Origin of the sequence: Micromonospora sp. II (genome assembly GCF_001709195.1) — a bacterium.
Lineage (GTDB): Bacteria > Actinomycetota > Actinomycetes > Mycobacteriales > Micromonosporaceae > Micromonospora > Micromonospora chalcea.
Genome location: NZ_LYXF01000007.1, coordinates 114,193 through 167,037 on the forward strand (window position 1 = coordinate 114,193; position 52,845 = coordinate 167,037).

Consider the following 52,845-nt stretch of genomic DNA (forward strand, 5'->3'; position numbering starts at 1 on the left):
ACCCGGACCGTTCCGGCCTGCGCCCAGCTGGTGCGGCCCGGCACCCACTGCCGGAGCACCTCGTCGTCCTGGCCGTCGCTGTACACCGGGGTGATGGCGATCTTGTAGTCGCCGGCCGGCACCTCCACGCTGAGCTGCCCGGACTCATCCAGTGGCAGCAGGTCCTTGTCGTAGCTGCTGTCGGCTGCGGTCACGGCGACGTTGCCGCCGGCCGGGCTGCCGTCGGTCCCGGTGACGGTCAGGTGGAGCACGCCTGCCGGATCCGCCGCCGCACCGGCGGCGGTGGGTGCGGCGGTGACGGCCAGGGCCGCCACGGCGAGTGCGCCGAGCACTCTTCGGACGATGGACACGGTGGACCCCTCTCGGTTTCAATGCGCTCAAGAGGCGTCCGCGTCTCCACAACCAGGGCACGCCCCCCGTGCGTCGGATGCCGGCGCAGCATATGGCAGAAGATCGATCGCGCACTGTCCGCGACCGGTCATCCGGCGGACTGCTGCGGGAACGGTCATAACCGCGCCTTTCTCCCGTACCGGGCCGCCGTCGGCCGGGAATCGCCACCGCCAGATCGGATCTGGCGGACCGTCTGGCGCCGAAGGGGTGAGGCCGGCACAACACCACAGCTCCCCGGCCTCGTTGAAACAGGCGATCGGTCCGGCGGCACGCCGTACGCCTGTCGAGACACCGACGAGAGAGGTAGCAATCCATGAGTAACCGGAACACCGGCCTGGCCGTCGAGGCCGAGGGCCTGGTCCGGTCCTTCGGTACGACGCGGGCGCTCGACGGGCTGGACCTGCGGGTCCCCGCCGGCACCGTGTACGGGGTGCTGGGCCCCAACGGCGCCGGCAAGACCACAGCCGTACGGGTGCTGGCGACGCTGCTGCGCCCCGACGGCGGCACCGCCCGGGTCTTCGGCCACGACGTGGTGCGCGACGCCGACGCGGTCCGCTCCCGGGTGAGCCTGACCGGCCAGTACGCCTCGCTGGACGAGGACCTGACCGGTGCGGAGAACCTGATTCTGCTGGCGCGGCTGCTCGGGCTGAGCCGGGCCGGCGCCCGGGACCGCGCCGACCAGCTGCTCGCCGCCTTCGGGCTGACCGAGGCCGCCGGGCGGCAGGTGAAGAAGTACTCCGGCGGGATGCGGCGGCGCATCGACATCGCCGCGAGCATCCTCAACACCCCGGATCTGCTGTTCCTGGACGAGCCGACCACCGGGCTGGATCCGCGCAGCCGCAACCAGGTGTGGGCGATCGTGCGGGCGGTGGTGGCGTACGGCACCACCGTGCTGCTGACCACGCAGTACCTGGACGAGGCGGACCAGCTCGCCGGGCGGATCGCGGTGGTCGACCACGGCCGGGTGATCGCGGAGGGCACCCCGGGCGAGTTGAAGTCGTCGGTCGGATCCGGCAGCGTCCACATCCGGCTGCGCGATCCGGGGCAGCGGCCCCAGGCCGAGAAGGTGCTGCGGGCGGCGCTGGGCGTACCGGTGCAGCTCGACACGGACCCGGTGGCGCTGACCGCCCGGGTCGGCGAGGACGGCACCGACCTGGAGGCGAGCGCGCAGGCCGCCCGCGCGCTCGGTGAGCTGGCCGGCGCCGGCATCGTGGTGGACGACTTCTCCCTCGGCCAGCCCAGCCTGGACGAGGTCTTCCTGGCCCTGACCGACCACCCGGCCGTCCCGGCGGACGAGCGGGACGACGAGCTGGAGGCGGCGCGATGAGCGACACCGCGATTACCACCGGGCGCGCGCCGTCCGTCTACGTCCCGTCCGCCGAGGCGCTCGCCACGGTGCTCGCCCCGGCGGAACGGCCGGCCCGGCCGAGTCCGCTCGCCGCGTCGCTGACGTTCGGCTGGCGGGCCCTGCTGAAGATCAAGCACGTGCCGGAGCAGCTGTTCGACGTGACCGCGTTCCCGATCATCATGGTGCTGATGTTCACGTACCTGTTCGGTGGCGCGCTCGCCGACAGCCCGCGTGCGTACCTGCAGTTCTTCCTGCCCGGCATCATGGTCACGAGCGTCGTGATGATCACCATGTACACCGGGGTCGGGCTGAACAACGACATCGAGAAGGGTGTCTTCGACCGGATCCGTACGCTGCCGGTCTGGCGGCCGGCCGCGCTGGTCGGGATGATCTTCGGGGACGTGCTGCGCTACGTGCTCGCCGCGGTGGTCATCCTCTCGGTCGGGCTGGTGCTCGGCTTCCGCCCCGACGGCGGGCTGCTCGGGGTGCTGGCCGGGATCGGGCTGCTCGTGGTCTTCTCGTTCGCGTTCTCCTGGGTGTGGACGTTCTTCGGCCTGGTGCTGCGCAGCGAGAAGTCGGTGATGGGGGTCAGCATGATGGTGCTGTTCCCGCTGACGTTCCTCAGCAACGTGTTCGTGGAACCGTCCACCATGCCCGGTTGGCTGCAGGCGTTCGTCAAGGTCAACCCGATCACCCACCTGGTCGGCGCGGTCCGCGCGGCGATGGCCGGCTCGATGGACGGCCCGAACACGATGTGGTTGCTGCTCTGGAGCGCCGGTTTCGTGGTCGTCTTCGGCACGCTGACCATGTACCGCTACAACCGCCACTGACCGCCCGCCGGGGTGGCGGGACCCGAACCCGCCACCCCGGCGTACGGCAGGTCAGAGCCGCCAGGACACCGGTTCGGGCGGCAGGTAGCGGCAGGCGCCGCCGGTGGTGACGGACTCACGCAGATGGGCGGCGAGCGCCGGATGCCGCTGGTCGATGCGGCGCAGCGTGTCCCGGATCCGCCCGGTCACCGCCTTGCGTGCCCGTTCGGCCTGGTCACCGAGGCGGCGGCTGCGCCCGGCCAGCCCGGCGGCGGTCCGCAGCTGGTCGAGCAGCGCGGCGCGCTCCGCGTCCAGCGCGGACAGCCGCCGCTCGTCGTGGCGTACGGCGGCCCGGTCGATCTCGTCGTCGAGCCGCCGCAGATGCCGGCGGTAGCGGGCCTTCGCCTCGTCGTCCAGCACCGGGTCGGCGCCGAGGCGGCGGGCCGCGACAAGTTCCGGGCCCGCGGCCGGGTCGAGCAGCTCGACGGCGGGCACGTCGGTGCCGGGCCGGCTCAACAGCAGCCGCAGGTCGTGCAGCCCTTTGGCGTCGGGTAGGTGCACCACCACACCGCCGTACCCGAGGCGCCACACCGGCCCGTCCGGGCGGAACTCCGGCGGAGCGGACACCGCCGGGCGAACAGCGGTCAGCGGAGAGACCGCCACCGCCGGAGGGTCCACCCGGGCGGCGGCCAGCCGGCCGGGCACCTGTCTCATGCCCAGCGCCCGCGCCTCGGCCGCCGTCGCGGCGCGCAGCCGCCGCGCCTCGGCCGCGTCGCCCGGCCCGTCGCGCCCGGTCAGCGCGGCCACCAGCCCGACCCGGGCCAGCACCGACCACGGGCGGGCGCCCAGCCGGTCGGCGGCGTCCCGGGCCGCCGTGTAACCGGCGACCGCGTCGTCCCACCGGCCGTCGGCCGCGTCCACCGCGGCCAGCCACAGGTCGACCGGGCCGGCGATGTCGCAGCCGAACAGCGCGGCCATCCACCGTCCCCGGTGCGGCGCCAGCGCCGCCCGCGCCTCGGCGCACCGGCCCGGGTCGCCGTCCACTGCCGCCGCCTGGGCCCGCAGCCGCAGCCACAGCGGCGACACCGACCGGGGGTACGTGGCGCCGGCGGCCTCGATCCCGGCGGTGAGCCCGCGTACGGCGGCCGGGTCGCCGCGTTCGGCGGCGGTGATCGCCCGGAGCAGCTCGGCCTGCGGGTGGCCGGCGCCCACCTTGTCGAGCAGGGCCTCGGCCTCGGCGACGCGGCCGTAGAGAAGCAGCACCGACCAGCGGATGTGGTGCGTCATGAAGGCGTGGTCGGAGTGTTCCGGCTCGGGGTGGCTCTCCACCTCGGCGAAGCACTCCTCGGCGGTGGCGAGGTCGCCCCGGAACGCGGCGATGATGCCGCTGTCCATGGTGGCCGCCATCCGCTGCCGGGGCACCTCGCCCTGCCGGGCGCCGGCCACGAACGAGGCCAGCTCCCGGCGGTATCCCGGGTCGCCCAGTTCCAGCAGCGCGACCCAGCGCAGCGCGGTGGCCCACAGCTCGGTCTCCCGGTCGCCGCCGCGGCGGGCCACCTCCCGGATCTCGGCGGTCACCTGGGCTCGCTCCTCGGCGGTCCCGAGGCCCCAGGTGGTGTCGTGGCGGGCCCACAGGCTGAACGTGAGCGCCTCGTCGTCGCTGCCGTGCCTCGCGAGCGTCTCGGTGGCGGTGATCAGGTCGGTGACCAGGCTGCGCACGGACCGCTGCGGATCCGGCTCGCCGATCAACCGCCGGTACGCCTCGCGGACCAGGTCGTCGGCGTCGAGCCGGCGGCGGGTGGCCGAGTGCCGCCGGTGCGCGGTGAGCGCCACCCGGGTCAGCACGCCCGGGTCGTCGGCCTGCCGGGCCAGCGCGGCGGCCTCGGTCAGCAGCCGCTCGACCTCCTCGGCCGGGCCGATGTGGTGCAGCAGCCCGGCCAGTTCCAGCAGCAGCCGGACCCGCGGGACGGGCTCACCGGGAAGATCGAGCGCCCGCCGGTAGTGCCGGACCGACTCGTCCACGGCGAGCCGGCCGGCCGCGTCCCGCGCGGCTGTGACCAGCAGGTCACCGGCGCGTACCGGGTCCAGCTCGGCGCCGGCCAGCCACGCGTGCCGGGCCAGGTGGGCGGGGCTGAGCGCGCCGGCGAGCGCGTCGGACCTGTCCACGGCGCGGACGACGCCCGCGTGCCGGGCCCGCCGCGCGTCCGCGGCGAGCCCGTCGTAGAGCGTCTCGCGGACCAGGTCGTGCACGAAGACGAACCGCCCGCCGCCCCGGGGCAGCACCAGCCGGGCCGCGGCGGCGCGGCCGAGCATGCGGTCGACCTGGGCGACCGGAGCGGGTACGCAGGCCGCCACCGTCCCCCTGTCGAACTCGTGGCCGAGCACCGCGGCGACGGTGAGCGCCTCGACGACCGGGGCGGTCAACTGGTCGAGCCGGCGGCGCACCACCTCCCGGACGCCGGGCGCGATGGTGTCGGTGAGGCCGTCGGTGTGCCAGAGCCGGGCGGTCTGCTCGACGAAGAACGGGTTCCCGCCGGTGCGCCGGTGCACCTCGGCGACCAGGTCGGCGCCCGGCTCGCGGCCGGCGGTGCGGGTCATCAGGGCGGCCACGTCGTCCCGGCCGAGGCCGGTGAGCGTGACCGTGGTGGCCTTCGCGCTCAGCGGCACCAGCAACGGGCGCAGCGGATGCTCGCCGGACTCGACCTCGGCGTCCCGGTAGGTGCCGACGAACAGCAGCCGCTCGAACCAGGTGTGCCGGGTGACGAACTGGAGCAGCCGGACCGACGCCGGGTCGGCCCAGTGCAGGTCGTCGAGGACCACCACGACCGGCCGGTGCTGCGCGACGGCGACGAGCGCCGCGGTCACCGCGTCGTGCCTGTCGAACTCGGCCCGGCCGCCGTCCCCCGCCTCGTCGCCGTCGTCCCCCGCTTCGTCGCCCTCTCCGGCGGGGCGCTCGCCGAGCAGCGCGGCCAGCCCGGCGTCGACCGCTTCGCGGGCGCCGGACGGGTCGTCGGCGAAGCGGGCCAGCCGGCGCAGCACCTGGACCCAGGGCCAGTAGTCGGGGGCGGTGTCGGAGTCCCAGCACGCGGCACCGAGCACGAGCGCGCCGCTTCGGCGGGCCTCGTCGGCGGCGGCCGAGACCAGTGTGGTCTTGCCGATGCCCGGCTCGCCGGTGACCAGGGCGAGGCCGCCGTGGCCCGCGGTCAGCCGGGCCACCTCGGCGCGCAACAGCGCCGCGGGGTGTTCCCGCCCGATGATCTGCTCGCCGAACCGCGGCTCCATGACCTCCCGACGCTAGTCGAGGGGTCCGACAAGACGGCAGCGATCAGGTCCGCGCGTCGGTCACCACGTGCGCGCACGCCGGGCACGCCGACGGCCCCTGCTCGGCGAACCACCTGCAGGTACGCCGGATGGCGCACTTCGGCAGCGCCTCCTCGGCGGGCGGGGCGGTCTCGGCGTACGAGGCGGCCATCCGCGCGCCCAGCCCGCAGTGCGAGCCGGTCCAGAAGCCGCAGGACGAGGTGACGCACGGACCGGCGAGCCGGACCCGTGCCTCGACCGGCTCGTCGGAGTCTCCGAGCCCGGCGAGCGCCACCTCGGCCGGTACGGCCGGGGTCACGTAGGCCACCCGGCCCGCCGGAGTGATCATGCCCAGGAACACCGTGGCGTTCGACGCCGGGGTGCTCGGGCACATCCGCTCCGGCGCGCCGGCCGGCCGGGCGGCGTCGGTCACCGCTGGATCCAGAACCCGATGTCGTTGATCTTCTGCCCGAGGTCCTGGGCGAACGGGCCGTCGATGACCCAGAGCCCGTACCACTCGGGGCGCAGCTTGATGTTGCCGTGGCCGACGGTCAGCGGGTTGGTCAGTTTCGCGTCGGCGGTACGCAGGGCGGCCAGGCCGGCCTTCTGGATCTCCGCGGCGATCAGCGTCTGCTGCTCGGCGCTCAGGTCGACACCGTCGACCACGAAGCGGAACTCGTTGCGGGCCATGTGCTTCCTCCGGTCACTCGTACGATTCGGTGCCCAGCCCGCGACGCAGGCTGGTTCGGGTGAAGGCCGCCCAGCCGGCGTGCGAGGCGGCGTCGGTGCGTTGCCCGGCGCGGGCGAGCACCCGGGCGGCGTGTTCCGCCCAGCGGCCGGGGGTGGCCGCGGCGTCGCCCCACAGTTCGCGGCAGGCCGCGACCGCGAAGGCGACCTGCTCCGGCGCGCCGGTGAACCCGGCCGGTCCGTCGGCGACCCGGATCGTGCCGTCCGGCCGGACCCGCACGTCCGGGAAGTGGTGGTGCAGGCTGGCCAGCGTGGCCAGGTGGGTGGCGTCGCGCCGGCCGGCGGCGAACCCGGCGTGCAGCTCGTCGTCGCGGCGGTGCCGGATCGCGTGCAGCACCAGCGCGTCGCCGGCCGGCTCGACCCGGGCGACCACGTGCACCGGCGTACTCCAGGCCGGCGGCGAGTTCGCCGACCAGAAGGCGAGCCAGGCGGCGAGCCGGGCGTGGAAGTCGGTCTGGACGCCGACCGCGGGCGCGGAGCCGTCGGGCGCGCGCAGCGCGGCGGTGGCGATGCGGTCCCGGGCGATCAGCGGTGTCGCGGGACGGGCGGGAGCCGCCGCGGCGGCGGCTCCGGTGGAGGCGACGGCCAGGCCGGTCACTGTGACCGCCGAGGCTGCCGCCGCGCCGGCGAGCAGTCGCCGGCGGTCGAGCGGGTGTCCGTTGTCGTTCATCGTCGGCCCTTCGTCGACGGCAGTGGCCCGACGTTATCGACCGGAAGCGATCAGAAAAACACCCCGCGTGACGGGAGGTTGACAGGAAAACCGGGGATTCCCGGCGGCGTGAACGACCTTTCCTGTGCTGGTGGGCGATCAGGCGCGCAGCAGTCCGGCGACGGCCCGCTGGGCGTCCACGAGCGCGGTCGGCGGCAGGTCGAGCGTCCAGAGCGCGGCGGCCAGGTAGTCCAGGACGCGCCAGCGCTGCTCCTCGCTCAACGGCGGTCGCCGCGCGCCGCCGAGGACCGGCCCGCCGTCCGACCCGGCGCCGCCGGGGCTGCGCCACACACCGCCGAGCGCCGCGTCCAGCCGGTCGGTGAGCAGCGCCGCGAGCCGGCGGCGGTCGACCCCGATCAGGTACGGGGCCAGTTCCGCGTCCGCCGCGATCAGCCGCAGCCAGCGGTGCACCGCCTCGCGTACGGCGACCGGGCCGAGCCGGTCGCGCGGCTCGCGGGGACAGGTCACCAGCTCCGTGGTCCGCACGACAAGGGGTACGGATGATCGAGCCCGGTCAGTTCACCGCGACACTTGATATCGATGGATACCAATCTATAGGCTGGCGGCGTTCCGCTCACCCCCCATCCCAAGGAGTGTGAACCATGCGTAAGCCCAAGCTGTCCCGGATCCTCGCCACCCTCGCGGCCGCGACGCTGGCAGCGCTCGGCGCGGTAGCCGTCAACCCGGCTCCGGCCTCCGCCGCCGTCCGCAACGTCTGCTACAACATCAGCCAGGCCGGCCCGTTCGCCAACACGGCGGTGCAGGCGGCGGCGATCTGGAACAACTACACGAACAACATCAACATGGCCCAGTGCGGGTCCAACCTGCGGATCACCTACACCTACGGCGGCGGCTCGTACGCCCAGCGCACCAGCCTCGGCAACGGCCGCGTGGTGATCGATTACAACCAGGCCCAGCAGTACTCGGCACTGCGCATCATGACGCACGAGATCGGCCACATCCTCGGCCTGCCGGACAACTACAACGGCAACTGCGCCATCCTGATGTCCGGCGGCAGCGCCGGTACGAGCTGCACCAACCCGTACCCCAGCTCCGCCGAGGCCTCCCGGGTCGACTCGCTGTTCGGCTTCGCGGCCCGCAGCGCGACGCCCGCCCAGGTCTTCACCGGCAGCTGGCCGGCCGCCGCGACGGTGGGCGCCCAGCGCTGACGACGCAGTGACGACGGGGTCGGCGGGTCACCGCCGGCCCCGTCCGCGCGTCCGGCCCTTCCCCGGCGCGCCGGCCGCCGTCCGGCCCGGCCGCCCGCCCGCCGACCTGCCGGCGCTCCCGGCCGGCGGCTTGTCCTGCTTGCGGCCACCCGCGCGATCGGCGCCCCGCCCGGACGCGGCGTCGTCGGCCAGAGCCGCCGCGCGGCGGTTCAGCTCCTCGACCCGCTCCCGGAGCCGGCGCAACGCCCCGGCGTCGTCGTCCACCTCGGACACCTCGTCGAGCAGGCCGACGTAGTCGGCGGCCAGCCGCCGGTGCGCCGGCGCGGCCGGACCGGCGTACCCGTCCAGGTCGATGATCTGCTGGGCGAGCACAGCGGTGGCGGCGCCGAGCGCGGCCCGTTCGTCGGCGCGCGCGTCCCGCCCGGCCCGGCGCGCGTCGGCCAGGCGACCGGCCCGGCGACCGCCGAACCAGAGCACCGCCGCGCCGGCCACCACGCCGGTCACCGCGCCACCGGCCAGCAGGTACCGGGGCAGCGACGGGCTGATGGTACGAGCGCCGTCCGGCACCAGACCGGCCCGGACCAGCCGGTCGTAGTTGAGCACGATCACCTTCAGCGCCTCGACCGGCCGGTCCACGAACGCGTCGGCGCCCCGGCCGATGGTGGTCTCGGCGACCACGGCCCGGCCGAGGTCCTTGGCCCCGTCGCCACCGAGCCGGGAGCAGCCGTAGGTGTCCCAGTCCTCGCCGTCGCGGCTCATCGCCAGCACCAGCGTGCCCTGGGCGGCGCGCTTCGTGTCGGCGCACGCCTCGCGCAGGTCGGCGCCCGGCTCCATGATCAGCACCACCAGCCGCCGGTTGCCGATGACCCGCTCGGCGGCGGCCCGGTCCAGGTCCACCCCGGGAGCGGCGTAGACCGACGAGACGCGCACCTGCCGCGCGACCGGCCCGTCCAGGATGCCGCCGGACCACAGCGCCCAGCCGGCCAGCGCCAGGCAGGCGAGCGTCGCCCGGCCGAAGGCGGTGCCGACCAGGCGGCCGAGCAGCCGGCGCGGACCGGTCGCCGCCGCGCCGCGCCGGGCGGGCACCCGCGCGGGCCGGGTCGCGACGCCGCTCACGACAGCCTCGCCCGCAGGTAGACGTCCGGCCGGTAGCCGGGCATCCGCACGTCCCGGGCCACGTCGTCCAGCTCGGCCGCCGCGTCGGCCAGCAATTCGCGTACGTGCCGGTCGGGCAACCCCTCGCCCAGCGCGTCCCGGGCCGCCCGCAACCGGCCCACGCCCCGCACCAGCGCCGGGTCGGTGCGGGCGTCGGTGAGCAGCGACAGCTCCACCGCCAGCGCGGAGAGCCCGGCCAGCCGGGCCGGCGTACCGCCCGGACCGACGTCGGCCGGACGGCGACCGCTGCCCCGCACGGTACGGATCGACAGCGCCACGAAACCGGCCACGCAGGCGGCGAAGATCCAGGGCAACGCCGGCAGCGCCACCCGCAGCGGGTCGAACGGCCGGTACGGCAGCGGACGGTCGAACAGCCCCGCGTACCGCACATCGGTCACCTGGCCCAGGTACGTGGCGAGCACGTTCTGCTGCGGATAGGCGTACCGGCCGAGCCGGCTGCCGAACTGGGCGTAGAAGCTCGCGCCGGCCACCTCGGCGAACTCCGCCGCACTCGGACCGTGGTACTCGATCCAGTCGCCGTACATCACCAGGAGCGGCTGATCCGGGGCGAGCCGGTGCAGCGCCGGCCCGTACGCGGGCAGCGGCTCCCCGTACGGCTGCGCGGGCAGCACCACGAACCAGGCCCCGTCCGGGAACGCGCTGCTCGCCGCCTTCTCCGGCAGCTTGGTCAGCGTGGCGCCGGGGCCAACGTACCGGCCGGTGGCACGCAACGCGGCCACCATCGGTGCCAGCTCCGGACCGGTCGGTTCCCGCCAGCGCAGGTCGTCGCGGTCCGGCGGGGTCGGCTGGTCGTGCAGCGTCGCCAGCAGCGTGAGCAGCGAGCTGGTCACGTCACGGGTGGCGAACCGGGCCCGCCAGCCCGGCAGGTCGTCCGGCGAAGCCACGTAGAGCCCTCCGCTGACCTCGGTGCCGACGATCCGGATCTCGGCGTTCTCCACGTCCTTGACCCGGCGGCGTTCCGCCTCGTCCAGACCGGGCGGGGCGACCAGGATCCGGGTGCCCCGGTCACCGATGGCCGCCCGTACCCGCTGCTCGTCCCAGCGCGCGACCGCACCGGGCAGCCGCACCACAGGTTCGGCCGCGACCAGCGCCGTCATCTCCTCGACCGACGGCACGCTCGCGTCGCTCAGCTCCCCGGCCGACCCCTCCTGCGGCAGCGCGCCCGCCGACGGGGACCGCCCGTAGCTGACCTCCACGCTCTGCCGTTGCGCCCCCAGAAACACCACGAGCACTGCCGCCGCGGCGACCAGCAGCGACCAGCGCACCAGCTCCCGGCGCACAGGCATCTTCGGCGCGGTCACCGGCCGGCCCGCCACAGCTCGTCGGCCCGGCGGGCGTGCTCGGCCGCGGCCCGGGCCGCGTCGGCGCCGCCCCGGGCGGCGGCGAGCATCTCGGCCCGGGCCAGCAACCGCTCCGCCTCCGGCACCGCCGTCGGGGACGCGTCCCGGCTCACGGTGGCGTCGTGGATCGCCGCCCGCGCCGAGGACCAGGCGACGCGCCGGCCCTGCGCGCGGGCGCGGCGCCGGGGCAGCAACGCGGCGAGGAACCCGGCCGCCAGGGCCACCACGCCCCCACCCAGCCAGGGCAGCACACTCGCGGTCATGATCCCTTCCTAACGCACCGCCGCCAGCGGCGCGCGGCGAGGTACGCCTACGACGACGAATAGCCCTCGTTGAACCCCTCGATGAACCCGCCCGCGAACCCGGACGCGACACAGCCGGCACAGCAGAGGATCACCAGCAGCGCCGGCACCGCCACCCACAGGACGATCGCCCACCTGTTCGTCGGCTGCTCCGGCTGCGGCGCGTACGCCTGCGGCGGGTACTGCGGGTACTGCGGCGGCGGGTACTGCTGCTGGTACGGATCCTGCTGATACGGGTCGTGAGGGTACATCCGGCCATCGTGCCCACCGCCCTCCACCGCCCGGAAGATCCGTTCGGTTCGCCGGACATGCCACGACGGCCCGTCGTCACGCCCGGTGCGCGTCCAGATGGGTGAGCACCGTCTGGTTGGCCTCCCAGCCGTCCGGGAACTTCACCGGCACGTCCAGGTGCACCCGCTCGGTCGACGGGTACGCGTCGAGCAGCTCACCGATCCCCGCCCGGGCCACCACCACGCAGGCGTGCCGGTGCCGCGACGCCAGCACGCACAGCCGCCCCGACTCCAGGTGGAACGCGGTCGCGTCCCGCCGGCCGGAGAGCGGGTGCAGCACTATCGTCACGTCGTACTCCCGGCCCTGGAGCCGGTTGGCGGTGTCCACGGTGATGCCCGCCCCGGCCGTGCCCAGCCGGGACCGGATGGCCGCGACCTGGTCGCGGTGCGCGGCCCCGACGGCGATCCGGTCCGCGGTGACCGGCGCGCCGCCCGGCGCTGCTTCGCTCACCGCGACCGCGCCGCGCGCCAGCACCCGCAACGCCAGCTCCGCGCAGGCCTCGGCGGCTTCGGCATCGGTACGCACGGTGTGCCGGGCCGGCAGCTCGTGCAACGCCCAGCCGGTCGCGGCGGCCACCTCCACCGAGGCGTCGTAGGCGTCCCCCGGACCCGGCTCGGTGAACGTCAGCACCCGGTCGGCCGGACCGGTGCCGGCCCGAAACCCGGTGAACGGGTAGAACGCGGCGGACACCACCGGCGCGGCCGAGTCGGGCAGCCGCCACGACACGGGCAGCCGGTGCACCGGCAGCTCCGGGTTGTGCCGCAGCAGCGTGGCCACCGCCGACTGCATCGGATCCCAGGTCAGCCCGGTCCAGCGGAACGTCTCAACAGTGGAGAACGGATCGAGCTGCCCGGGATCGCCGACGAACAGCGCCCGCTCGAACCGCCCCGCCACGCGCAGCAGCGCGTCCGCGCGCATCTGGTACGCCTCGTCCACGATCGCCCACGGCCAGCTCCCCTCGGTGACGGTGGCCCACTTGGCCGCCGTACCGATGGTGACCGCCGGGCCGCCCAGGTCGGCGACCTTCGCCGCGACCCGGACCGCCGGATGGCCGGTGACCCGCCCGGTGGGCCGGTAGTCGGTGGCGGAGAGCCGCCCGACGCGCAGCTCCGGGGCCTTACGGCCGAGCCGGTCGATGAGGTCGTCGACCTGCTCGTTGGTCTGCGCCACGATCATCAGCGGGTCGCCGGTGGCGGCGATCTCGACGGCGGCGCGGACCACGAGTGTCGACTTCCCGGCGCCCGGCGGCGAGTCCACGACGACGCCGCGGTGCGCCCCCTCCCGGAGGTCCCGCAGCACCCGTTGGATCACCTGCTCCGCTTCGTGCAAGGAAGGGCCCCCTTTTAACGTCTCCGGTAGAGGCGGGGCCCCTTCTTAACACGCGCCGGGTAAAACTGCGGGCATGAGTCAAGCGCCGGTGCTCTACCTCATCGTCTGCGCCGCTCCCCCGGCCCAGCGGATCGGCGAACTCGTCGAGCTGCTCATGGCCGACGGGTGGCGAGTGTGTCTGATCGCCACGCCGATCGCTGCGAGCTGGCTCGACTGTGACGTACTCGCCGACCAGACCGGATATCCGGTGCGGGCGCAGTGGCGCCGCCCCGACGACCCCGAGCCGCACCCTCCGGCCGACGTCGCTGCGGTCGTGCCCGCCACGTTCAACACGCTGAACAAGTGGGCAACCGGCGCGAGCGACACACTTGTCCTGGGCATCCTCAACGAGCTGCTCGGCTCCGGCCTGCCGATCCAGGTGTTTCCCCGGGTCAAAGCCGTGCTTACCGCGCATCCGGCATACCAGCCGAACCTGGAGCGGCTGCGTGAGGCGGGGGTGGTGGTGCACGACGGGGACGTGCTGCGGACGCCGGAAGAGATGTCGCCGAACCGATGGGCTGTGGTGGTGGACGCGCTGCGCGCGACGCGATCCGACACCTAGCGGGGCCGGGGCACCTGGCGGTTGAAGCGGGGACGCAACGCCAGGACCAGCGCGTCCTTCGTACCCTCGGGGTGGTCGGTCTTCAGCCACCGGACCTCGCGCCGCCCCAGCCACCCGGCGATGTCGTCGCGGGTCGCGGCGCGGCCGGGCGTGTCGAGGAGCTGGCCGACCTGGTCGTGCAGCACCGACGAGTCGCGGTTGCCGGTGAGGTGCTGCCGCAGCCGGGAGCGCAGGTTACCGGTGTAGCCGACGTAGACCACCACGCCACCGTCGAGCACCAGGTGCACGCCGGGCGCGGCCGGCGCGTCGGCGACGACCGCCATCGTGTACGGGCGGGGCGACGTGAACTCGGCGAGTAGTTCTTCGGTGTCCAGCACGGCGGGGACGGTACCGGCGTCAGCGCGGCTCCGTCGCCCCGCACAACCCGCCGTGACCGTTCCGCAGCCCACAGCGTCCACCGTCGGGCAACCGCTGATCGCACCAGACCCGGTACCGCACGTGCTGTGCGTCCTCCTCGCTGAGCGTGGTCTCGCCGAAATCGACGGCATCCAGGTGCCCGAGCGACCGGGCGAGCGCTGCGGCCAGGTCGGCGGCGGCGTCCCGGCTGGTCAGCGTGGTCGGCAGGTGGATGATCCAGCGAGGCTCAGTCATCGTGGCCGCGTCGCCGGCACCCGTTGTGGCGGGACTGCCACTGCCGCAACGCCTGACGGACCCGCTCCGACTCGGTGCGCGCGGTGGTCAGCTCCCGGTGCAGGCGGTCCATCTCGTCGGCGACCCGGCACAGGTAGTCGTGCACCTGCGCCGGGTCCAGCCCGCGCCAGCGGGTGTCGAAGACGGCGCTGCGCACCTGGTACGCCTGCACCCGCTCCCCGGTCACGTAGATCACGACGCCACCATCCCGGCCGCCACGGCCTCGTCGGGCAGCCCGGCCGCGGCGAGCGTCGCCCTCCCCCACCGGGCCAGCCGGCAGGGGTACGGGACGCGCTCGCTGCGACACAACGGCCCCTGCGGCCAGTGCTCAGGCACGTGTACGCGCACGGCCAGCGCGGCAACGAGCAGATCCTCGTCGGTGACCGGGGTGAGGACGGGAAAGTCGGCGAGTACTGCGGACATCGGCGGGCGCCTCCGGGTCGGTTCTCGTGGAGTGGCACCGGAGCGGGCGGGGACGGCGGGAGCCGCGATCGGGGGACGCGGTGCCACCGGAGCCCGGCACCCGCCCCGGGCCATGCGCCGACTCTCAGGCCTTCCCGGCAGGAAGCCCATGCGCTGATGATCGTGGTCGTCATGCGCACACTGCATACGCTCAGTCACCGCCGCGAGACATCCGGCGATATGCGCGGTGCGTATACCGGGCCGCTCCGGAACGGGTTGAATGGCTAGGCTCTACTTCGGACACAGGTTCTCCGCGAACGGCGAGGTTGCCGGTGACACCTGCGAACTGCCCCCGCTGCGGCGGGCGCCTGGCGCGCGACAACGACACGGGACGCTGCGCGCCCTGCCAGGCCGCCGAGCGCGACCGCCTCAGCACGCCGCCCGCCGTGCCCGACTCGTTCTGGGACCATGAGCCGCTCCGGGCGGCGCTGGCCGGACGGCACCTCGGGCAGGTGATCCGGGCGTACCGACACCACCCGTACCACGGGCGGAGCCCGCTGCCGCAGAGCGTCGTCGCGGGGTGGCTGGGGATCACGCAGGCTCAGTTGAGCCGGATCGAGAACGGCCCAGCCCTGGTGCATCTCGACCGGCTGGCGCACTGGGCGACAGTGCTCCGCGTCCCGCCGGGATCTCTCTGGTTCGCCGTCGGTCCCGCCTCCCCGGGCAGCCCTCGGGCCGACGGGAGCCGCGCCGCACCAGACCTGGGCCGGCGGACCCTCCTGGCTGGCATCGCGGCGGTTTCGGCGGGAGCCGGGCTGGTCGGAGCCCCTGAGGATCCCCGTCCTCGCCGAATCGGCAGCGCGGACGTGACTCGACTAAACGCGGTACTGGAGCTCTACCGGTCGGTCGACTACGAATGCGGTGGCGGTCTGCTCTATCGGGAGGTCGCCCGGTTCGCGGAGTCGGTGTACCGCATGCTCGACTGGTCGCACTCGCCCGGGGTGACACCCCGCCTGGTCGCGGCCATCGCGGCAGCTCGCCAGTTGGCTGGCTGGACCGCGCTCGACGCCGGCCGGCACGCGGACGCTCAACGGCATTTCGCCGCCGGCGAGCGGGCCGCGATGTCCGCTGACGACGCTCCGCTGGCGGCTCTGATCCGCTACTCGCAGGCCAAGCAACTGCAACACCTTCGGCATAACCACGATGCTCTGGCCACGCTGCGGCTGGCCCACTCAGAGCTGGGATCCCGGGCGACCCCTGCCGTGAAGGCGCTGCTCTGGGGCGCGGAGGCAGCCTCGTCAGCCGCACTCGGCGACCACCAGAACGCGCTGGCCCTCCTCGGTCAGGCGAGTGATCAGTTCGAGCGTGTGGATCCCGAGCGCGAGCCAACCTGGATGGCCTTCTACGACCGTGGCGAGCTGCTAGCGCAGTACGGTCGCGTGTACCGCGACATGGCTCGGCAGGCCGGAACGCACGCGACGCAGGCGGTGCGGAGCGTCGAAGAGGCGATCGTCGCCTTCGGCCCGGCGAACGTCCGCAGCATGGTCCTGAACGAGGTCGGCCTGTGCAGCGCGCTCTTCCTCACCGGTGAGCCCGAGCGGGCGGTCGCTGTCGGCACGCGCGTGGTCGAGCAGTCGCGAGCGCTGAGTTCCAGTCGAGTCGTTGATCGAGTACTCAACCTGCGCCGTGATCTCCGACGGCACCGCCACCTTGCCGTCGTTGCCGAATTCGAACGGACGCTCACCGCACGAGCTGCGGCCACGGTATGAACGGACGGTTCTCGGAAGAAGCGATGACCCTCGCCATGCGGGAGATCGCCGGCGGACTTGAGGTGCCGACCGAGGATGCCCGTCTCCTTCGGCTGACCAACAACGCCGTGTTCGCGTTGCCGGAATCCGGGCTCGTCATCCGCATCGCGCGGACGCACCGGCTCCGGGACCGGGTGACGAAGGTCGTTCAGCTTGCGCGATGGTTCGCCGAGCTGGACGCGCCCACGATCCGGCTGGCGCCCGGCGTGGCGCAGCCGGTTGCGGTCGGTGACTTGGTGGCCTCGGTGTGGGTCTACGTGCCACCCGCCGCGCCTACTCCGACGATGAATGACCTCGGCTCGGCGCTGCGGCGGTTTCATGCGCTCGGACCCCCGCCCTTCCCGCTGGCCACCTGGGATCCGATCGGGGACGCGCGTCGACGCCTGGCGGATGCCGACGGGTTGAGCGCAGAGGACCACGACTACCTGGCGGCGTGGTGCGACCGCCTGGAGCCGCAGGTCGCCGACCTCAACCAGCGCGGGGAGCAGTCGCTCGTCCACGGGGACGCGCACGTCGGCAACCTTCTCCGGGATGCGTCGCGCGGCATCCTGCTCTGCGACTTCGACGCCACTTGTCTCGGGCCTTGGCAGGTGGACCTGGCAGCGGTCGCCGTGGGTGAGGTCCGCTTCGGGAAGACCGGGGCGCATCGGGCGCTCGCCGAGGCGTACGGGTATGACGTGACGTCCGACCGCGACTGGCCACTTCTGCGGGAAGCCCGAGAGCTCAAGATGATCGCTGCTGCCACGCCGCTTCTCGCAAGTTCGGGGAAGGTCGCAGCCGAGTTTGACAAGCGATTGCAGTCGGTCATCCAAGGCGACCACGGTCTACGTTGGAAGCCATTCGCCGATCTCGTCTGAGAGCCTCTCGGCGAGTGACTGCCGCCCGGTGGGATCCTGTGATCGTGCTGGAGAATCTGCGACTACGGCAGGAGACCGCAGCGGGAGCCGAGGGCCTGGTAGACCAGCTTGTGGACGTTTACCTCGACGCGCACGCCGACGACGGCCCGCGTTACACGGCCGAGCGGTACGAACAGCAGCTCGCGGCACACATGCCCCGGGAAGGCTGGGAGCTGGTGACGGCCAGGATCGATGACGATCTGGTCGGCTACGTGTACGGCTTCCCGCTCGGAGCCGATTCGCGTTGGTGGGACGGCCTTCATGAGCCGGTGCCGGACGGCTTCACGGACGAAGACGGGCACCGGACTTTCGCGGTCTGCGAATTGCTGGTTCGGCGCTCGTGGCAACGCCGGGGGATCGCCCGGGCACTCCACGACCGGCTCCTGAGCACACGGCGGGAACAACGCGCCACGCTGCTCGTACGGCCCGACAACGCCCCTGCCCAGCGCGCGTACGACTCCTGGGGATGGCAGCCGGCCGGCCGGCTGCAGCCCGCGCGGGATGGCGCACCGCTGTTCGAGGTCCGCACCAAGCCCATCGGGCCAGCGCGTCGATGAGGTATCCCGGAGACCGTGTCGATGATCTGACAGGCGGAAGGAGAAAGCTCCTGACACCTACCGCACCGGCTTCCGCCCGGCGTTCATCGCGGCTAGCTTGCCTTCGTGGGGGATCTTGAACAGGGCATCTACGAGCACCTGATCACGGAGAAGCTGGCGACGCAGCTCCGGCACATCGACAACGCCCTTGTCCGCGACGAGAAGCTGGATCCCGCTGACGCGCATGAACTCCTGGCCCGGCACATAGCTGGCCTGGCCCGGCGAGCGCTCCTCGGCGTCGGCGGCGGTGACAACAAGCTCGCCCGGCAGGTCGACCTGGCGAACCGCATCGCCGCGCACATCGCTCAGGCCGAGCCGCGTGCCGTTACCGCCGAGGACCAGGTGGCCGACGCCCAACGTCTGCTGCACGCCATCGCCGCGCCGCCCACCCCGCCGGCCGCGCCTGTCTTCCCGATCCGCCCCTCGACACCGCTCTCCACCGGCGCGCTCCTGGTCAACGGCCGGCACCAGCCGCGGATCGGTCACGAGGTCAGCCACGAGATGGCCTCGGCGGACGAGGTGGACCTGCTCTGCGCGTTCATCAAGTGGCACGGCCTGCGCATCATCGAGCCCGCGATCACCGAGCTGATCGCCAGGGGTGGCCGGGTCCGCGTCATCACGACCACGTATATGGGCGCCACCGACCAGCGGGCACTTGATCGGCTCGCCGAGCTGGGCGCCGAGATCAAGGTCTCCTACGAAACCCGTACCACCCGCCTGCACGCGAAAGCTTGGCTGTTCCGGCGCAACAACGGCACCACCACCGCGTACGTCGGCTCCTCGAACCTGTCCAAGGCCGCGCTTGTCGACGGCGTGGAGTGGAACGTGCGCATCTCGAACCTGGAGCAGCCGCACGTCATCGACACGTTTGAGGCGACGTTCGCCGACTACTGGCACGACTCGGCGTTCGAGACCTACGACCCGGCCACCGACGCCGAGCGCCTGCGCGTCGCGTTGCGTGGGGAACGCGACGACGACGCGCCGACCGAAATCGCGAACCTGGACGTCCGGCCGTTCCCGTACCAGCAGGAGGTTCTTGACGACCTCAACGCCGAACGGCTGGTGCACGGCCGCTGGCGCAACCTGGTGGTGATGGCGACCGGCACCGGCAAAACCGTGGTGGCAGCGCTTGACTATCGCCGGCTCCAGCGGGCGGGGCATGTCGACTCGCTGCTCTTCGTCGCACACCAGGAGCAGATCCTGCGACAGAGCCGGTCGGTGTTCCGCCAGGTCATGGGCGACGGCACGTTCGGCGAGACGCTTGTCGGCGGCGATCGGCCGCAGGGCTGGAAGCACATCTTCGCGTCGATCCAGTCGCTGCACCGGCAGGAGATCGACCCCGAGGCGTACGACATGGTCATCGTGGACGAGTTCCACCACGCCGAGTCGGACACCTACACGGCGTTGCTGAAGCGGCTTCGGCCGCGCGTACTCCTGGGTCTGACCGCGACTCCCGAGCGGAGTGACGGCCGGGACGTGCGCTCGTGGTTCGACGGCCGTGCGACGGTTGAGCTGCACCTGTGGGATGCCCTCGAACGGCAGTTGCTGGCGCCGTTCCAGTACTTCGGGCTGCACGACGACGTGGACCTGTCCCACGTGCGGTGGAAGCGCGGGCAGGGGTACGACACCAGCGAACTAGAAGGCGTCTACACAGGCAACCACGCTCGGGCCCGACTCATCCTGCAAGCGGTCACACGCATCGCTGATGTCGGGCAGATGCGTGCGCTCGGCTTCTGCGTCAGCCGTGGGCACGCGCGGTTCATGGCCGACTGGTTCACGCGGCACGGTGTGCCGTCGGCGGCCGTGACATCAAGCATCAAGCGGGCAGATCAGCACGCGCTGATTGACCGCTTCCGCAAGCGCGAGCTGAGAGTGCTCTTCACCGTCGACCTGTTCAACGAGGGCGTCGACCTGCCGATGGTCGACACCATCCTCATGTTGCGCCCCACCGAGAGCGCCACGATCTTCCTCCAACAACTCGGCCGGGGCCTGCGGCTGGACGACGGCAAGCCGTGTCTGACAGTGCTCGACTTCATCGGCGGCCAGCACGCGAACTTCCGCTTCGATCTGCGCTGGCGGGCACTTGCCGGGGTGAGCCGACGGGCTGTCGAAGCCGCCGTGCGGGAGGACTTCCCCTCGCTGCCAAGCGGCTGCCACATCGAACTGGACCGGGTGGCGAAGGACATCGTCCTCCGCAATCTCAAGTCGGCGATGCCGACGTCGAAGAACGCGCTGGTGGCGGAGCTACGGCAACTCGGCGACGTCAGCCTCGCAAGATTCCTGCGCGAGACCGGCCTGGAGATCGAGGACGTCTACCGGTCGGGGAGCCTCGGCGGCTGGGCCGGGCTACGCCGCCTGGCCGGCCTCGACACGACGGCCTGTGGCCCGGACGACAGGGACCTGAGCCGGACCATCGGTCGGATGCTGCACACCGACGACGTCGACAGGTTGGATCTGCTCGCCCGGGTCGCCGCCGGCCAGCGCCCCGCCGCCGGACGGCTGCTCGACATGTTGCACTTCAGCTTGTGGGGTCCGTCGGTGCCGCTGACCGAACGCGACGCCCGGCTCAAGCGGCTGTGGGCGGAACCGGCGCGCTGCGCCGAACTGCGGCAGGTGGCCGAGGTACTGCGCGACCGTATCCACCGGGTCACCGAGCCGCCTGCCCAGGATCGGGTACCGCTGCGGGTGCACGCCCGCTACAGCCGCAACGAAGCGTGCGCGGCGTTCGGCATGACCAACCCGGGCTCGCTGCGCGAGGGCGTGAAGTGGCTGCCCGACGAGCGAGCGGATCTGTTCTTCGTCACGCTCGTGAAGTCCGAGGAGCACTACTCCCCCACCACGATGTACGCCGACCGCGCCATAACCGACAAGCTGTTCCAGTGGGAGTCGCAGAGCACCACGTCGTCGGGCTCGGCCACCGGGCGGCGGTACGTCAACCACGTCGCGCAGGGCTCGACCGTCCACCTGTTCGTCCGCGAGACCAAGATCGCCGACCGGGATCTCGGCGCTCCGCCGTACCTGTACGCGGGGCCGATGACGTACCGGGAGCACAGCGGCGACCGGCCGATGCGGATCCTCTGGGAGCTGCGGACTCCGCTGCCCGCCGACATGTACGCCGCCGCCCGAGCGATTGCCGCCTGATATAGACGGCTCACCCGCTGGGAAGCAGCTCATCTGCTGCTTGGTATCCGTTCCGACCTGGGTGGTGGCGTGATGTTGTCCCACGGCATGGAGCAGCAACCGCTGAACCTTGTGGTTGTCCAAACCCAAGACTGCAGACCCACCGCAACCAATTGCTGCCGTCCGTTGAGACACCAAACGGGCAGTCGGGTGGGCTGGCAGGTCGTGCTGCCAGAAGACGTCGCTGTGCGGCACCGTCCGGGCGGGCTTCTCCAATTGCGCCCGTACACCATGAGGTAGTCGACCAGTGAGGTGGCTCGGTCGAGGATCAGCGACCTAGGTTCGGCAGTGGACACCGAGCGGAGAGCATGTGCACCCTTGTGTTGATCGGGCAGTTCGGACGGCGCAGGCGCGAACGCCGTCCGTTCCGCCGGACCGGCACGCCGAGAGTCGGTAGAACGCCTCCGCCGAGCGACAGTCCGGGAAAGAGAATCTGTCTGAGATCTGACATTAGAATCAGGCGCACATGGACATTCGGCCTGGATTTGACCTCCCATGGCCGCCATTTCGACATTCGGCAGAGCCCGAGTGTCCTGCGCACTGGATAAGGTGTCGATTCCGCACCCCTCCTGACACCTAGGAACGACTGTGGGCATCCTCAAGGAGATGCAACGGGCGCACGCGCGGCAGGTGCGCGCCCAGAAGCAGGCTCAGGCCGCCGCCTACCGACATCAGCAACAGATGCGCCGTGAGGCAGATCGCGCGATGAAGGCCGCGCAGCGCGCCAGCGCCGCGAACGAGCGCGAGAAAAAGCGGCTTTACGGGGAAGCGCGTGCGGCGGAGGTGGTCGCCGACAACGCTGATCTACAGTCGCACCTCGAAGAGTTGGACAACCTCCTCGCGGCAACGCTCGAGGTCGACGACCACATCGATCTCCGTCGCCTGCGGCGGTCCGCGAAGCACCCGCCTTTCGACCCCGGGCCCCTCGGCACGCCCCTGGCTCCTCCGGACTGGCGGCGCTTCGCTCCCCCCGCCCCAAGCGGGATCAGCAAGATATTCGGTGGCCAAGCCCGCCACCAGCAGCAGATGGCAGCGGCACAGCAGTCGTTCGCGCAGGCTCAGACGCAACACGCGGCGGCCGAGGCTGATCGGCAGCGCCGACTGGCTGCCGCACACCATAAGTACCAGCAGCACTGCGCGAAGGTCGACGCGGAAGTCACTGCGCACAACGCGGAAATCGAGCGCTTCGCGGCGGCCCTCGCCGCCGCCGAACCCGAGCGCGTGGTCGAATACTTCGGCATGGTGCTGGACAACTCCGTCTACCCCGACGATTTCCCCCAGCACTACCGCCTCGCCTACGTGCCGGAGTCTCGGCAGTTGGTGGTCGAGTACCATCTGCCAACCCTGGACGTGATCCCTGCGGTCCGCGAATATCGGTATATCAAGTCTCGCGACGAGATCACCACTGCTGCCCGCCCAGCTAAGGAGATCAAGGAACGGTACGCGAATCTCGTTGCCCAGGTCACGTTGCGGACGGTGCACGAATTGTTCGAGGCGGACCGCTCCGGGCTTGTGGAGACGGTGGTGTTCAACGGGATCGTCGACACGACCGACCCTCGGACCGGCGCGTCCGTCCAGCCGTGCCTCGTCACGCTTCGGACCACCCGAGACGCGTTCACCGTGCTGAACCTGAAGCTGGTCGAGCCACTAGCCTGCCTGCAACACCTCAACGCCTCGGTTTCCAAGCGTCCGGCGGAGCTGGCTCCGGTGCGGCCGGTCTTGGAGTTCGACATGGTCGACAAGCGTTTCGTCGAGGAAGTCGACGTACTTGCCGATCTCGACCAGCGACCCAACCTGCTCAAGCTCAGTCCGACCGAGTTCGAGAGCCTGATCCAGAACCTTTTCGGCAGGATGGGCCTGGACACCAAGCAGACCAGGCCGTCCCGCGACGGTGGCGTCGACTGCGTCGCCTTCGACCCCCGACCCATTTTCGGTGGCAAGGTGGTCATCCAGGCCAAGCGTTACCGCCACACGGTCGATGTCTCCGCTGTCCGCGACCTGTTCGGCACCTTGCAGAACGAGGGCGCTTCCAAGGGGATCCTCGTCACCACCAGTGGTTACGGTCCGGCCTCGTACGAGTTCGCCTCCGGCAAGCCTCTGGAGCTGATCGACGGTTCGAACCTGCTCTACCTGCTTGCCGAGCATGCGGAGGTGAAGGCCCGGATCGATCCCGGCGAACTGGATTGAGTGGTGAGCCGTCCCACACCCGAGCGTGCGCGAATCATGCACTTCACGCACATCGACAACCTGCCGAACATCCTTGCCACCGGCCGGCTGCTTGCCGACAGCGCCGTTGGGGCTCAGTTGAGGACCGACGTCGGAGCAGTCGGCATCAAGGCGAGCCGTCGGGAGCGGCCGGTCACCTGTCCCCCGGGCGGATTTGTCGCGGACTACGTGCCGTTCTACTTCGCCCCCCGCTCGCCGATGATGTATCGGATCTCCTGCGAACATCGAGACGGGAAGGCAGGTTGCTACCCAGGTGGGGACGATCCCCTCGTCTACCTGGTGAGCTCAGTCGACCGGGTGCAGGGAGCGGGGCTGCGTTGGGTGGCGAGTGACGGCAACTGCGCCGCGGGAGTCACCGCCTTCACCGGGAACGTCGACGACCTGGGCAAACTGGTGGACTGGCCGTTGATGCGGGCGACGTACTGGAACAACGTGCCGGAAGACCCCGATCGGATCCGACGCCGGATGGCCGAGTTACTGGTACACCGCGAATTCCCTGTCAACCTGATCACCGGTTACGTCGTCCGGACCGATGCGCGAAAGGCGCAGCTGGGGCACGTCCTCCGCTCTGCTGGCATCATTGACGCGTACGTTGATGTCAGACAGCACTGGTACTACGGATACCAACGAGGGGAGGTGCGTGAGTGATCGTCGTCAGCCATGGCAACCTGCTGACTGCCGATGCCGAAGCCCTCGTGAACACGGTCAACACGGTGGGCGTCATGGGCAAGGGCATCGCCCTCCAGTTCAAGCGCGCCTACCCGGCCAACTACACCGCCTACCGAGCCGCTTGTGCAGCTCGAGAAGTCAAGCTGGGCGAGATGTTCGTCTTCGACTCGGCTCGTCTCGGCCCACGGCGGTACGTGATCAACTTTCCCACCAAGAGCCACTGGCGGGCCAACTCGCGAATCGAGGACATCCGCTCCGGGCTGGCGGATCTGGTCCGCGTGGTACGCGAGACGGGGATAACGTCCGTAGCGGTGCCGGCGCTGGGCTGCGGCAACGGTGGCCTCGACTGGGGCGAGGTCCGGCCCATGATCGAGGAGGCTTTCGCCGAACTCCCCGAGATCCGGGTGCTGCTGTTCCCTCCCGAGGGCGCCCCCGATCCCGGTGACATGCCGGTTGCCACGGAGAAACCCGGGCTCACTCCTGGCCGAGCCACGCTGCTGCGCGCGATCGAGCGCTACGTCGACCGCGCCCGCGCGCTGGAACCGCGCGACGGGGTCACCGTGCTGGAGATCCAGAAGATCGCCTACTTCCTCCAGGTGCTCGGTCAGCCCCTCCGCCTCCAGTTCACGCGTGGGCGTTACGGCCCCTACGCGGAGAACCTGAACCATGTCCTCGACCGGCTCGAGGGGCACTACCTCACTGGGTTCGGCGACCGGTCCGCCCGAGTCGGGGAGCTTCAGCCGTTCCGCCTGATCGACGGCGCGGCCGACGACGTCGCCGCGTGGTTTGCCGCACATCCCGCACCGGACGCTCTACTGGACCGCTTCACGCGGCTTGTCGACGGTTTCGAGACGCCATACAGCCTCGAGCTGTTGGCGACTGTGCACTACGCTGCCGAGCTGCACCCTCCGGCCACCGACATCGATGTGCTGGTCGATCGGGTGCGAACGTGGAGCGGACGCAAAGCCCGGCTCTTCACGCCCGCCCACATCCGGATGGCCTTCGACCGGCTCCAGGACGTCGGACTGCTGCCGAGCCCGGCACGAACCTGAGGCCACCTGCGCCACCATCTGTAGTAGTTCTCCACCTCGTTCGGGAGCGCGCAGCGCCCCCGATCGTCATCCGCTCGGCGTCAACCGGACATGGCTGGAACCTACGGTGAGTGCCGAGGTGGTGACGGGCGGCCATTACACCTGGGCGGCGTCGGCCGTCTCGGGTGCCGCGTGCCGGCCACCGCCGTTACGCCGTTCGTCGCCGTGCCCCGGCCACCATGCCGTGTGGCCGATCAGCCCGGTCAGCGCCGGTACGAAGAACATCGACATGACGAATGCGGACAGCACGATCCCGATCGCCACCGCGAAACCCATCTGCTGCAGGAACGAGATCGGCGCGAGCATCAGCACCCCGAACGTGCCGGCCAGGATCAGCCCGGCCGCGGCGACTGTCGGGCCGGCGTGTTCCACCCCGATCGCGGCGGCCTCGTGCGGTTCGTGCCCTTCGCGCGCCTCCTCGCGGAGCCGGGCGATCATCAGGATGTTGTAGTCGGTGCCGATCGCCACCACGAACAGGTAGAGGATGATCGGCAGCTGGAACGTCACGCCGGGGTTGCCCTGGAGCCCTTGGAACACGTACACGGTCGCGCCGAGCGTGGCGGCGAAGTTGAGCAGTACCGCGACCACCAGGTAGACCGGCGCGACGAGGCTGCGCAGCAGCAACCCGAGGATGAGCGCGATCAGGCCGGCGGCGACCGGAAGGATCACCGAGAGGTCCCTGTTGTTCGCCGAGTTGATGTCCGCGAAGATCGCGGTGGCGCCGCCGACCAAGGCCTTGGTGCCCGGCGGCGCGGCGGCGTGCAGCGCGTCCCGCAGGTCGTCGCGGACCAGCGTGATCGCCTCGTTGGACATCGGGTTCTCGTTCAGCAGCAGGCTGATCCGGGCGACGCTCGGGTCGGTGGCGCTGCGCTCCGGCGGCTGCGCCCGCCCGACGCCCGGCGCCTTGGCCGACGCGGCGGCGAAGTCGTTCACCTGCTGGTCGGTGAGCGGGGTGCCGTTGCCGGTGGTCAGGTAGACCTCGGTGGGCGCGAGCGCACCGGCGGCGAATCCGCGCTGGAGGTCCTGGGCGGCCCGCGCCGACTCGGTGTCCTGCGGGAATCCGGCGCTGAAGTCGTAGTCGGCCTTGTAGCCGAGCACCCCGGCGGCGAGCGCGACGAGCAGCACACCGGAGGCGGCTGCGACGACGGCCGGGCGACGGCCGACGGCGGCGCCGAGCCGCCGGGACAGGGTCGCCTTCGGTGGGCGCTGCCACGCCTTCGACGGCCAGAACACCCACCGGCCGAGCAGCGACACCAGTGCCGGGATCAGGGTCAGCGAGGTAACGAGCATGACGCCGACGGCGATGGCGAGCGCCGGGCCGAGCGAGCCGAAGAAGCCGAGCGAGGCGAGCAGCAGCACCAGGAACGCCACGATGACGGCACCGGCGGCGGAGGTGATGACCTCGCCGACCCGCTGCACCGAGACGACCATCGCGGTGCGCTTGTCGTCACCGGCGCGCAGCCGCTCCCGGTAGCGGAACAGCAGGAACAGGATGTAGTCGGTGCCGATGCCGAACAGCACGATCAGCAGGATGGTCTGCAGGTCCTGGCTGACGTTGAGGTCGAACGCCTTGCCGGCGGCGGCGACCAGGCCGGTGGTGACGGACATGACCACGCTGATGACCACCACCGGCAGCAGCGCGGCGATCGGGCTGCGGAAGATGATCAGGATCAGCCCGATGATGAGGATGATGGTGGCGACGCCGACCACCGCGAACGCGTCGTTGAACGTGTCCTCGTTGTCGACGAAGCTGGCCACGTCGCCGGCCACCCCGGCGGTCAGGCCGCTGCCGGCCAGGTCCGGCCCGAGGGCGGCACGCAGATCGCGTACGGCGTCGAGCAGGCCCGGGTCGTCGGGGCTGTCGGCGTCGAGACCGACGGTGACCACCTGCACCGACTTGTCCGGCGCGACGGCCTGCGGCCCGGTCAGGTAGCCGGAGGTCTGCGGGATGTTCCGCGCCTTGAGCGCGGCGGCGAGCTGCCCCACGCGCGCCTCGTCGGCCGCGGTGAGCGGCTTGCCGTCGCCGCGTTTGACCACGACGGTGGCGGTGGCGGTGGCCGCCTGTGGGAACGACTTCCCGGCCAGCTCGGTGGCCTGCACCGACTCGTAGGAGCTCGGCAGGAAGCTCTCCTGGTCGGCGGAGGTGATGTCGCTCAGTGACGGGCTGGCGGCGATGATCGCTATCGCGGCGACGACCCAGCCGCCGATCACCCACCACGCCTTGCCCACGACGAATCTGCCCAGGCGCTCGAACATCGTTTCCCCCGTGTGTTCGGCTGTGTCGCACGCGATCCTACGCTGCGTGAGCAATCCCTTTCGGACGGCTCGCGGACTTCGTCGACGATCCGGTCTCCACCGCGCTGTGTGGCCCGTGCTCGCGGCGCCGGTGCTCGCCCCCGTGCTGGCGGTCCACCAACCCCGACGCCCCGCCGCTGATCGGGTACGCCGTCGTGTTCGGCGCGCTGCTGGCGCAGAGCACGGTACGGCTCGGCGCCGAGGACAGCACCCACTACGTGGTGGGCGGCGTGCGGAAATCCGGGGCGCGGCGGGCGAGTTCATTCACCGCCCGGCGGCGACAGCATTCCGCCCGACGGTCCTTACCGCCGCCGGAAATACATGGAGGCAGAAGCGATATACCTCAGAGTCGTAATCATGACTCTGAGGTATATCGCTCTGGATGGCACACATCTTCAACGAGGCTGGACCACCGAGCCAGGGCGCTCGACGACGGCTGGCGTCACCGCGACGGCTGCCCGGCGGCGGGCGCGACGCAAACCGGGCGGCGAAAGTGTCGTAGAGGGCTCGTAGCCTGGCGCGGTCAACGACGATCGCAGGGAGGCGACGTGCTCGACCACTTCTCCGTAGCGGTGCGCGACCTGGCGGCCAGCGGCGCCTTCTACGACACGGTGCTCGCCCCGCTGGGCGCGCGGCGGCTCATGGAGCCCGGCCCGATCGGTTACGGCGTCGACAAGCCCGACTTCTGGGTGGAACCCGCGCCGTCCGACGCCACGCCGGTGCCGGTGCACATCGCGTTCACCGCTGCCGACCGTGCCACGGTACGCGCGTTCCACGACGCGGCTGTCGCGGCCGGCGCGGAGGTGCTGCACGCGCCGAAGGAGTGGCCGGAATACCACGCCACCTACTACGGCGCGTTCGTCCGCGACCCGGACGGCAACAACGTCGAGGCGGTCTGCCACCGTCCGGAGTGAGTCCGGTTGCGTCGCGGAGGCAGGATGGACCGGTGGAGATCGAACCGGTCGAGCACGCTCCGGTACGCGCCATCCGCCGGTCCTGGCTGGCACAGCGCTGGCACGACCTGACGTTCCTGCACTGGGCGGTCCCGCCGGAGCGGGTGGCTCCACTGCTGCCCGCCGGCACCCGGCCGGACACGTTCGACGGGCTCACCTACGTCGGGCTGATCGGGTTCCAGATGGTCGGGCTGGGGCTCGGCGTCGGCCCGGGCGTGCCGTACTTCGGCACGTTCTGGGAGACGAACGTCCGGCTCTACTCCGTCGATGGCTCCGGGCGGCGCGCCGTCGTGTTCCGCTCGCTCGACGCGTCCCGGCTGGTGCCGGTGCTGGTGGCCCAGCTGAGTCTGCGCCTGCCGTACAAGTGGTCGGCGATGCGGCTGGACCGCTCCGGCGACACGCTCACCTACCGCTGCCGCCGCCGCTGGCCCGGTCCGTCCGGCGCGTCCAGCCGGATGACGGTGCGCGTCGGCGCGCCGATCGCCGAGCCGACGCCGCTGGAGCACTTCCTCACCGCGCGCTGGGGTCTGCACACCCGCGCGTACGGCCGCACCCTTCACGTGCCGAACTGGCATCCACAGTGGCCGCTTCACCGCGCCGAACTGCTTGACCTGGACGACGAACTGGTCACCGCCGGCGGCCTGCCCGCGCCGGACGGCCCACCGGTGAGCGTGCTCTACTCCCCCGGCGTCCCCGTCGTCTTCGGCGGCCCCACGTCGGCCGGATGACCGCCACCGCCTTGATCGACACCAGGTCGCCGGAGTGGCGGCATCCGGCGCACCGGGACACCGCCACCTCCCCGACGTGGCGAGGGCGCGTCAGCGCAGCGGGTCGTGGGTGCCGTGCGGCACGTCGGGACGGCATCGGCGTACCCGGTCGGCGGCCATCCGACCGCCCACCGCCAGCCCGTACCGCTCGACCGCTGCGAGCCCGTACGCGCTGCACGTGGGCGTGTAGCGGCAGGTCGCCGGCCAGCGGTGCGACAGCCAGCGCCGGTAACCGAGGATGGCGGCCCGGCCGGCGCGGTCCACGGCAAGTCGGCGCACGACGCCGGCGGTCACCGAGCCGAGGGTGAGCAGCATCGAGAAGAGGCCCAGGTCGCAGCAGCCCGGCCCGTCACAGGTGGGCACGTCGCAGTTGCACCAGTCCCGGCTCTTCTTCTTGTGGCGGTGCCGCTTCCGGAAGATCACCACGTCATGATGCGACACGCCCGCCAGTGTCGAATGAGGCGACCGGACCGGGTCCGGTGTGATCGGGTCTGTGGACGGCCGGGAACCTAGCGTCGAGGTCGTCACCAGGAAGGAACATCGGGTGCTGGATCGGCTCAACGCCGCGTTGGATTACCTCGAACAGCGGCTCGAGCAGCCGCTCGACGTGGCCGCGCTGGCCCGGATCGCGGGCGTCTCGGAGCATCACTTCGGCCGGCTGTTCTCGGCGTTGGCCGGGCTGCCGCTGTCGGAGTACGTCCGCCGTCGCCGGATGACGCTGGCCGGCGCGGACGTGCTCGCGGGGCGGGAGTCACTGCTCGACGTGGCGGTCCGCTGGGGTTACGGCTCGAACGAGGCGTTCGCCCGCGCGTTCCGGGCCGTGCACGGCGTCGGGCCGACGCAGGCCCGGCAGGCCGGGGCGGTGCTGCGGTCCCAGCCCCGGCTGTCCTTCCGGCTCGTCGTCGAAGGGAACACCAACATGGACTACCGGATCGTGACCAAGGACGCCTTCCGGCTCGCCGGGCTGAAAGCGCGGGTGCCGCTCGTGCACGAGGGGATGAACCCGCACATCGTGGCGTTCGTCAGGGGCATCGACCCGGCCACCGTACGCCGCATCGAGGCGCTGTCCGACCAGGAGCCGCGCGGGATCGTCAACGTCAGCGCCGAGCTGGCCGGTTCCCGCGACGAGGGTGCCGAACTGGACTACTGGTACGCGGCGGTGACCGGCGCGGAGGTGCCCGGCGATCTGGACAGCATGCCGGTCGAGGCCGGTGACTGGGCGGTGTTCTCCAGTTCCGGGGCGTTCCCGGTGGCGGTGCAGCACCTGTGGCGGGCCGTGTTCACGTCCTGGTTCCCGTCCAACCCGTACGAGGCCCGCCCGGGGCCGGAGATCTCGCGCGTGCGGGTCGCCGAGGACGGCGGCACCGCCGACGCGGAGCTGTGGATCCCGGTCCGCCGGGTCTAGGGAGTAGCTGCCGCTCGCGCCAGCGCGGCCGGCACGTCGTGTACGTGGTACGGATGCTCGCCCGGCTCGATGGCGGCGAGGAACATCGCGTACACGGCGGCCAGCCGCAGCGGCGCGACCGGCCGGAGCAGGTCGACGGCCCGGTGCGGGTCGCTGCCCGGTACGTCGGTGCGCCAGCGCCGCGCCCACGCGCCGGTCAGCCGGGCGGCGGCGTCCGCGTCGACGTCCTCGGTGAGGCGCAGGATGTCGAAGGCGGGGTGGCCGACGAACGAGTCCGCCCAGTCGATCACCGTCCGCCGCCGCCCGTCGCCGCGCACGTTGCCGGGGTGCAGGTCGCCGTGCACGAGCGTGTCGGGCAGGCCGCAGTCCCGGACCTGCTGGAGCCGGTGGTCGAGCCCGTCGAGCAGACCGGCGGCCGCCGACACGTCGTGCCCGGCGAGCCGCTCGCGGATCCAGTCCGCCAGCCCCGTCCCGCGCAGATCCGGCACCCCGGCGACGGCCAGCTCACCGACGACCCCACACGCCCGCAGTTGCACCGCGTGATGCTCTACCGCGATGGAGGCACGCTCCCCTTCCCCGGCCCCGTACCGGTCCTGCCCCGGCACGTCCGCCAGCAGCATCCGCCCCTCCCCGTCGGCGGCGAGCACCGTCGGCCCGTTGACCAAGGAGCTCGGGTCACCGGGGAACGCCAGGACCGTGGGCTCGTGGCGGGCGAAGGGCGGTAGCTGCTTCAGCCACGTAGGGCCCGCGTCGGTGTCCAGGCGCCAGATGGCGGAGAGGTTCCAGGTGCGCTGCTGCGCCACCGCCGTCACCCGGCGGCCGAGCCGGCGCAGCTCACCGGTCGCCCAGCCGACGCTGCGGTCCGGGCCGCCGGCCTGCGCCCACGGCTGGCGCAGCGGGTGCGGCGCGAGGTCCACGGCAACCGGTTCCAGGGGTACGGCGGGAGCGTCGGCGGTCTGCGCCAGGTAGCGGACGTGGCCGCCGGGCGGCGCGGGGCGGTCGGCGTCGAGCAGCCGCAGCACGGCGACTTCCAGACCGTGACGACGACGAACCTCGGCCACGATCGAGGCGACCTCCTGCCACCACGGCTCCGGCACGTCGAACGGCGGCAGCGCGCCGAGCGGACGGCCGGCGGCGTCGAGCAGGATCAGCGTGACGGTGCGGGACACGGCCGGACGGTAGCCGGACGCCCCGACGGGAGGCGAGCGGATTCAGCGCCAGACGGTGCGGCGCAACCCCTGGTGCCCGGCGCACACGTCGCGCTGGCCACCCGTGCGGCTGATCGAGCCGTCGCGGCACTGCACCAGCCAGCCGCGATCGGACCAGAACCCGGGTACGCACTCGAACCAGTCGCACACCCCGGCGGCCGGCCTGCGGATCCGCTGGCCGCCGCAGAAGTCGTACCCGAAGGGGTTCGCCGGGGCGCCGCAGCGGCGCTCGACCGGCGGCTGGGGCGTGCCGCGCGGCGGCGCGGGACGGGCACGCGACGGCTCGGGGCTGGTCGTGGGCCGGACCTGGACGGCGGGCGCGACCTGCGGCGGCGCGGGGGTTCCGGTGGCCGCCGGGGTGGCCGCGACGGCGCGCTCCGAGCCGGCCCGGGTCGGCGGGTTGGACTCGAAGAGCATCGCCGGGACGACGAGCGCGAGCGCCGCGCCGACGGCCACCGTGCGCCGGCCGCCGGGCACCAGCGCGGAGACCCGGGCCTGGGCGGGGGTGAGCACGGGCGGGCGCTGGGGGCGCTCCGCCGCGTGTTCCTCGATCAGCTCGTCCAGCTCGGCCACGACCGCGGCGCGCTGCTCGATCGCGTCGGCGAACGCGAGCGTGAGCGTGAACCGGAAGTCGGCCACCGCGCCGGTGGGCAGCAGCAACCCGGAGGTACGTCGCCGGTCCAGCACCTGGATCAGGGTGACCGGCGCGCCGGGGTCGTGGGACAGGCCGGTCATCCGGCCGTACGCCCAGTCGCGCCTCCCGCGCCCGCCGAGCAGCACCAGCCGGCGGTTGGTGAGCACGGCGAGCCCGGCGTCGACCACCTTGACCCCCTCGGGGCGGCGCGGGCGCAGCACGGGCGGGTCGGGGTCGACCGTCAGCTCGGGGGCGGGCAGCACGGCGGTGTGCCGGACCTCCACCAGTTGCGCGGCCGGGAGCGTCCAGAAGACCACCTCACCGGGGGCCAGCTCCATCGGCAGGCCGACGCCCGCCTGGGCCGAGCCGTGGAAGGACACCGCGAGCGTACGCAGGCGGCGCAGCTCGTCGTCGCGGCGTCGCCACGCCTCGTCGGCCGCGCGGAAGGCCCGCTGCCGCCGTTCGTTCTGCCGGTGCGCCCACCGGTACCGCCATGTGGAACCCGTCGAATCAGTCTTCGTCACGCCGACTCCTCCGCCGCGCGAGCCCACCAATCGGGGTGTCATTCATGTCAACGATCCGGCAGGGGTACGAAGACACGCGAAAGTCGCCAATTAGACCGATCGGCTGATTGACCGACACTATCGACGGAAACTCCCCCGCGCTTCCCGGCGGCGCTGCTTCGTCATGCGCGCGCGGGAGCACGTCGGTAACGTCAGCCGCACAGCGGGGCGTACCGCGGCCCCCGGGCGGCGAGGAGGTGCACCGGTGGGCGACCCGGCCGTCGTGGTGGGCGTGGACATCGGCACCACCAGTTCCAAGGCGGTCGCGTTCGACACCTCCGGCCGGCAACTGGCGAGCCACTCGATCGGTTACCCGCTGGAGGAGCCGAACCCCGGCTGGGCCGAGCAGGACCCGGACCTCATCTACGAAGCGGTACTCGGCGTCATCCGCGCGGTCGTCGACGAGCTGGCCGCGCCGATCGCCGGCCTGTCGTTCAGCACCGCCATGCACAGCCTGATCGGGCTGGACGCCGACGGCACCCCGCTGACCCCGTCGATCACCTGGGCCGACTCCCGGGCCAGCGCGCAGGCCGAGCGGCTGCGGGCGGTGCCGTCCGGGCTCGCGCTGCACCGCCGCACCGGCACCCCGGTGCACCCGATGGCGCCGCTGCCCAAGCTGGTCTGGTTCGCCGAGCAGGAGCCGAAACTGCACGAGCGGGTCGCGCACTGGGTCGGCATCAAGGATCTGGTGCTGCGGCGGCTCGCCGACGCGCTCGTCACCGACCACTCGGTCGCCTCCGCCAGCGGGCTGATGGACATCCACCGGCTGGCCTGGGACACCGAGGCGCTACGCCTGGCCGGCATCACCGAGGAGCAGCTCCCCCAGCTCGTACCCACCACGCACGTGCTGCCCGGGCTCACCGCCGAGGCGGCGCGGGCCACCGGCCTGCCGGCGGACACCCCGCTGGTGGTGGGCGCCGGCGACGGGCCGCTGGCCAACCTCGGCCTCGGCGCGGTACGCCCCGGCGTGGTGGCCTGCTCGATCGGCACCAGCGGCGCGATGCGGGTGATGGTGGAACGCCCCGGCGTGGACCCGCTCGGCGGCGTGTTCTGCTACGCCCTCACCGAGGACCGCTGGGTGGTCGGCGGCGCCATCAACAACGGCGGGATCGTCCTCCAGTGGGCGAACGACGCGCTCGCCCCCGAACTGGGCGAGCACGCCGAGGAGGAACTGCTCGACCTGGCCGCCCAGGCGCCGGTCGGCTCCGGCGGGCTGATCATGCTGCCGTACCTGCTCAGCGAGCGGGCACCACACTGGAGCGCGCTGCCGCGCGGCGCGTACGTCGGGCTGACCCACGGCCACGGCCGGGCGCACCTGGTCCGGGCCGCGCTGGAGGGCGTCTGCCAGCAGCTCGCGCTGGTCCTCGCCTCGGTCCGGGCGGCCGGGAACGAGGTACGCGAGGTCCGCGCCAGCGGCGGCTTCGCCCGCAGCCCGCTGTGGCGGCAGATCCTCGCCGACGCGCTCGGCATGCCGGTGCGGTTCCCCGCCGGGCACGAGGGGTCCGGCTTCGGCGCGGCGCTGCTCGGCATGCAGGCGCTCGGCCTCATCGAATCGATCGAGGTCGCCGCCGACCTGGTCCGGATCGAGGAGACGGTCCGCCCGGATCCCGCCTCCGCCGCCACGTACGCGGCGCTGCTCCCGCTCTTCTCCGAGCTGTACGACGCACTGGTACCCACTTTCGCCTCACTGCGACGGATGGCGCCGAGCCTGCCGCCGGAACCCCCACCCACCGCACCACCCCGCTGACCGACCGAAGGGCGTGATAGCCGTGGTCACACTGCTCGCCGCACCAGCGGAACCGCTCACGAACGCCGGTGACACCCAGCTCGTCCTCGCCGCCCTGCTCGGCATCGCCGCTGTCGTGCTGCTCATCGCGTGGGGCAAGGTGCACCCGTTCCTCGCGCTGATCCTCGGCGCCGCGGTGCTCGGCGTGGTCGCCGCCGTACCCGTCGACAAGATCGTCACGTCGTTCAGCGGCGGGGTCGGCTCCACGGTCGGCGGCGTGGGCCTGCTGATCGCGCTCGGCGCGATGATCGGCGGCCTGCTGGCCGAGTCCGGCGGCGCGGACGGCATCGTGGAACGGGTGGTCGGCCGGGTCTCCGGGACCGCGCTGCCCTGGGCGATGGCCGGCGTGGCCGCGCTCATCGGCCTGCCGCTGTTCTTCGAGGTCGGCGTGGTGCTGCTGGTGCCGATCGTGCTGCTCGTCTCGCTGCGGGTGAACGTGCCGCTGATCAAGATCGGCATTCCCGCGCTGGCCGGCCTGTCGGTGCTGCACGGCCTGGTGCCGCCGCACCCGGGCCCGCTGGTGGCCATCGACGCGCTCGGCGCGAACCTCGGTCAGACGCTCGCCCTGGGCCTGCTGGTGGCGATCCCCACGGTGATCATCGCCGGGCCGGTCTTCGGTAACTTCATCGCCCGGTACGTGCCGGCCACCGCCCCGGCCGAGCTGCTGCCGACCCGGCGCGACGCCGACGACCGCAGCCCGACCCGGCCCGGTGACGGACGGCTCGACGCCGACGGCGACCTGGTCACCGAGGACGACCTGGTCAACCCGGGCACCGGGCGGCCCGGCGGCGCGATCGACGAGCCGGACGGACGGCGCTCGCGCCGCGCCCCGGCGCTGTGGGCGGCGGTGGTCACCGTGCTGCTGCCGGTGGTGCTGATGCTGCTGCGGGCGATCGGCGAGCTGACGCTCGGCGAGGACACCACCGGCCGCAAGGCGCTGGACATCGTCGGCACCCCGATCATCGCCCTGCTCGCCGGCGTCGTCTTCGCCATGATCTTCCTGGGCTACCTGTCCGGCTTCAGCCGTACCCAGGTCTCCGGTTTCCTCGGCGGCTCGCTGCCGCCGATCGCCGGCATCCTGCTGATCGTCGCCGCCGGTGGCGGCTTCAAGCAGGTGCTCGTCGACGCCGGCGTGGGCGACCTGGTCGCGAACGCCGCCGACGGCGCGAACCTCTCCCCGCTGCTGCTCGGCTGGCTGGTAGCTGTCGGCATCCGGGTCGCCACCGGCTCGGCCACCGTCGCCACCATCACCGCCGCCGGCATCGTCGCGCCGCTGGCCGACACGCTCGCCGCCCCCGAGGTGGCGCTGCTGGCGCTGGCCATCGGCTGTGGGTCGCTGTTCTTCTCCCACGTCAACGACGCCGGCTTCTGGCTGGTGAAGGAGTACTTCGGGTTGACCGTCGGGCAGACCATCAAGAGCTGGTCGGTGATGGAGACCATCATCTCGGTGGTCGGTTTCCTCGGCGTCCTGCTGCTCGACGTCTTCATCTAGAGGCGGTCAGGGGGCCTCGACGCCGGAGATGCGGAACTTGTGCACCTCGGCGCCGAGGATCTCCGTCACCTGCTCGGCCTCCGGGCCGGAGCCCCGGAACGCCAGCAACTGCTCGTCGGACTCCCACCGCTCGTAGACGTTGATCCGGCCCGGCTCGACCAGGTCCGCGCTGACCGCGAAGTCCACGCAGCCGGGCGCGTCCCGGGCCGCACGGACGGCAGCCTCGCAGGACGCCAGGTAGGCGTCCCGCCGGGCCGGATCGACGTAGAGGGTGCCGGCGACGATGAGCATGCCGGCCATCCTGCCACCCGCTCCCGGTCAGGACCGGGTGATCGCGTTGGCGTGGATCGCCTCGTTCAGGTACGCGGCCATCCCCGGCCGCAGCGCCTCGAAGTACGCGGTGAACCGCGGGTCCGCCACGTACATGTCGGCCAGACCGGTGTGGATCTCGTACGAGCAGTCGTACCACCACTTCGTGATGAGCTGCCGGTGCTCCTCGGCCAGCGCCATCGCCTCCGGGCCGTCAGCCGGCGCGCCCGAGTCCATCAGCGCGGCGAACCGCCGCCCCCACTCCTCGTTCTCCGCCTTGTTGCGCAGCCAGTCCTCCTTCGAGTAGCGGCCCGCGCGCTCCTGCGACTGCCGGTACGCCTCGGTGCCGCCCCAGCGCTGCTCCGCCTCCTCGGCGTGCTCGTCCGGGTCGAAGTCCCCGAACACCTCGAACCGCTCCTCCGGCGTCAACTGGATCCCCAACGTCCTCGCCTCCATCGCGTGTTCGATCGCCGCGACCATCTCCTGGAGCTTCCCGATCCGCCCGGACAGCAGCTCGTGCTGCCGGCGCAGGTGCGCCACCGGGTCGGCGTCCGGATCGTCCAGGATCTCGGCGATCTCCTCCAGCGGGAACCCCAGCTCCCGGTAGTAGCGGATGAGCTGCAACCGGTCCAGGTCCGCCTCGTCGTAGCGGCGGTAGCCCGCCGACGTGCGCCCGCTGGGCCGCAGCAGCCCGATCTCGTCGTAGTGGTGCAGCGTCCGGACCGTCACCCGGGCCGCCCGCGCCACCTGCCCCACCGTGTACGCCATGGTTCCCTCCCTTCCGCGACCAAGGCTGCCGCCTTCCGCTGCGTGAGGGTCAAGCCGGAAAACACGACGACGCCCCCGACCAGGATCGGCCGGGGGCGTCGTCGGTGCGGTCAGTTGGTGACCTTCTCCTTCTCCGGGGCGGCGAAGGTCGCGGTCGGCGGGGTGCGGAAGGCGTGCACCAGGCCGGCGGCGGAGAGCAGCAGGAGCAGGCCCGCGCCGAGGTACACGGCCAGGGCGCCCTGCTCGGCCTTGCGGCCGAACTCGCTGAAGCCGTACGAGGTGAGCAGCAGGCCGCGCAGCGTCTCACCCTTGAACACGGTCTCCCGCTGGGCGGTCACCTCGGCGAGCTGCTTCTGCAGGTCGGCCAGGTTCGCGGCGTTGCTCTGCTCGGCCTGGGCCACCTGCTCACGAAGCGCGCTCTGCGGCTCGCCCAGGTCGGCGTAGGTCTTGCCGCCGGCCATGTTCTTCAGGTGCAGGCCGATGTACTCGTTGGCGTAGCACTCCGCCTGCTTGCCGGTGGTCATCTTCTGGCCGGCGTACTCGCGCAGGCAGTCCGACTTCTTCTCCTCGTCGGAGAGCTTGTCCGCCGGGGTGAAGGTGATGTTCTGCTCGCCGAGCTGGCTGCGTACGTAGTCGTTGGCGAAGTTGGCGTTCGTCGTCAGGACGACGCCGACGACGAGCAGCAGGACCGCCAGGCCCAGCCCACCGATGCTGAACAGCAGGTCGAGAGTCCGTCGCTTCATATCAAGCTCCCGTGTGGAGGGTGTGTTCGTCTTGTTGACGAGAACCATCATGGCGGTGCCGGACCGCCCGTGAGCAGGGTCGAACCCCCTGTCCCGTCCGGGACCTTCGGCCCCCGTGGACCCGGGCCGGTCAGCGGTCCGCGCCCGCCCCGGACAACGCGGGAAGTAGGTCGGTCAGGGCGGCCGGGCGGCCGTACCGCCAGCCCTGGCCCTGCCGGCAGCCGATCGCGGTGACCGCCGCGTGCTGCGCGACCGTCTCCACCCCCTCGGCCACCACGGCCAGGTCGAACGCGCCGGCCAGCCGGTTCACCATCTCGACTGTGGCGTACGCGCGGCTGTCCCCGGCGTCCAGCCGGGACACGAACGACCTGTCGATCTTCAGCTCGGTGGCCGGGATGCGGTGCAGATAGCTCAGCGAGGAGTACCCGGTGCCGAAGTCATCGATGGCGATGCGGATGCCGAGGTCACGCAGCTGGGACAGCCGGTCCAGCACCGCCTCGCTGCCCTCGATCAGCGCGGACTCGGTGAGTTCCAGGGTGAGCGCGCGGGGCGGCAGGCCGGCCGCGGCGACCGCGCCGGTGACGGTGGCGATCAGGTCGGGCCGGCACAGGTGGGCGGCGGCGATGTTGACCGCGACCGTCACCTCCGGCGCGTGCGCGCGCCAGGTCGCGGCGGCCCGGCACGCCTCGTGGATGACCCACCTGTCGATCGCCACGATCAGCCCGGTCTCCTCCGCCAGCGGCAGGAACCGGGCCGGGGTGAGCACGCCGAGGCGGGGATGCCGCCAGCGCACCAGCGCCTCGGCGCTGCGTACCGCGCCGGTGTCGAGGTCGACGATCGGCTGGAACTCCATCAGCAACTGGCCCTCGTCCACCGCCCGGCGCAGGTCGGCGATCAGCTCGGCGCGGCTGACCGCCGACTCGCGCAGGTGCGGCGTGCACGTGCGGTACGCGGCCTTGCCGGCCGCCTTCGCCGCGTACATGGCGATGTCGGCGTCGCGGAGCAGGTCGGTGTGCGAGGCGTGCTGCGGCCCGTACTCGGCGATGCCGATGCTCGCCGACGGGTGCACTCCCAGGTCCTCCTCGCCGGGCAGCGGCTCCAGCGCGGCCAGCAGCCGGATCGCGAGCCGCTCGGGCGGCACCGCGCGGTCCCCGGCGACCAGCACCGCGAACTCGTCGCCGCCCAGCCGCGCGATCATCCCGTCCGGGCCGACCGCGTCCCGCATGCGCTCCGCCGTGGCGGTGAGCAGCCGGTCCCCGGCGGCGTGCCCGAACCTGTCGTTCACCTGCTTGAAGCCGTCCAGGTCGAGCAGCACCACGGCGACCGGCCCGCCGGTGCGCAACGCCCGCCGCAGCCGCCGGACGAACGTCAGCCGGTTCGGCAGGCCGGTGAGCTGGTCGGAGTACGCGAGCCGGCGCAGCCGGCCGACCAGCCGCAGGTTCTCGTTCGCGGCCAGCCCCTGACGCAGCGCCAGTACGCCGAGCAGGGCCATCATGCCGACGAAGACCACGTGCGGGGTCTGCCCGCTGGGCCGCCGCGACAGCATGACCGCGACGATCGCGCCGCCCACCGGCAGGTACGGCAGCGCCACCCGCCACCACGGCGGCAGCGGTGACTCGACCACGTCGTCGTCGCCGTCCTCGTCGACCGGCGGCGGATAGCGGGTGGCCAGGCCGACCAGCAGGTAGCTCAGCGGCCAGCAGATGTCGACCGGGTGACCGGGCGTGTAGTTGCCGTGCGCGACCAGGGAGACGTAGACGGCGTCCGCGCCGGCCCGGATCGCCAGGCCCGCCCCGATCACGGTGAGCGCCCGCCACATCGGCCGGCCCGGACCGGCGACCGCCACCAGGATGGTGAGCTGCATCAGGTCGAACATCGGGTAGAGCAGGCCGAACGTACGCATCGGATCGGCCAGGCCGGCCTCGGTGATCTCCTGGAACACCACCACCCAGCCGATCGGGAGGAGGGCCAGCCCGACGATGACCCCGTCGAGCAGGGTGCGGGCCCGGCCGATCAGGCTGCGCGGGCCGGCGCGGAAACTGAGCAGGGCGGCGGTGCCGGTGACGATGCCGCCGGCGAACAGTCCGGCGACCAGCGGCGTGTGCGGCAGCCCGAGCCCGCCGAGACGCTCGACCGTCCACACCGTACGGCCGAGCGCGGCGAGGACCATGGTGACCGCGAGCAGCTCCCAGAACCGGCGTAGCGCGACCGGGTGGCGCCGCGCCGCGCCAACGCAGAGCACCGCCGCGAGGCTCGACACCGCAACCGCGCCGAGGTCGCTGACCAGCGCCGCGCCGGGCAGCCGGGCGACCAGCCAGGCCGTCTCCCCGAGTACGACGACGGCGGCCGCGACAAGTCCGACACGGCCGGCGAGCGGATGACGGGCCGGCGCAGCGGCGGCGAGGCTCACGTCGAGCTGGGGTACAACGATGCGCTCCGGCTCTCTTCCAGACGTGCACCCTCGACGCCGAGGGCAGGACGACGGACGGCGCAAGCCTAGTCAGCGCCGGGGGCCGCCGCCAGAGTCGACGGCTGTCGGTCAGCGGACCGTGACGGTCAGGACCAGTCCTCCGCCGGGGCCGGGTCCGGCGGTGCGGCGGCCGTGCCGGGCGGCCCGCCGTGCGTCCACGGCGTCTCCTCCGGCGCCGGGAACGCCCCACCCGGCAGGAAACCGTCGGAGAGGCTGGTCAGACAGATCCGCTCGCCCACCTCCGGAACGCTGCCGGGCGGCGCGGTCAGCCCCCGGCCCATCCCGCCGGACAGCTCCAGCACCACCTCGGTCTTGCCGTCCGCGCCGGGCGTCACGAACACCACAGTCGCCTTCTGCGCCGGGCGCTGCGGCGAGTACAGCCTCGCGCCCACCGGCATCGGCACCGGCTCGGTGGTGACCACCTGGATGCGCGGGCGCAGCACCGGCCGTTTGCCGGAGTCGTCCACCCGCGCCGGGTCGGCGAGCGTCACCTCACCGACGAACGCCTCCCCGGACAGCCGGTGCTCGGCCATCACCAGCGGATCGTCGTAGGCGCGCTGCACCGCCCACGCGGTCGACGCCCGTTCCAGCCGCTGCAACCGCAGCGCCGCCGCCACCGCGCCGTCGCGCCGCGGCTGCGGGCCGCCCCCGGCGTCGACGTGCTCGGCGTGCGCGGTGAACGCGTCCCGGTCACCGGCCCACCGGCCGGCCACCCGAGCACCGGCCGGCAGCGTCCGCAGCAGGCCGACGCCGCGCCACATCAGCTCCCAGGTGGGCGCGAGCTGGTCGCGCAGCAGGCCGGCGAGCTCGTCGTACGCGGCCGCGCGGGCCGCCGGGTCGTCCCCGGCCCGGGTGTACGCCTCGATCGCCGGGGCGAGCCGGCGGTTGTCGAAGTCCGGGTCGGTGGCCGGCCCGGCCGGCGGGCAGTGTGCCGGGTCCTCGGCGCGGGCCGCCGCCTCAGCCCCGGTCAGCCCGGCCGGCGGGTCCAGCCAGCCCAGCACCGCCGGCAGATGCAGGTCCTCCACCACGCTCTGCCCGGTCGTCCAGTGCAACGTCAGCGCCTCGGTCAACGCCAGCAGCGCCGACGAGCCGGGCTGCTCGGCACGCTCGGCGAAGAACGTCAGCCAGCGACCCAGCAGCGGCACCGACTGGTGCACCGGATAGTCGCCGTCGGTACGGCGGAACCGGGTCGAGCGCCCGAACAGCCGCAGGAACGTGATCCCGGCCGGGTTCGGCACCAGCAGTTGCGGCGCGTCGACGTACCGGTGGCGGACGTCGCGGCCCCGGTCCACCGGCACCGCCTCGGTCAGGTCACGGAACTCGTCCAGGTACGGCAGCACGATCGCGGCCAGCTCGGCGGCGAACGCGAACCGCTGGTCCCGGTTGCGCGGCTGCGGCACCACCAGCAGCCGGGCGTCGTCGGGCGCGGCGCCGACCATCGCGGCGAGCGGGGCGTTCGCCTCACCGGCGAGCGCGAGCGGCACCAGCACCAACGGCCGCTCCGACAGGTGCAGGTGCCGGACGGTGGCCACCGGCTGGGCCCGCCCGGAGGCGACCGCCTGCGCCCGGGCGAGCGCGCGCAGCGTACTCATGCGGTCTGCCCGGCGAGGGCGTCGGCGCGCAGGCGCGCGGCGGCCCGCAGCAGCGCGGCGGCCTCCGCCTGCCCCGGCTCGGGCGCGGCCGAACCCTCGGCGAGCGCCAGCACGTCGGCCACCTCCTCGACGCCGCCCAGCGCCTCGCGGACCGGCCGGCCCAGCGCGCCGGTCTGCCCGCGCGCCTCGTGCCGGCAGAAGTACGCCAGCTCGCACGCGGCCAGGCAATCAGGCGCGTAGCGGGCCGGCACCTCGTGCAGCGCGGCGGCGAGCGTGGCCGGATCGGCCGCCGGGTCGACCGTGAACCCGGCCGGTACGGCGGCGAGCAGGTCCTCGACCCGGGCCATCCGGGCCAGCTGGCGGCGCAGCACCAGCAGCTGGCGGCGCACGTCGAGCAGACTGGCCACCGGCTGGTTGGCGAAGTCGCGCGGGCAGACCAGCACCACCTCGTGCGACACCAGCTCCGGGTCGTGTCCCTCGGCGGCGAGCAGCTCGCGCAACGCCAGCACGTAGACGGCGGACTGGATCGCGGCGGCGGCGACCTTGCCCGGGTCGGCCTGCCCGTCGATCACCGGGAACGACTTGATCTCCACGACGTGGAACCGGCCCGCCAGCCGGGCGGCGACCAGATCCGGTTCCAGGTGCACCCGGGTACCCGCCACGTCCAGGCCGAGCAGCGGGTGGTCGAACAGCGCCGGGCCGTCGCCGCTCGCGGTGAGCGCCGCCCGGGACCGTTCCGGCCGGTCGTCGTCGGCGCCGAGGTCGGTCCAGGTCGCGCCCTCCGGGACGGGTACGCCGAGCCGCTCCGCGACCAGGCGCAGCAGTTCCTTCCCGCCGTCGGCCTTCACCTGCGCCTCGAACGCGTTACCGCGGGTGATCGCGAAGCGGGACTGACCGAAGCGGGCCGGGAAGCCGAGTCGCTCGGCCAGCGCCGGCTTGTCCGCGCCCGCGCTGTCCAGCACGGCGCGGCGGGTGCAGCCGGGGTTGCCGGTCAGCGCGGCGATGGTACGGGCGTTGTGCCGCCGGGGCGGCCCACCACCCCTGATCCGTGCCAGCCGATCTTCCACCCGATGAAGTGTAAGGAAGGGCCCCCTGTTAACGCCTCCGGTAGAGGAAGGGCCCCTTATTAACACGGTGCGTCAGCGGTCGGCGGAACGGTTCCAGGGCGAGCGGGGCGACTGCGCGCCCGCGACCCGGCGACGCCGGCGGTGGTGCCGGCGCCCGGGCGTGCAGGGTGGACGGGCGGCGGTGTGCACCGGCGGGGCGGCCGGAGCGGCCGGCTGCCGGCCGATCAGCCAGTAGAGGAAGCGGGTCACGGTCAGCCGACCGGTAGGCGCTCGGCCTCGGCGCGGGAGATGTCGTACTCGGCGCCGCAGAACGTGCACTGCTGCGCGTACCGGGTGCGCAGCGGGATCAGCGGGACGAAGAAGAGGCTGAACTTGGTGACCCGGCGGGTGATCACCTGGGCGGCCTGGTTGCCGCAGTTGCGGCAGACCTCGGTGACGACGCCGGACCGGACGACCTTGGTCCGCAGCCCGAAGATGAAGAACATCGCCCGGCATTACCCACCCGGGCGCCGTGTTAAAAGGGGCCCCCTCCTCTACCGGAGGCGTTAAGAGGGGGCCCTTCCTTACAGCCAGATCGGCTGCCAGTTGGGCACCTCGTGGAAGCGCCGCAGCTCGGCCCACCCGGCCACGTTGCCGCTCCACGCCGCGTACGGCGGGTTGCCCTCGTCGAAGCCGGACTGCACGAACGTCAGCTTCGTCCGGCCGTCGGACTCCGCCAGTTCCCAGGACGTCACGCCGACGGGCCCCCAGTCGATGGACAGCGCCCGCCCCGGCGTCACGTCGAACACCTTTGCGGCCTCACCGGCGTCGAGGCCGCCCATCGCGTACCGGCCGCCCTCCCAGGGCTCCACTCCGATCGGGTAGCCGAACCAGGCGGTGACCTGCTCCGAGTCGGTGAGCGACGTCCACACCTTGTCCATCGGCGCGTCGATGACCACCTCGCCGCTCAGGTCGGCGGAGGTGAAGTCGGTACGCGGCAACAGCGGCCGGCCGTCCAGGTGGTCGTTGAGGTGGGCGATCGCCAGGTACCAGTACGTCTGGAGCACGCCCCGGATGCTGCTGCCGCTCATCGCCTCCGCGTAGTCGAAGTGGCTCTGCCGCAGCGTGAGTATCGTGCCGTCGCCGTCGGGCTCCAGTTCGAACTCGGTGGTGGTCTCCACCCCGTCGAGCGTCCACGCGAAGCGCAGCGTCCGGTCGTCGACGTGCAGCAGCCGCTGGTGTGGCGCGTCGCCCTCGGGCGTGTAGCGGCCCCAGAACTCGTACCGCCGGGGCAGCTCGACCTCGGCGTGCTCGGCCAGCCAGACGCGCAGCTCGGCGGGGTCGGTCAGGGCTCGGCGGACGGTCGCCACGGGTGCGGCGAGGCGGGCGCGGATGGTCATCGGCTCACTCATGCTTGTCGCCTTTCGGGTAGCAGGCCACGGCGAGTTTGAAGGCGTCGCCCTCGGCGCCGCCGTAGCGCGTGAACAGGTCCTGCAGCGTCGTCTGCAGGTCGTGCAGGAACTCCTGCCGCCGCTCGGCGGGCACCCGGATCTCGCCGGAGACGCCGACGGACGGCAGTTCGGGGGCGGCGCGGTCGAGCGCGGCGATGTCGGCCTGGACCTCTTCCATGAGGTCGAGCAGGGAGCCCAGGCTCAGCTCGTCGCGGGCGCGGCGGGCGCCGCCGATGCGGCCGACCAGGCGGGGCGAGAGCCAGTACGAGCGGGCGGCGGCCTGGTAGATGCCCTCGGTGATGCCGCGCACCTGGCGCTGCGCCACCTGCTCGGCCAGCCCGGCCGCGACGAGCTGCTTGACGTGGTAGTAGACGCGCTGCGGCGTCTGCTCCAGCCGGGCCGCGACCTCGGTGCAGGTGCGGGGTTCGGCCAGTTGCCGCAGCACCTCGATGCGCTGCGGCTTGAGCAGGGCTTCGGCCTGCTCGCGCTGTTCCAGGTACAGGACGTCTCTCATGGCAAAATCAGTTTGTACGTACAAAACTTCTTTGTCAATGACTTCGACGAGAGGCCGCGCGGTCCGCGCGGCCTCTCGTCGGTACGACCGGTCAGGGCGTCCAGTCCGGACGCAGCGGGTACCCGTTCACCCCTTCCGGGCCGTTGTGCGTGGCGAGCACGTGGTGCAGCTGGATGCCGTTGCGCTCGAACGCCAGCCGGGAACCGGCCATGTAGAGCCCCCACACCTTGGCGGTGCCCGGCCCGACCTCGCCGACGCAGAAGTCCCAGTGCTCGACCAGGTTGCGGCACCAGCCGGCCAGCGTCAGCGCGTAGTGCTGGCGCAGGTTCTCCTCGTGGTGCACCTCGAACCCGGCGTCGTGGATCTCGCTGATCAGCCGGCCCGGACCGGCCAGCTCGCCGTCCGGGAAGACGTACCTGTCGATGAACGCGCCGGAGCGGTGCGGCGCCCGGTTGTCGGCCCGGGTGATGCAGTGGTTGAGCAGCCGCCCGCCGGGCTTGAGCCGGGAGCGCAGCGCGCCGAAGTAGGCCGGGTAGTTGCGCACGCCGATGTGCTCGGTCAGCCCGATCGAGGAGATCGCGTCGAACTGCTCGTGCGGCGCGTCCCGGTAGTCCAGGTGGCGCACCTCCGCCAGCTCGCTCAGCCCCTCCCGCTCGATCGCCGCCCGCGCCCACTCGGCCTGCGCGCGGGACAGGGTGACGCCGAGCGCCTTGACGCCGTACTCGCGGGCCGCGTGCCGGACCATGCCGCCCCAGCCGCAGCCGACGTCCAGCAGCCGCATCCCCGGCTTGAGCGCCAGCTTGCCGGCGACCAGGTCGTACTTGGCCCGCTGCGCCTCTTCGAGGGTGTCGCCGGGGCTGCGGAAGACCGCGCAGGTGTACGTCATGGACGGCCCGAGCACCTTCTCGTAGAAGGCGTTCGACACGTCGTAGTGGTGCGAGATCGCGCTGCTGTCCCGGGTACGCGAGTGACGCAGCCCGGTCATCAGCCGCCGCCAGCGCGGGGCCGCCTCCTGCGGCGGGGGCGGCGGCGGACGCAGCCGTTCCCAGCCCAGCCCGCGGACCAGCGCGAGCGCCTCGCTCATCGCCGGGATCCGCAACGGCACCTCGTCCTTGATGACCCGCAGCGCCTCGTACGGGTCGCCCGGGTGCACACCCTCCAGCCCGAGGTCGCCGCTGACGTAGGCCCGGGCCATGCCCAGGTCGCCGGGCGCGGTGAGCAGGTAGGACAGGCCGCGCTCGGTGTGGATCGCCAGGGTGATGCCGGCGTCGGCCGGGCCCACCGCGCTGCCGTCGTAGCCGGTCACCCGGACGGGCAGGTCGCCGGTGGTGACCGCGCGGACCACGTCCGCGACTGTGGGTCCGGTACGCCGGCCGCCCGCCGGCGGGCCGGCCGGGGCGCTCGCCGCCCCCGGTGTTCGGTCGGTCAGACTCATGCTCGGGTTACCGCCTTCTCGTACAGTCCGGTGAGTCGGTGGTCCGGGTCGTAGCGGTCCTTCACGGCGCGCCAGGTCTCCCCGCCGTAGAGCCGGTCGAACTCGCCCCGGTCGTAGTACGCGTCGGAGTAGAGCGACTTGTGACCGCCCACCTCCGACACCATGCGCTCGATCTGGCGGTTGACGTCCCCGTCGGCGGCGCCCGCCGCGATGGGCACGCTTCCCCAGAAGCCGATGTTCACATACGTTTCGCCCGGTCGGAGCGGATATAGCGGCCACGCCTTCGCCGACCCGGGGCCGGCGGGCTCGCGCAGCCGCAGCGGGCACAGCCACACCGGCGTCATGCCCACGTTCGCCGCGAACCAGCGCAGGAACTCGGGCGTGCGGTCCAGCGGGACCTCCACGTCCTGCACCACCCGTTCGCGGGCCGGGCGGCCCCGCCACCTGTCGACGCGCGCGGCCACCTGGTGCCGGTGCTCCAGCCGCACGATCCGGTGGTAGACGTCGCTGCGCCGGTAGCGCCGCGGCCACAGCCGCCGCACCACCGGGTGCTGCACCCCGAACGCCGCCGAACACCAGAACCAGTCGGTGTCCCAGCGCCAGAGATAGTCGTACGCGGTGAGCGTGTCCCGGGTGCGCCGGCGCAACGAGCGGTAGTAGATCTCCTGGCCGGTGTAGTCGGACGGACCGTCCTCGGCCTCGTCGGTGAACGTGCCGAGCACCAGGTACGCCTCGCCGGGGCTGAACATCACCCCGTCCATGGCGTCGACCGGCTCGCCGCCCCAGGCGCCCTTGGCCACCACCTCGCCGACCGCGTCGACCAGTTCCTCCAGCCGGGTGAACCGGATGTTGCGCAGCGCCATGTGACGGCGTACCGGTTGCAGCTCGATGCGCAGCCGGGTGGCGTAGCCGAGGCTGCCCAGCGAGTTGGGGAAGGCCCGGTGCAGCTCGGCGTGCTCGCCCCGGGGCCGGGTCGTGACGATCTCTCCCGAGCCGGTGAGCACGTCCATCTCCAGCACCGACTCGTGCGGCAGGCCGTTGCGGAAGGAGGTGGACTCGATGCCCAGCCCGGTCACCGCGCCGCCCAGCGTGATCGTGCGCAACTGCGGCACGACAAGCGGCATCAGGCCGTGCGGCAGCGTCGCGTCGACCAGATCCTCGTAGGTGCACATGCCCTGCACGTCGGCGGTGCGGGCCGCCGGGTCGACGGCGAGCACCCCGGTCAGGCCGCTCACGTCCAGACCCGGCGTTCGCGGTGCGGAGCGCGGCCGGAAGAGGTTCGAGGTCTGCTTGGCCAGCCGTACGGGTTCCCCGGCGGGCACCGCGGCGTAGGAGCGCCGCAGCGTGTCCACCGCCCGTTCATGATCACGGACAGCGTGCATGAGATCACCTTACGCGCGGGTACGACAATTCGGGGGACGTCCACGATGGCCTCGCCGACTCACGGTCGGCGCGCGCGTTACCGTGACCGCCATGGCGAATCCCGCGCTGACCGCTCTCGACCACACCGGCCTGCCGTACCGGGTCATCCGGCACGGCCCGGTGGCGAGCCTCGCCGAGGCGGCCGCGGCGCGCGGCGTCGAGGTGCCGGACGTGGTCAAGACGATCGTGGTCCGCCGCGGCGAGGGCGACCTGCTGTTCGTGCTGACCCCCGGCGGCCGGGTGATCTCCTGGCCGAAGCTGCGCGCCCTGCTCGGTGTCAGCCGGCTGTCGATGCCGGACGCCGAGGCGGCGAAGGCCGCCACCGGGTACGCGCGCGGCACCATCACGCCGTTCGGCTCCACCACCGCCTGGCCGGTGGTCGCCGACGAGCGGCTGCGCGGCCGGGAGATCACGCTCGGCGCGGGCGAGCACGGCCTCGCCGTCGCCGTCGACGCGGACACCGCGCTGGCCGCGCTCGGCGCGACTGTGGCCGACGTGACAGACGAGGAGCCGACGCGCTGAGCGGTGGCCGGTGGAGGGCCGGCGGCATAGCGTGGAGGACATGCCGAAAGCCGTCTGGAACGACCTCGTCGTCGCCGAGAGCGACGACACGGTGCTGGTCGAGGGCAACCACTACTTCCCCCGTACGGCCCTGCGCGAGGACCTGATCCGCCCCTCCGACACCCACACGGTCTGCCCGTGGAAGGGCACCGCCTCCTACTACACGCTCGAACACGGCGGCGTGACCAGCCCGGACGCCGTCTGGTACTACAGCGACCCGAAGCCGGAGGCGGAGATGGTCCGCGACCGGGTGGCGTTCTGGAAGGACGTCCGGGTCGTCGACTGAGTCACCGTGCCGCCGGGGTGACTGGCACCCGGCGGCCCGGGTGGGTCACCATGCTCCCATGGCCGACCCGCACTCCGACCCGTCCGGCACCGTCTACGGGGCCCGCCGCGCCCGTGGCGCCCGTGGTCTCCGGCTGCCGCAGGACCCGCTGATGCGGATCGCGCTGGGCGTCGGCGTGACCGGCGTACTCCTCGGGGCCTTCTTCGCCACCGGCGTGCTCGGCGGTGGCGACGAGCGGCCGGTGGTGCCGGCGGCGGCCGTGCCGACCGCGACGGCGAGCGAGCCGAGCGCGGAACCGTCGGCGGAGCCCACGCCGTCGTCTTCGCCCTCGCCGAGCGCGGCGCCGACCACCCCGGCCGCGCCGGTGGCCACGCCGAAGGTGCTCCGGGGCGTGCCGTCCGGGCGCTGCCTCGGCGTGACCGGCGACGAGGCCGAGGGCGCGCAGGCAGCGCTCGCCGACTGCACCGGCGGGCCCGAGCAGCAGTGGGTGGTCACGCCGGTCACGAACGACACCTACCTGCTGGTCAACGCCGCGAGCAGCAAGTGCCTGGACGTCAACGAGGCGAAGACCGACGACGGCACGGACGTGCAGCAGTGGTCCTGCAACGGGCAGGCCAACCAACAGTGGCGGTTCCAGCAGGCCGGCGACGGCGTGGCGCTGCTGGTCGCCGTGCACAGCGGCAAGTGCGCGCAGGTCGACGACGCGGGCACCGAGCCCGGCCGCGAGTTGGAGCAGGCGCCGTGCAGCGGCGCTCCGGAGCAGCAGTGGGCGGTCGGCTGACCGGCAGCGCGGGCGTCAACCCCGGTAGCTCCAGGCCCGCCGGCCCGCGACCACCGGGAGCGCGAACGCCGGTTCGTCGGCGGGACGGCGGCGCAGCAGCAGCGACAGCCCGGCCGCGCCGACCGACAGCGCGCCCGCCACGTACCAGGCCATCGCGTAGTCGCCGAGCCGATCCCGGACCAGGCCCGCGCCGGTGGCCGCGAGCGCGGCCCCGAACTGGTGCGCGGCGAACACCCAGCCGAACACCACCGCCCCGGACGCGCCGAACCACTCCCGGCACAGCGCCACGGTGGGCGGCACCGTGGCCACCCAGTCCAGCCCGTAGAAGACGATGAAGACCAGCATGCTCGGCCGGGCCGACCCGGCGAACAGGCTCGGCAGCACCAGCAGCGACGCCCCGCGCAACGCGTAGTAGGCGCCGAGCAGCAGCCGCGCGTCGACCCGGTCGGTGAGCCAGCCGGAGGCGATCGAACCGGCGATGTCGAAGAGCCCGACCAGGGCGAGCAGCCCGGCCGCTGTGGTCTCCGGCATGCCGTGGTCGTGCGCGGCCGGCACGAAGTGCGTACCCACCAGGCCGTTCGTGGTCGCGCCGCAGATCGCGAAACCAGCGGCGAGCAGCCAGAACGGCCGCGTCCGCGCGGCGGCGGCGAGCGCGCCGACCGCCCGAGCCGCCGCGCCGCCCTCCGGCCGGGCCGGCGGCACGACCTCCGTCGCGCCGTAGGCGGGCCGCCCCAGCTCCGCCGGGTGCTCGCGCAACAACCACACCACAAGGGGTACGACCGCCAGCGCGGCCCCGGCCACGACGAGTGCCGCCGTGCGCCAGCCGTGGTCGCGCACCAGCACCGCCAGCAGCGGGAGGAAGACCAGCTGCCCGGCCGCCCCACCCGCGGTGAGCACACCCGTCACCAGGCCCCGGCGCTTGACGAACCAGCGCCCGGTCACCGTCGCCACGAACGCCAGGGCCATCGAGCCGGTGCCCAGCCCGACGAGGACGCCCCAGCACAGGATGAGCTGCCAGCTCTCGGTCATCGCCACGGTCAGGCCACTGCCGGCGGCCACCAGCACCAGCGCGCCGGCCACCACCCGGCGGATGCCGAACCGGTCCATCAGCGCGGCGGCGAACGGCGCGGTGAGCCCGTACAGCAGCAGGTTGACCGAGACGGCGGCGGAGATGGTCGCCAGCGGCCAGCCGAACTCGGCGTGCAGCGGGTGCAGTAGCACGCCGGGTGTGGCCCGGAAACCGGCTGCGCCGACGAGCGCGACGAAGGCGACGGCGGCGACGAGCCAGGCCGGGTGCAGGCGGGATCGGTTCACCAGCCGAGTCTCGGACCGGGGCGGCCTCGCCGACGAGTGGCCGGAAAGCCATCATGCGCAATAATCGGGCCATGTCCGTACCGCACCGGGTCGCAGTCCTCGCCCTCGACGGCGTGGTGGCACTCGACCTCGGCACCCCCGCCCAGGTCTTCGGCGCCGCCCGCACCGACGGCGGCGTCCCCCTGTACCTCGTCGCCACGTGCACCCCCGGCGGGCAGCCGGTACGCAGCAGCGCCGGCTTCCAGATGCTCCCCGACCACGGCCTGGAACTCCTCGACACCGCCGACACCGTGATCGTCCCCGGCATCCACGCCGGCGCGCCACTGCTCGACGGCACGGTGGCCGCCGAGGTGGCYGACGCGCTGCGCGCCGCGTACACCCGGGGAGCGCGCGTCATGTCCATCTGCACCGGCGCGTTCGTGCTGGCCGCCGCCGGTCTGCTCGACGGCCGCCCGGCCACCACCCACTGGGCGTACGCCCCACGCTTCCGTCGCCTGCACCCCGGCGTACGCCTCGACCCCGACGTGCTCTTCGTCGACGACGGGCGCGTGCTCACCTCGGCCGGGGTGGCCGCCGGCATCGACCTGTGCCTGCACGTCGTCCGCACCGACCACGGCAGCGCGGCGGCCAACCGGGCGGCCCGGCGCTGCGTGGTGCCGCCGTGGCGGGACGGCGGGCAGGCCCAGTACATCGAACGGCCGGTGCCCCGGGGCACCGACCACGGCACCGCCGCCACCCGCGAGTGGGCCCGGCAGCGCCTGCACGAGCCGGTGGCGTTGCGCGATATGGCCGCGCACGCGCGGATGAGCGTCCGCACGTTCACCCGGCACTTCCGCTCCGAGACCGGGCTCAGCCCGGCGCAGTGGCTGCTCCAGCAGCGCACCGAGCACGCCCGGGTGCTGCTGGAGACCACCGACCTGAGCGTCGACCGCATCGCCCAGGACGCGGGTTTCGGCACCACAGCCGCGCTCCGCCAGCACTTCCACGCCCGGGTCGGCGTGGCCCCCACCGCCTACCGCCGCACGTTCCGCCACCCTTCCCCCGCGGCGTCCCCCGCGACGTCCCCGCGTTCCCCGCGCCCCGCTCCCGTCGATCTTGGAGTTGTGGCGCCTGGAAGGCCGGACGTGCCGGAATTGTCCACCGCCACAACTCCATGATCAGCGCCGGGGCGGATCGGCGGCGGGCGGTCCCGCGGTCAGGCGAGGTGGGGCTGGCGACGCAGGGCGCGGAGCTGGGTCAGGTGCAGCGGCAGGTGCACGCGGATGTGCAGGTCCAGCGCCCTGCCCCAGGGCAGCGACTCGTCCACGTCCAGGTCGAAGCCCTCGCGTAGCACCGTGTCCACAGGTGTCTCCGCCGCCGGGCCGAGCCGGTCGGCCAGCGCGCACAGCTTCTGGCTGGTGGCCCGGAACAGCACCGCCAGGCCGTCCAGCCCGCCGCACTCGGACACCAGCGCGTCCAGCTGCGGCCGGTGAATGGTGTCCAGGTCGTAGTAGGCGAACGGCGAACCGGCCAGCACCGCCTCGGTCGCCTCGCTCATCAGCTCGTCGTTGGCGGCGAGGTGCGCGACGATCTGCTCGGCGCTGAGTTGCCCCTCCGGCGGCGGCCCGAACCCGCCCGCGTCGATCTCCGCGAACAGTTCGTCATACGCCTGCCGCAGTGCCGCGACGTCCACCTCGTCCATGTCCCGCATCCAACCCCCGTCGCTGCCGCGCCCACCCCGGCTACCGCGCCCGGTTCACCCGGACGGGTCCGGACAGGCGTGAAGGCCGGCACCCCGTTGGTTCGGGGTGCCGGCCTTCACGTGTTCGTCTTAGCTGTTCCAGTGCTGGGCGACGAGGTCGGCGGCCTGCTGTTCCCACTGGGCGTAGTGGTCGGGGTACGCGCTCACCTGGACGGTCTGGGCGGCCTTGGTCAGGGGCATGTCCTTCCAGCCGTCGACCTGCTTGAGGCCCTTCAGGAACGCGGTGGTGGAGTACTCGGG

General features: G+C 72.7%; 53 protein-coding genes (1 of these 53 only partly in view). 20 read left to right on the forward strand and 33 right to left on the reverse strand.

Features of this window, described 5'->3' with window-relative positions; all coding sequences use genetic code 11:
• A protein-coding gene (locus A8711_RS04650; RefSeq protein ID WP_141707644.1) for a collagen binding domain-containing protein crosses the window boundary here: on the reverse strand, positions 1 to 350 show its 5' portion. The gene continues 1,192 nt to the left of window position 1, outside the view; the window shows 350 of its 1,542 coding nt (coding positions 1-350); the start codon lies at positions 348 to 350; its stop codon lies beyond the left edge, outside the window.
• A 353-nt stretch (positions 351 to 703) separates the two neighbouring features.
• Here A8711_RS04650 and A8711_RS04655 point away from each other — a divergent pair, with 353 nt between their 5' ends.
• Positions 704 to 1,717, forward strand: a complete 1,014-nt coding sequence (locus A8711_RS04655) for an ATP-binding cassette domain-containing protein (protein WP_064446900.1) — start codon at positions 704 to 706, stop codon at positions 1,715 to 1,717.
• Positions 1,714 to 2,568 (forward strand): ABC transporter permease, encoded by an 855-nt coding sequence (locus tag A8711_RS04660; protein WP_043326269.1) that lies wholly within the window; start codon positions 1,714 to 1,716, stop codon positions 2,566 to 2,568. Before A8711_RS04655 ends, A8711_RS04660 begins: the two co-directional genes overlap by 4 nt.
• A gap of 51 nt (positions 2,569 to 2,619) precedes the next feature.
• Here the strand turns inward: A8711_RS04660 and A8711_RS04665 are convergent, their stop codons facing one another.
• The 5 genes from A8711_RS04665 to A8711_RS04685 all read right to left on the reverse strand — a co-directional run bounded on the left by A8711_RS04665 (position 2,620) and on the right by A8711_RS04685 (position 7,789).
• A complete protein-coding gene (locus tag A8711_RS04665) occupies positions 2,620 to 5,829 on the reverse strand; it encodes an AAA family ATPase (RefSeq protein ID WP_069087545.1) in 3,210 nt (1,069 codons plus the stop codon).
• Between the two features lie 43 nt (positions 5,830 to 5,872).
• Complete coding sequence (locus A8711_RS04670; protein WP_030501892.1) at positions 5,873 to 6,280, reverse strand: hypothetical protein; 408 nt, start codon at positions 6,278 to 6,280, stop codon at positions 5,873 to 5,875.
• On the reverse strand, positions 6,277 to 6,537 hold the full coding sequence (locus tag A8711_RS04675; protein ID WP_030501893.1) for a hypothetical protein: 261 nt from the start codon (positions 6,535 to 6,537) through the stop codon (positions 6,277 to 6,279). Before A8711_RS04675 ends, A8711_RS04670 begins: the two co-directional genes overlap by 4 nt.
• Positions 6,538 to 6,550: 13 nt before the next feature.
• On the reverse strand, positions 6,551 to 7,264 hold the full coding sequence (locus tag A8711_RS04680) for a hypothetical protein (protein ID WP_064446897.1): 714 nt from the start codon (positions 7,262 to 7,264) through the stop codon (positions 6,551 to 6,553).
• Positions 7,265 to 7,402: 138 nt separating this feature from the next.
• On the reverse strand, positions 7,403 to 7,789 hold the full coding sequence (locus A8711_RS04685) for a globin (RefSeq protein ID WP_255365590.1): 387 nt from the start codon (positions 7,787 to 7,789) through the stop codon (positions 7,403 to 7,405).
• Positions 7,790 to 7,905: 116 nt separating this feature from the next.
• Between A8711_RS04685 and A8711_RS04690 the strand changes: the two genes are divergently transcribed.
• A complete protein-coding gene (locus tag A8711_RS04690; protein WP_064446896.1) occupies positions 7,906 to 8,472 on the forward strand; it encodes a snapalysin family zinc-dependent metalloprotease in 567 nt (188 codons plus the stop codon).
• Between the two features lie 27 nt (positions 8,473 to 8,499).
• Here the strand turns inward: A8711_RS04690 and A8711_RS04695 are convergent, their stop codons facing one another.
• From A8711_RS04695 to A8711_RS04715, 5 genes are all read right to left on the reverse strand, one after another.
• On the reverse strand, positions 8,500 to 9,588 hold the full coding sequence (locus A8711_RS04695) for a hypothetical protein (protein WP_069087546.1): 1,089 nt from the start codon (positions 9,586 to 9,588) through the stop codon (positions 8,500 to 8,502).
• Entirely contained in the window at positions 9,585 to 10,934 is a 1,350-nt protein-coding gene (locus tag A8711_RS04700) for a hypothetical protein (RefSeq protein ID WP_069087583.1), read from the reverse strand. The genes A8711_RS04695 and A8711_RS04700 overlap by 4 nt, the downstream gene beginning before the upstream one ends.
• An 11-nt stretch (positions 10,935 to 10,945) precedes the next feature.
• The gene (locus A8711_RS04705) at positions 10,946 to 11,251 is read right to left on the reverse strand and encodes a DUF6403 family protein (protein ID WP_043326275.1); all 306 of its coding nucleotides are present in this window, start codon (positions 11,249 to 11,251) and stop codon (positions 10,946 to 10,948) included.
• 47 nt (positions 11,252 to 11,298) lie between these two features.
• On the reverse strand, positions 11,299 to 11,541 hold the full coding sequence (locus A8711_RS04710) for a hypothetical protein (protein WP_069087547.1): 243 nt from the start codon (positions 11,539 to 11,541) through the stop codon (positions 11,299 to 11,301).
• Between the two features lie 76 nt (positions 11,542 to 11,617).
• Complete coding sequence (locus A8711_RS04715) at positions 11,618 to 12,910, reverse strand: AAA family ATPase (protein ID WP_069087548.1); 1,293 nt, start codon at positions 12,908 to 12,910, stop codon at positions 11,618 to 11,620.
• 73 nt (positions 12,911 to 12,983) lie between these two features.
• On the opposite strand from A8711_RS04715, the gene A8711_RS04720 reads away from it, so the two are divergent.
• Positions 12,984 to 13,511: a flavoprotein gene (locus A8711_RS04720; protein WP_069087549.1), complete on the forward strand. Its 528-nt coding sequence runs from the start codon at positions 12,984 to 12,986 to the stop codon at positions 13,509 to 13,511.
• Here A8711_RS04720 and A8711_RS04725 read toward each other — a convergent pair.
• Genes A8711_RS04725 through A8711_RS04740 form a run of 4 tightly spaced genes read right to left on the reverse strand, consistent with a single transcriptional unit; the run spans position 13,508 to position 14,624 of the window.
• Positions 13,508 to 13,888 (reverse strand): hypothetical protein, encoded by a 381-nt coding sequence (locus A8711_RS04725; RefSeq protein ID WP_043326284.1) that lies wholly within the window; start codon positions 13,886 to 13,888, stop codon positions 13,508 to 13,510. The genes A8711_RS04720 and A8711_RS04725 overlap by 4 nt on opposite strands.
• Positions 13,889 to 13,907: 19 nt before the next feature.
• Positions 13,908 to 14,162 carry a hypothetical protein gene (locus tag A8711_RS04730; protein ID WP_069087550.1) on the reverse strand — a complete coding sequence of 85 codons (255 nt, stop codon included), beginning with the start codon at positions 14,160 to 14,162 and terminating at the stop codon, positions 13,908 to 13,910.
• A complete protein-coding gene (locus A8711_RS04735) occupies positions 14,155 to 14,397 on the reverse strand; it encodes a DivIVA domain-containing protein (protein ID WP_064446890.1) in 243 nt (80 codons plus the stop codon). The genes A8711_RS04730 and A8711_RS04735 overlap by 8 nt, the downstream gene beginning before the upstream one ends.
• Entirely contained in the window at positions 14,394 to 14,624 is a 231-nt protein-coding gene (locus A8711_RS04740; RefSeq protein ID WP_069087551.1) for a hypothetical protein, read from the reverse strand. The genes A8711_RS04735 and A8711_RS04740 overlap by 4 nt, the downstream gene beginning before the upstream one ends.
• Positions 14,625 to 14,935: 311 nt before the next feature.
• On the opposite strand from A8711_RS04740, the gene A8711_RS04745 reads away from it, so the two are divergent.
• The 7 genes from A8711_RS04745 to A8711_RS04775 all read left to right on the forward strand — a co-directional run bounded on the left by A8711_RS04745 (position 14,936) and on the right by A8711_RS04775 (position 25,030).
• Positions 14,936 to 16,372, forward strand: a complete 1,437-nt coding sequence (locus A8711_RS04745; protein WP_069087552.1) for a helix-turn-helix domain-containing protein — start codon at positions 14,936 to 14,938, stop codon at positions 16,370 to 16,372.
• On the forward strand, positions 16,369 to 17,268 hold the full coding sequence (locus tag A8711_RS04750; RefSeq protein ID WP_069087553.1) for a phosphotransferase enzyme family protein: 900 nt from the start codon (positions 16,369 to 16,371) through the stop codon (positions 17,266 to 17,268). Before A8711_RS04745 ends, A8711_RS04750 begins: the two co-directional genes overlap by 4 nt.
• Before the next feature lie 44 nt (positions 17,269 to 17,312).
• On the forward strand, positions 17,313 to 17,864 hold the full coding sequence (locus tag A8711_RS04755) for a GNAT family N-acetyltransferase (RefSeq protein ID WP_069087584.1): 552 nt from the start codon (positions 17,313 to 17,315) through the stop codon (positions 17,862 to 17,864).
• A 105-nt stretch (positions 17,865 to 17,969) separates the two neighbouring features.
• A complete protein-coding gene (locus A8711_RS04760) occupies positions 17,970 to 21,044 on the forward strand; it encodes a DUF3427 domain-containing protein (RefSeq protein ID WP_069087554.1) in 3,075 nt (1,024 codons plus the stop codon).
• Between the two features lie 627 nt (positions 21,045 to 21,671).
• Positions 21,672 to 23,270, forward strand: coding sequence for a restriction endonuclease (locus A8711_RS04765; RefSeq protein ID WP_083296925.1), 1,599 nt, complete (start codon positions 21,672 to 21,674; stop codon positions 23,268 to 23,270).
• A gap of 36 nt (positions 23,271 to 23,306) precedes the next feature.
• Positions 23,307 to 23,957: a DUF4433 domain-containing protein gene (locus A8711_RS04770; RefSeq protein ID WP_069087555.1), complete on the forward strand. Its 651-nt coding sequence runs from the start codon at positions 23,307 to 23,309 to the stop codon at positions 23,955 to 23,957.
• Positions 23,954 to 25,030 (forward strand): macro domain-containing protein, encoded by a 1,077-nt coding sequence (locus tag A8711_RS04775; RefSeq protein WP_069087556.1) that lies wholly within the window; start codon positions 23,954 to 23,956, stop codon positions 25,028 to 25,030. The genes A8711_RS04770 and A8711_RS04775 overlap by 4 nt, the downstream gene beginning before the upstream one ends.
• A 135-nt stretch (positions 25,031 to 25,165) precedes the next feature.
• Here the strand turns inward: A8711_RS04775 and A8711_RS04780 are convergent, their stop codons facing one another.
• Complete coding sequence (locus A8711_RS04780) at positions 25,166 to 27,325, reverse strand: MMPL family transporter (protein ID WP_069087557.1); 2,160 nt, start codon at positions 27,323 to 27,325, stop codon at positions 25,166 to 25,168.
• Positions 27,326 to 27,912: 587 nt separating this feature from the next.
• On the opposite strand from A8711_RS04780, the gene A8711_RS04785 reads away from it, so the two are divergent.
• Both A8711_RS04785 and A8711_RS04790 read left to right on the forward strand, forming a co-directional pair.
• Positions 27,913 to 28,278, forward strand: a complete 366-nt coding sequence (locus tag A8711_RS04785) for a VOC family protein (protein WP_069087558.1) — start codon at positions 27,913 to 27,915, stop codon at positions 28,276 to 28,278.
• A gap of 32 nt (positions 28,279 to 28,310) precedes the next feature.
• Entirely contained in the window at positions 28,311 to 29,045 is a 735-nt protein-coding gene (locus A8711_RS04790) for a YqjF family protein (protein WP_069087559.1), read from the forward strand.
• A 90-nt stretch (positions 29,046 to 29,135) separates the two neighbouring features.
• Here A8711_RS04790 and yidD read toward each other — a convergent pair whose 3' ends face one another.
• Positions 29,136 to 29,525 (reverse strand): membrane protein insertion efficiency factor YidD, encoded by a 390-nt coding sequence (gene yidD / locus A8711_RS04795; protein ID WP_233607845.1) that lies wholly within the window; start codon positions 29,523 to 29,525, stop codon positions 29,136 to 29,138.
• A 103-nt stretch (positions 29,526 to 29,628) separates the two neighbouring features.
• Between yidD and A8711_RS04800 the strand changes: the two genes are divergently transcribed.
• A complete protein-coding gene (locus A8711_RS04800; RefSeq protein ID WP_069087560.1) occupies positions 29,629 to 30,489 on the forward strand; it encodes an AraC family transcriptional regulator in 861 nt (286 codons plus the stop codon).
• On the opposite strand, the gene A8711_RS04805 is transcribed toward A8711_RS04800, so the two are convergent.
• A complete protein-coding gene (locus A8711_RS04805; RefSeq protein WP_069087561.1) occupies positions 30,486 to 31,658 on the reverse strand; it encodes a phosphotransferase family protein in 1,173 nt (390 codons plus the stop codon). The two genes, A8711_RS04800 and A8711_RS04805, sit on opposite strands and share 4 nt — an antisense overlap.
• A 42-nt stretch (positions 31,659 to 31,700) precedes the next feature.
• A complete protein-coding gene (locus tag A8711_RS04810; protein WP_043326319.1) occupies positions 31,701 to 32,855 on the reverse strand; it encodes a hypothetical protein in 1,155 nt (384 codons plus the stop codon).
• Between the two features lie 244 nt (positions 32,856 to 33,099).
• On the opposite strand from A8711_RS04810, the gene A8711_RS04815 reads away from it, so the two are divergent.
• On the forward strand, positions 33,100 to 34,641 hold the full coding sequence (locus tag A8711_RS04815; RefSeq protein WP_069087562.1) for a gluconokinase: 1,542 nt from the start codon (positions 33,100 to 33,102) through the stop codon (positions 34,639 to 34,641).
• 22 nt (positions 34,642 to 34,663) lie between these two features.
• On the forward strand, positions 34,664 to 36,172 hold the full coding sequence (locus A8711_RS04820; RefSeq protein ID WP_069087563.1) for an SLC13 family permease: 1,509 nt from the start codon (positions 34,664 to 34,666) through the stop codon (positions 36,170 to 36,172).
• A 6-nt stretch (positions 36,173 to 36,178) separates the two neighbouring features.
• On the opposite strand, the gene A8711_RS04825 is transcribed toward A8711_RS04820, so the two are convergent.
• From A8711_RS04825 to A8711_RS04875, 12 genes are all read right to left on the reverse strand, one after another.
• Positions 36,179 to 36,463 carry a putative quinol monooxygenase gene (locus tag A8711_RS04825; RefSeq protein WP_013474158.1) on the reverse strand — a complete coding sequence of 95 codons (285 nt, stop codon included), beginning with the start codon at positions 36,461 to 36,463 and terminating at the stop codon, positions 36,179 to 36,181.
• A 27-nt stretch (positions 36,464 to 36,490) separates the two neighbouring features.
• Positions 36,491 to 37,249 (reverse strand): MerR family transcriptional regulator, encoded by a 759-nt coding sequence (locus tag A8711_RS04830; protein ID WP_069087564.1) that lies wholly within the window; start codon positions 37,247 to 37,249, stop codon positions 36,491 to 36,493.
• A 110-nt stretch (positions 37,250 to 37,359) separates the two neighbouring features.
• Complete coding sequence (locus A8711_RS04835; RefSeq protein ID WP_043326326.1) at positions 37,360 to 37,992, reverse strand: hypothetical protein; 633 nt, start codon at positions 37,990 to 37,992, stop codon at positions 37,360 to 37,362.
• Positions 37,993 to 38,122: 130 nt separating this feature from the next.
• On the reverse strand, positions 38,123 to 40,402 hold the full coding sequence (locus tag A8711_RS04840) for a bifunctional diguanylate cyclase/phosphodiesterase (protein ID WP_176722751.1): 2,280 nt from the start codon (positions 40,400 to 40,402) through the stop codon (positions 38,123 to 38,125).
• A 146-nt stretch (positions 40,403 to 40,548) separates the two neighbouring features.
• Positions 40,549 to 42,054 (reverse strand): hypothetical protein, encoded by a 1,506-nt coding sequence (locus A8711_RS04845; protein ID WP_069087565.1) that lies wholly within the window; start codon positions 42,052 to 42,054, stop codon positions 40,549 to 40,551.
• The gene (locus A8711_RS04850) at positions 42,051 to 43,121 is read right to left on the reverse strand and encodes a hypothetical protein (RefSeq protein WP_043326330.1); all 1,071 of its coding nucleotides are present in this window, start codon (positions 43,119 to 43,121) and stop codon (positions 42,051 to 42,053) included. The genes A8711_RS04845 and A8711_RS04850 overlap by 4 nt, the downstream gene beginning before the upstream one ends.
• A 72-nt stretch (positions 43,122 to 43,193) precedes the next feature.
• Entirely contained in the window at positions 43,194 to 43,370 is a 177-nt protein-coding gene (locus A8711_RS32355; RefSeq protein WP_157539057.1) for a hypothetical protein, read from the reverse strand.
• A 2-nt stretch (positions 43,371 to 43,372) separates the two neighbouring features.
• Positions 43,373 to 43,606 carry a zinc-ribbon domain-containing protein gene (locus A8711_RS04855; protein WP_043326332.1) on the reverse strand — a complete coding sequence of 78 codons (234 nt, stop codon included), beginning with the start codon at positions 43,604 to 43,606 and terminating at the stop codon, positions 43,373 to 43,375.
• A 78-nt stretch (positions 43,607 to 43,684) separates the two neighbouring features.
• Positions 43,685 to 44,512 carry an SRPBCC domain-containing protein gene (locus A8711_RS04860; protein ID WP_069087566.1) on the reverse strand — a complete coding sequence of 276 codons (828 nt, stop codon included), beginning with the start codon at positions 44,510 to 44,512 and terminating at the stop codon, positions 43,685 to 43,687.
• Entirely contained in the window at positions 44,505 to 45,065 is a 561-nt protein-coding gene (locus A8711_RS04865; protein ID WP_069087567.1) for a helix-turn-helix domain-containing protein, read from the reverse strand. Before A8711_RS04865 ends, A8711_RS04860 begins: the two co-directional genes overlap by 8 nt.
• Before the next feature lie 91 nt (positions 45,066 to 45,156).
• Positions 45,157 to 46,500: a class I SAM-dependent methyltransferase gene (locus A8711_RS04870; protein WP_069087568.1), complete on the reverse strand. Its 1,344-nt coding sequence runs from the start codon at positions 46,498 to 46,500 to the stop codon at positions 45,157 to 45,159.
• Positions 46,497 to 47,882 carry an FAD-binding oxidoreductase gene (locus tag A8711_RS04875; RefSeq protein ID WP_069087569.1) on the reverse strand — a complete coding sequence of 462 codons (1,386 nt, stop codon included), beginning with the start codon at positions 47,880 to 47,882 and terminating at the stop codon, positions 46,497 to 46,499. Before A8711_RS04875 ends, A8711_RS04870 begins: the two co-directional genes overlap by 4 nt.
• A gap of 91 nt (positions 47,883 to 47,973) precedes the next feature.
• Between A8711_RS04875 and A8711_RS04880 the strand changes: the two genes are divergently transcribed.
• Genes A8711_RS04880 through A8711_RS04890 form a run of 3 tightly spaced genes read left to right on the forward strand, consistent with a single transcriptional unit; the run spans position 47,974 to position 49,550 of the window.
• On the forward strand, positions 47,974 to 48,444 hold the full coding sequence (locus A8711_RS04880; RefSeq protein WP_069087588.1) for an aminoacyl-tRNA deacylase: 471 nt from the start codon (positions 47,974 to 47,976) through the stop codon (positions 48,442 to 48,444).
• A gap of 40 nt (positions 48,445 to 48,484) precedes the next feature.
• A complete protein-coding gene (locus A8711_RS04885) occupies positions 48,485 to 48,769 on the forward strand; it encodes a DUF427 domain-containing protein (RefSeq protein WP_043330617.1) in 285 nt (94 codons plus the stop codon).
• A 58-nt stretch (positions 48,770 to 48,827) separates the two neighbouring features.
• Positions 48,828 to 49,550: an RICIN domain-containing protein gene (locus tag A8711_RS04890; protein ID WP_069087570.1), complete on the forward strand. Its 723-nt coding sequence runs from the start codon at positions 48,828 to 48,830 to the stop codon at positions 49,548 to 49,550.
• A 15-nt stretch (positions 49,551 to 49,565) separates the two neighbouring features.
• Here the strand turns inward: A8711_RS04890 and A8711_RS04895 are convergent, their stop codons facing one another.
• The gene (locus A8711_RS04895; RefSeq protein ID WP_069087571.1) at positions 49,566 to 50,864 is read right to left on the reverse strand and encodes an MFS transporter; all 1,299 of its coding nucleotides are present in this window, start codon (positions 50,862 to 50,864) and stop codon (positions 49,566 to 49,568) included.
• A 53-nt stretch (positions 50,865 to 50,917) separates the two neighbouring features.
• Here A8711_RS04895 and A8711_RS04900 point away from each other — a divergent pair, with 53 nt between their 5' ends.
• Positions 50,918 to 52,021: a GlxA family transcriptional regulator gene (locus A8711_RS04900; RefSeq protein WP_069087572.1), complete on the forward strand. Its 1,104-nt coding sequence runs from the start codon at positions 50,918 to 50,920 to the stop codon at positions 52,019 to 52,021.
• 38 nt (positions 52,022 to 52,059) lie between these two features.
• On the opposite strand, the gene A8711_RS04905 is transcribed toward A8711_RS04900, so the two are convergent.
• On the reverse strand, positions 52,060 to 52,536 hold the full coding sequence (locus A8711_RS04905; RefSeq protein ID WP_064447233.1) for a hypothetical protein: 477 nt from the start codon (positions 52,534 to 52,536) through the stop codon (positions 52,060 to 52,062).
• Between the last annotated feature and the right edge of the window lie 309 nt (positions 52,537 to 52,845).

Excerpts from the sequence above, each read along its gene's own strand:
- A8711_RS04655 (WP_064446900.1), top strand. The coding sequence starts at position 704 with ATGAGTAACCGGAACACCGGCCTGGCCGTCGAGGCCGAGGGCCTGGTC.
- A8711_RS04660 (WP_043326269.1), top strand. The coding sequence starts at position 1,714 with ATGAGCGACACCGCGATTACCACCGGGCGCGCGCCGTCCGTCTACGTC.
- A8711_RS04665 (WP_069087545.1), bottom strand. The coding sequence starts at position 5,829 with ATGGAGCCGCGGTTCGGCGAGCAGATCATCGGGCGGGAACACCCCGCG.
- A8711_RS04675 (WP_030501893.1), bottom strand. The coding sequence starts at position 6,537 with ATGGCCCGCAACGAGTTCCGCTTCGTGGTCGACGGTGTCGACCTGAGC.
- A8711_RS04680 (WP_064446897.1), bottom strand. The coding sequence starts at position 7,264 with ATGAACGACAACGGACACCCGCTCGACCGCCGGCGACTGCTCGCCGGC.
- A8711_RS04690 (WP_064446896.1), top strand. The coding sequence starts at position 7,906 with ATGCGTAAGCCCAAGCTGTCCCGGATCCTCGCCACCCTCGCGGCCGCG.
- A8711_RS04700 (WP_069087583.1), bottom strand. The coding sequence starts at position 10,934 with ATGCCTGTGCGCCGGGAGCTGGTGCGCTGGTCGCTGCTGGTCGCCGCG.
- A8711_RS04705 (WP_043326275.1), bottom strand. The coding sequence starts at position 11,251 with ATGACCGCGAGTGTGCTGCCCTGGCTGGGTGGGGGCGTGGTGGCCCTG.
- A8711_RS04710 (WP_069087547.1), bottom strand. The coding sequence starts at position 11,541 with ATGTACCCTCACGACCCGTATCAGCAGGATCCGTACCAGCAGCAGTAC.
- A8711_RS04720 (WP_069087549.1), top strand. The coding sequence starts at position 12,984 with ATGAGTCAAGCGCCGGTGCTCTACCTCATCGTCTGCGCCGCTCCCCCG.
- A8711_RS04730 (WP_069087550.1), bottom strand. The coding sequence starts at position 14,162 with ATGACTGAGCCTCGCTGGATCATCCACCTGCCGACCACGCTGACCAGC.
- A8711_RS04740 (WP_069087551.1), bottom strand. The coding sequence starts at position 14,624 with ATGTCCGCAGTACTCGCCGACTTTCCCGTCCTCACCCCGGTCACCGAC.
- A8711_RS04750 (WP_069087553.1), top strand. The coding sequence starts at position 16,369 with ATGAACGGACGGTTCTCGGAAGAAGCGATGACCCTCGCCATGCGGGAG.
- A8711_RS04770 (WP_069087555.1), top strand. The coding sequence starts at position 23,307 with ATGCACTTCACGCACATCGACAACCTGCCGAACATCCTTGCCACCGGC.
- A8711_RS04780 (WP_069087557.1), bottom strand. The coding sequence starts at position 27,325 with ATGTTCGAGCGCCTGGGCAGATTCGTCGTGGGCAAGGCGTGGTGGGTG.
- A8711_RS04825 (WP_013474158.1), bottom strand. The coding sequence starts at position 36,463 with ATGCTCATCGTCGCCGGCACCCTCTACGTCGATCCGGCCCGGCGGGAC.
- A8711_RS04830 (WP_069087564.1), bottom strand. The coding sequence starts at position 37,249 with ATGGCGTACACGGTGGGGCAGGTGGCGCGGGCGGCCCGGGTGACGGTC.
- A8711_RS04835 (WP_043326326.1), bottom strand. The coding sequence starts at position 37,992 with ATGAAGCGACGGACTCTCGACCTGCTGTTCAGCATCGGTGGGCTGGGC.
- A8711_RS04845 (WP_069087565.1), bottom strand. The coding sequence starts at position 42,054 with ATGAGTACGCTGCGCGCGCTCGCCCGGGCGCAGGCGGTCGCCTCCGGG.
- A8711_RS04855 (WP_043326332.1), bottom strand. The coding sequence starts at position 43,606 with ATGTTCTTCATCTTCGGGCTGCGGACCAAGGTCGTCCGGTCCGGCGTC.
- A8711_RS04860 (WP_069087566.1), bottom strand. The coding sequence starts at position 44,512 with ATGAGTGAGCCGATGACCATCCGCGCCCGCCTCGCCGCACCCGTGGCG.
- A8711_RS04865 (WP_069087567.1), bottom strand. The coding sequence starts at position 45,065 with ATGAGAGACGTCCTGTACCTGGAACAGCGCGAGCAGGCCGAAGCCCTG.
- A8711_RS04870 (WP_069087568.1), bottom strand. The coding sequence starts at position 46,500 with ATGAGTCTGACCGACCGAACACCGGGGGCGGCGAGCGCCCCGGCCGGC.
- A8711_RS04875 (WP_069087569.1), bottom strand. The coding sequence starts at position 47,882 with ATGCACGCTGTCCGTGATCATGAACGGGCGGTGGACACGCTGCGGCGC.
- A8711_RS04880 (WP_069087588.1), top strand. The coding sequence starts at position 47,974 with ATGGCGAATCCCGCGCTGACCGCTCTCGACCACACCGGCCTGCCGTAC.
- A8711_RS04885 (WP_043330617.1), top strand. The coding sequence starts at position 48,485 with ATGCCGAAAGCCGTCTGGAACGACCTCGTCGTCGCCGAGAGCGACGAC.
- A8711_RS04890 (WP_069087570.1), top strand. The coding sequence starts at position 48,828 with ATGGCCGACCCGCACTCCGACCCGTCCGGCACCGTCTACGGGGCCCGC.